This is a genomic window from Rhodococcoides kyotonense (assembly GCF_900188125.1).
In the GTDB taxonomy this organism is placed as follows: Bacteria; Actinomycetota; Actinomycetes; order Mycobacteriales; family Mycobacteriaceae; genus Rhodococcoides; species Rhodococcoides kyotonense.
The window spans coordinates 1-57,671 of sequence record NZ_FZOW01000026.1; the positions used below are offsets into that span (position 1 = coordinate 1).

Consider the following 57,671-nt stretch of genomic DNA (forward strand, 5'->3'; position numbering starts at 1 on the left):
GCCACCGCGACCGCACGCTCAGGACCCGCACCCACCGAAATCAAATACCGCGCAAGACGATTCACCCGCGCATCGAACTCGGCAAACGACAGAGAAGACCCCTCGAACACCACAGCAATAGCATCAGGACGCTCCACCACCCGCGCATCGAACGCATCCAACACCGTCGCACCCGACTCGAGCACGTGAGCAGTGTCGTTCCAGGAAGTCGACATCCGTCGCCGCGACTCGGCGGACAGCAGGTCGATGTCACCCACCGGCCCCCGTGGATTGTGCGTGGCGGCCTCGAGCGTGCGAACCAGCGCGGCGGCGAGCTCGGCGACGGAGGCGTCGTCGAACAGGTCCGTCGCATACGTGAAGGTGATGCCGTAACCGGAGGGCCTGCCATCGCCGTCCCAGTGCTCGACGACGGTGACCTGGAGGTCCATCTTCGCGGTCGTCGTGCCGATGTCGACGGCGGACACCGTGAGACCGGGTAGTTCGAACGTCGTGCGCTCGGTGTTCTGGAACGCGAGAAGCACCTGGACGAGTGGGTGTCGTCCTTGCGATCGGGGCGGGTCCACGACCTCGACGACGCGCTCGAACGGTAGATCCGCATGGCCGAAGGCCGCGAGGTCGATGCGTGCCACGTCGGCCAGGACGTCCTCGAACGATGCCGTGCCGTCGATCGGCGTCCGCAGCACGAGAGTGTTGACGAACATGCCGACGAGGTCGTCCAGTGCGGCGTCGCCGCGTCCCGCCATCGGTGTTCCGACGGCGACGTCGGCGCTTCCGGACATGCGCGACAACAGCACTGCCAACGCAGCATGCACGACCATGAACGGTGTTGCTCGGTGCGTACGCGCGAGTTCTGCGATACGCGCATGCAATTCGCCACCCGCGTCGACGGTGACCGACTTGCCCAGTCCCGACGCGGCGCGTGGCCGTGGCCGATCGGTCGGCAGTTCGAGTTGTTCCGGCAGTCCCGCAAGCTCGGCGCGCCAGAAGTGCTCCTGCTGAGCACCGGTCGACTCCGGGTCGTCGGGTTCACCGAGCACCCGATGCTGCCAGAGCGTGTAGTCGGCGTACTGCACCGGCAACGGGGCCCAGGTCGGCTCGTTACCCTCTGCCCTCGTCGCGTACGCGATCATCACGTCGCGCGCCAACGGTGTCATCGAAAAGCCGTCCGCAGCAATATGATGCGTGACGAGCACAAGCACGTGCTCGTTCTCGGCAACACGCAACACACGGGTACGCAGCGGCACCCACGACTGCACGTCGAAGGGCGCGCCGACGACCGCTGTCACCTCGGGTACCAGTGCATCCTCGGGTACCGAACGGGGCACGAGATCGAGATCTACTTCGTCGGCTCCGAGAACCACTTGCGTTCCCACTCCGTCGATCTCGGGGTACATCGTCCGCAGCACCTCGTGCCGGGCGATGACGTCGCGGACCGCGGCGGCCAACGCGTCGAGATCGAGCGTCCCCGACAGGCGCACTGCAACCGGAATGTTCTCGGTTGCCGACTGGGGGTCGAGACGGTTCAGGAACCACATGCGCCGCTGCGCCAGCGACAGCGGAATCACGTCGGGGCGCTCGACCGGCACGAGCGGAATCGCTGCTCCACTCCCCGCATGCTCCTCGACGCGCGCTGCGAGGGCAGCGACCGTCGGATCCTCGAAGATCGCCCGAACCGGAACCTGGGTGTCGAGTGCAGCACCCAGACGTGCGACCACCTGAGTTGCGAGCAGGGAGTTGCCACCGAGTGCGAAGAAGTCGTCGTCGGCGCCGACGCGAGCGGCCCCGAGCACCTCCGCGACGACGGCCGCGACGGTCTCCTCGACCGGCGTCGTCGGCGCACGGTACGTGGTCGTCTCGAACACCGGTGCGGGTAGCGCGGATCGGTCGATCTTGCCGTTGACGGTCAACGGAAGTGCATCGAGAACGACGATCACCGACGGCACCATGTACGACGGGAGAGACTGCGCAAGTGCCTTTTTCACGATCAGCGGTTCCACGGCGCCGACGACGTACCCGACCAGCGTAGTGCCCACGTGCCGATCGACATGGTCGACGACCACTGCATCGTTCACACCGGATACAGAACCCAGTGCAGCCTCGATGTCGCCGAGTTCGATTCGGAATCCACGCACCTTCACCTGATGGTCCGCACGACCCACGTAGTCGAGCACCCCGGCCGTCGTCCACCGAACCAGGTCGCCGGTCCGGTACAGCCGACTGGCAGTACCGCTGTACGGGTTCGCGACGAATCGCTCCGCCGTCAGATCACTGCGGCCCTGATAGCCACGCGCGAGCTGAACGCCAGCGAGGTACAGCTCACCGACGACACCGTCGGGCACCGGCGCCAGCCTGGCGTCCAGAACGTAGACCTGAGTGTTCCACTCCGGCAACCCGATCGGAATCGAATCGCCCTCTCCGACCTCGCGGGCGACGGTGTGCGACGTCACCGACACCGCAGCCTCCGTGGGTCCGTACAGATTGTCGACTCGAAGTTCGTGGCCCCGCAGAACCGCGGCTGCGGCGCGCGGCGGGAACGCCTCACCGATCACGAGCGCCCGCTCGACACTTGCCGGCAGCCCTGCTGCGCCACTGGAGACGAGCGAGGCCAACATCGACGGAACCACGTGAAGAGTGGTGACGACCTCCGCTGCCATCAATTCGTTCAGATATTCGGGCTCGCGGTGTCGCTCCGGCTCTGCCACGACCAGGCGACCGCCGACGGTCGGCATCGACCACAGCTCCCACACCGACAGGTCGAACGTGACCGGAGTCTTGAGTACCGCAGCATCGGACGCACCGAGCCGATACTCGTGCCGCAACCACTCGAGCTGGTTGACGACCGAAGCATGCGAAACGGCAACGCCTTTCGGCTTGCCGGTCGAGCCGGAGGTGAAGATGACATACGCCGTGTTCGACGGCCTCAGCGTGGACACGCGCTCCGAATCGGTGATGGGAGAACTCGCGTAGGACCCGAGATCGAGAGCGTCCAGTTCCACGACCTGGACACGCGCATCCGTCGTGAAACCGACGTCCGACGATGTCAACACCGCTGCCACGTCCGCGGTCTGCAGGATGTGGTCGGTGCGCGACGCGGGTTGCGCGGGATCGACCGGCACGTACGCTGCACCGGCTTTCACGACCGCGTACATGGCGACGAGGAGTTCGACCGAACGCGGAAACGCCAACGCAACCAATGATTCGGGCCCGATGCGCAGGGACACCAGGTGCCGCGCGAGAGCGTTGACCCGCGCGTCGAACCGGGCGTACGTCCACCGCTCCGAACGGAACACGACGGCTGTGGCATCGGGTGCTTTGTCGACCGCCGCATCGAACAGCGAGACCAACGTCGACTTCTCGTCCACCGGCCGCGCCGTCGCGTTCCTCGTGTCGAGTGCCACGACGCGTTCGGGGGCGTCCAGCAGGTCGATGTCACCGATCGCGATGCGCGGATCTGCCACGATGGCGCGTAGAACTCGGACGTACCTATCGAGCGTCGCGGCGGCCGTCGAGCGATCGAACAGCGCCGACGCGTACGTCAGCACGACCTGCAATCCCGACGGGTCGCCCTGGGCCGAATACGAATCGGAGACGATCAGATGCAGGTCGAACTTCGAGACACTCGCATCGGCCTCGACGCCGGTGACGGTCAATTCCGGTAGCACGAGTTCGGTGCGTGCGATGTTCTGGAACGACAGCCCGACCTGGAACAGCGGGTGACGCGCGGTCGATCGAACCGTGTCGAGCGCGTCGACGAGCGTCTCGAACGGGACGTCGGCGTGGGCGAACGCTTCGAGGTCGGTGTCCCTGACGGACCGCAGGAAGTCCGCGAACGTCTCGTCCCATCGCACGTGCGTCCGAAAGACGATGGTGTTGGCGAACATTCCGATCAGGTCGTCCAGCTGTGCTTCACCACGCCCGGCGATCGGCGATCCGACGGCGATGTCCCCGCGCTGCGACAGTCGCGACAGAGTCACGGCCCACGCTGCGTGCATGATCATGAACAGCGACGCGTTCGACACTCGGGCGATCTCCGTCAACGCCTGGTGCAGTTCGGCGTCCAGCTCGAGCGGAATTTCACCGCCGGCGAGTGACTGAACGGGCGGCCGAGGGCGGTCGAACGGCAGGTCCAGCTGGTCGGGCAGGCCTGCGAGTGCGGACTTCCAGAACTCCGTCTGCGCATAGGCCGTCGAGGTGGTGTCCTCGACGTCTCCGAGCATCTCTCGCTGCCACAGTGTGTAGTCGGCGTACTGAACGCCGAGAGGCGCCCACTGCGGCGTTTCCCGCTGTGCGCGTGCGGAATACGCAATCATGACGTCGCGCGTCAGTGGCACGACGGACGAACCGTCGGCGGCGATGTGATGGACGACCACGACGAGGACGTGCTCGGTGTCCGTCAGCTCGAACAACGAAATACGGACGGGTACATCGGTTTCGACGTCGAATGCCGCGCCGAGGCTCGTCAGCACATCCGAGGTCACGTCGCGTTCGGTGGTGCGACGACGGTCGATACCGACCGACGCGTCTCGAGCGGACAGGATGACCTGATGAGGTCCGTTGGCGTCACTCGGATAGATCGTCCGCAGCGTCTCGTGTCGCTCGACGACGTCGGTGACGGCAGCGGCCAGCGCGTCGGCGTCGAGGACGCCCGAAAGATGCACGGCCACAGGAATGTTGTACGCGGAAGACGTGGGATCGAACCTGTTGAGGAACCACATTCGTTGCTGCGCGAGCGACAGCGGAATCCGAGCGGGCCGCTCACGGGCGACCAGATCGAGGCGCGGACCCTGATCGGTCTGCGTGTCGATAGCTGCTGCCAGAGCGGACACCGACGGTGCGTCGAACAGCAACCGAGCCGGCACACGTTTGTGCAAGCGCGCGCCGACACGAGCCGCCACTTGTGTTCCGATCAGCGAGTTTCCGCCGAGTTCGAAGAAGTCGTCGTCAGCGCCGACCGTCTCCTGACCGAGCAACTCGGCGAACACCGCTGCGACCGCTTCCTCGGTCGGCGTCGACGGCTCACGGTAGTCGCGAGATTCGAAGACGGGCGCGGGCAGTGCAGCGCGGTCGACTTTGCCCGCACCGGTCAACGGCACGTGGTCGATCACGATCAACGCCGACGGCACCATGTGTTTCGGCAACGACTGTCGCATCCAGTCGAGCAGCTCCGCGCTCTCGACGGCACAACCCTTCGCAGGCAACGCATAGGACACCAGCGCAGTGCCGCCCGCGCCTGTGTCGATGCCCATCGTCAACGCGAACTCGACGTCGGCACGAGCGCCGAGCACCGCGTCGATCTCGCCGAGTTCGATACGGAACCCGCGAATCTTGACCTGGAAGTCGTTGCGGCCCAGATACTCCAGAGCGCCGGAGGCGTCGCGTCGCACCATGTCACCGGTGCGATACATGCGTCCACCGGCGGTGTCGCGAGGATCAGCGACGAATCGGTCGGACGTGAGCGCCTGCCGACCGTGATATCCACGCGCGACACCTCCGCCCGCCAGATACAGCTCACCCACGACACCGGGTGGCACTGGCGACAGACGTGTGTCCAGCACGTAGGCGCGCATGCCCTCGACCGGATCGCCGAGCGCAACACGTTCGCCGACGGCCAACGGAGTCGACATCGTCGCGAAGATCGTCGCTTCGGTGGGTCCGTATCCATTGAGCAGACTCCGACCGGGCGCCCATCGTGCGACGAGGTCGGCACCGAACGCCTCCCCTCCGACGACCAGCGCCTGCAGGTCGGGAAGTCCTTCGCCGTCGATGGACGTCAACGCTGCGGGTGTGCTGAATCCGTGTGTGACGCGTTCACGTTTCAGCAGTTCTTTCAGTTCGTCGCCGCCGTAGTTGTCCAGCGGCACGATTACCATCGTCGCGCTGGAACCGATCGCGATCAGATAGTCGAAGATCGACACATCGAAGCTGGGCGACGTGAAATGCAGTGTGCGCGACGACGCGGTGACGCCCAACGCACGAACGGAGTGGGCACACAGGTCCGCGAGGCCTGCCTGCGACACGACGACACCCTTGGGAAGACCTGTCGAACCGGAGGTGTAGATGACGTACGCGGGATTCGAGGCACGAAGCGTCGCGGTGCGATCACTCGTCGACACCGGCTCGCTCGAGTACTGCTCGACGCGGCTCACGAAGGCGTCGTCATCCAGGACAAACCAGCTGCACGACGACGGAAGCGCCTCGCGGTATGCGGCAGTCGTGACGCCCAGAGCCGCGCCCGAGTCGGTCAGCAGGTGACGGATGCGCTCGACCGGATACGACGGGTCGACGGGAAGGAACGCCGCACCGGCTTTGATCACGGCCCAGATGGCGGTGATGGACTCCACGGAGCGGGTCACGGCGACGGCCACGATCGACTCCGGGCCTGCGCCGTCGTCGATCAGCAACCGGGCCAGCCGCGACGATCGTGTATCGAGTTCCGCGTAGGTGATGCTGCGATCACCGTCGACCACGGCGACGGCACTCGGATCGCGTTCGACCGCCGTGGCGAGTAGAGCGGGGAGAAGTACAGCCCGCGAGCGACGGGGTTTCCGGGCTCGCGGCGTTCGCTTCTCTCTCTTGCCGTCCGTCTTGTCGGAAGACGTTTCCGTGGACGACCTGGAACTCATACGTGCACAACCCCCGGAAGGCTCGGTTCAGGTGAAACCCCGCGTCTCACCGATTGCACCGAATGAATCGTCGACGCGATGTAACGACGAGGACTCGGCACAACGGTCAATTACAACACGATTCTGCAAATTTCCTGCGAACACGGAATGACCTGCGCAGTAACTGCTTTAGACGCTCCGACCTGCACGTTCGACGCGAACCGATACCTACCGGGGAAAGAGACTGGCCGTTTTTTCGATGCCCGATAACCGATAATTCGACTGTTTATGATCGCTTACCGGTGTTCCGGAATTCTAATTCGGACAATCCACACAATGCCCATCACCTGTTCACCGAAGCGCATTACCTGTTCACTATCGACCCGATCATGGTCAACGCCTCGGGCGACGCCATCGTCCAGTGCGAGTAGGGAAGGACGTGGTTCTCCACATCGTCCGCCGCTGCGTTCCAGCCATCGGCACCGATCCGACCGGTCTCGTCGTCGGAGCCGGCCGCGAAGTAGACGAGGGTGCCGTCGTACCGGCCGGGAACGTACCGGTCGATCAGTTCGAATGCACGCTCGGCTTCGACGAGCACACGTTCGATCCGGTCCGTCGTGATCTCGCCGAGCGACGGCACCGACGACAACAGCCGCGCGATGCCCTCCGGAGACATGTCTACGTCGTCGACGTCACCCGGTACGAGCCCGCCGAACAGGTCGGCAGGCGTCGCAGGTGCCGCACCGGATCGTTCGAGAAGTTCTCCTGTCGTCGCGGCAGATCCCACGACGCTGTCCATCATGCCCAGCAACGACACCGTCTCGCCCTGAGCCTGCAGTTGTACCGAGACTGCATGTGCGAGAACACCTCCGAGCGACCATCCGAGAAGCTCGTACGGCCCGGCAGGCTGTACGCGTCGGATCTCGTCGACGTAGCGCGCCGCCCATTCCTCGATACTCGACGGGGACCAGTCCGACTCGGTCAGCGCTGGAGATTGCAGCGCATAGAGCCCCTTGTCTCGATCGATATGTGCGGCGAGGCCCGCGAACTGCCACGAGATGCCCACGATGGGATGGAGGCACCACAGAATGCGTCCTGCGGTCGGCTCTCGGAAACGGACAACCGGGTCGAGCGCACCCTGTGCGCCGTCCCGCTCGCCGTCGGCGATTCTGCGCGACAGTCCCTCGACGGTCGAGTCGGTGAAGATCCACGGGAGCGGAACCGAGAATCCGACGCTGTCGCCCAGCCGTGCGACCACCTGCGTGGCGATCAACGAGTTCCCACCCAGCTCGAAGAAGTCGTCGTCGAGCCCGACCTGCGGCACTCCGAGCACATCCGCGAACACCGCGGCGACGGATTCCTCCACCGACGTCGTCGGCGCACGGAACACACGTGGCTCGAACTCGGGCTCGGGCAGCGCTTGTCGATCGAGCTTTCCGTTCACGTTGAGCGGCAACGCGTCCAACGTCACGAACGCAGACGGGACCATATACGACGGAAGATATTCTCCGACAGCACTTCTCAACACATCGACATCGACATCGACACCCGATCCCGGATCACCGACCACGTACGCAACCAACCGGTCGCCGACCCGCTCGTCACGACGCGCCAACACCACAGCGTCGCGAACACCGTCGACAGCGCCGAGCACCGACTCGATCTCACCGAGCTCGATGCGGAAACCACGCACCTTCACCTGAAAATCCGAGCGACCCACGTAGTCGAGAACACCGCCGGACGTCCACCGAACCAAGTCGCCCGTTCGGTACATGCGACCGCCCGAACCGAACGGATCGGCCACGAACCGCTCCGACGTCAGATCCACCCGACCGTGATACCCGCGCGCCAACTGCACACCCGACAGATACAACTCGCCCACGACACCCGCAGGAACCGGATGCAGCCGCGAATCCAACACGAACACACGACAATTCCACTCCGGCCGACCGATCGGCACCGCCGACCCGACAGGAAGGACGACCTCGTTCGACGTCACCGACACTGCCGCCTCGGTCGGCCCGTAGACGTTGTCCAGCCGCGTACCACCACCGCGCAGCACCGCCTCCGCCGTCGACGCAGGCAACGCCTCACCGATCGCCAGGACTCGACGCACCGAATCCGGCAGTACCCCACCCGATTCCACAGTGAGCGCCCCCAACATGGACGGCACGACGTGCAACGTGGTCACCGACTCACGTCGGACGAGATCGACCAGATACGACGGATCACGATGACCGTCCGCCGACGCGATCACCAACCGGCCACCGATCGTTGCCCACGACCACAACTCCCACACCGACAGATCGAACGTCGCGGCAGTCTTCAGCAACGACACATCCGAGGAGTCCAACTCGTACTCGGCACGCATCCACTCGAGCTGATTCACCACCGCCCGATGGGACACCGCAACACCCTTCGGGCGTCCCGTCGACCCCGACGTGAAGATCACGTAGGCACTGTTGTCCGGACGAAGGCGCGCAACCCGATCCACATCCGACAGAGGGTCACCCGAGAATCCACTCAGATCGATCGACTCGACATCGACCGCCGACAGCGAACCGACGCTCACGACACCATCGGACGCAGACGTCAACACGACCACCGGGTCGGCCGTCGACAGAATGTACTCGGTGCGATCGGCAGGCTGATCCGGATCCACCGGAACATACGCGCCGCCTGCCGCAACCACGGCGAACATCGCCCACACCATCGACTCCGAACGCCGCATCGCCACCGCAACCGACGACTCCGGGCCAACACCCAGCGAGATCAGATGCCGCGCAAGACGATTCACACGCTCACCGAACTGGCGATACGTCCACGAACCCGACTCGAACGTCAACGCAACGGAATCGGGAGCCGCCACCACACTCGCGTCGAACAGCGACACCAACGTCGCACCCGAATCCACGACGTGCTCGGTGTCGTTCCACGACCGAACCACCACGTCCCGCTCGGCCGCATCGACGATCTCCACGTCACCTACAGCGAGCGCCGAATCCTCTGCCACCGCGGACACGAACGCGACGAACCTCCGGGCGATCGTCTCCGCCGTCGACGCATCGAACAATGCAGATGCGAACTTGAGCGTTCCTCCGATTCCGCTCGGGGCGCCGTGCTCGTCGTACTGGTCGGACAGGATCAGATGCAGATCGAACTGTGCCACTTCGGCATCGGCGTCGACGGCGGACACGGTCAGGCCGGGTAGTTCGAGATCGACCTTGTCGAGGTTCTGGAACGACAGGCCGACCTGGAACAACGGATGACGGGCCGTCGAACGCGCCGGGTTGAGGACTTCCACCAGGCGCTCGAACGGCACATCCGCATTCGCCAAAGCGCGCACATCGGCCTCGCGCACCGATGCGAGCAACTCCTCGAAACTGGCACCGAGATCGACCTCGGTCCGAAACACCAACGTATTGGCGAACATTCCGATCAGATCGTCCAACGCCGCTTCGCCCCGACCAGCGATCGGAGATCCCACCGCGATGTCCGTCGAACCCGACAACCTCGACAACAGCGCAGCCCACGCCGCATGAACGGCCATGAACAACGTCGCGTTCATTCCGCGTGCCAGACCCGTCAACGCAGCCTGCACGTCGGCGTCGATACTGAAATCGACCTTGCCCCCGGCGAACGACTGCATCGCAGGACGTGGACGATCGGTCGGCAACTCGATCTGATCAGGCAGACCCGCGAGCTCGGTCTTCCAGAACGAAAGCTGATCGAACGCAACCGAACTCGGATCGTTCTCGGAACCGAGAGCACGACGCTGCCACACCGCGAAGTCCGCGTACTGCACCGGCAACGGACTCCACCCGGGAGCAACTCCACCGACACGCGCCGCATACGCGACCATGAGGTCCCGCGTCAACGGACCCATCGAGCTGCCATCAGCGGAAATATGCTGCACGACGAGGGCGAGCACGTAGTCGGACTCGCCGATCCGATACAGCCGAACACGAAGGGGCACTTCGCTCGTCACGTCGAACGACGTGGCCGCCAACTGCTGCACGGTGTGAACGATGTCGCTCGGAGCGACGTCGAGCACCTCGATGTCGACGGCCTCGGTGTCGGGCAGGACGACCTGCGTCGGCCCCTCGGCATCGGATGGGTAGACCGTCCGAAGCGGCTCGTGTCGCGCGACGACATCATCGATAGCAGAACGGAGAGCGGTCTCGTTCAGCTCCCCCGTCAACCTGATCGCGATCGGAATGTTGTACGCAGCGGACTCGGTGTCGAACCTGTTCAGGAACCACATTCGCTGCTGAGCCAGCGACAGCGGGATTCGGGCTGGCCTCGGGTCCGCGCCGAGCGTCACCCGAGAAGGACCGCCGAACTTCAGCTCCGCCGCAGCGGCCAGGCCGGCGACGGTCGAGTCGTCGAACACCTCTTTCGCGCCGAAGCTGATATCGAGCGCGGCACCGATCCGGGCCGCGAGACGAGTGGCGGACAGAGAGTTGCCGCCGAGCTCGAAGAAGTCGTCGTCCACTCCGACTCGATCCACACCGAGGATCTCGGCGAAGACCGCTGCGACCGCGATCTGGGCCTCGGTGTCGGGTGCGCGGTACTCCTTCGCGACGAAGACAGGCTCGGGTAACTTGTCGCGATCGAGTTTGCCCGACGGCGTCAGCGGAATCGCATCGATGATCATGATCGACGACGGAATCATGTGCTTGGGCAACGACTTCGCGGCAAATGCGGACAACTCGTCGGCATCCGGTCGAGCACCGTCGACTGCACGTACATAGGACACGAGTACGGTGTCACCGGCCGGCCCGTCGTGGCCGACGGTGACGGCGAACGCGACGGACGGGTGCGCCGTCAGCGCCGTGTCGACCTCACCCAGTTCGATACGGAATCCGCGGACCTTGACCTGAGAGTCGTTCCTGGCGACGAACTCCAACGAACCCGACGAATTCCGCCGCACCACATCACCGGTGCGGTACATCCGTGCGCCGACAGTCCGGTCATGTCGCGGGTTGCTCTCCTGAGGGTCCACGAAAGGGTTTGCGACGAAGCGGTCCGACGTCAGCGCCGACTTCCATCGGTAACCTCGTGCGAGCCCGGCACCGGCGAGGTAGAGCTCACCCGCGACGCCGGTCGGAACGGGACGCAGCCTGCGATCCAACACGAACGCACTGGTGCCTGCGATCGCGTCACCGATCGACACGGCGTCGCCCGGCGTCAGGGCTGTCGAGATGGTGCTTGCCACAGTCGATTCCGTCGGACCGTACGCGTTGAAGAACCGTCGATCCCGGCCCCATTTGTCGACGAGTTCAGGAGGACAGCTCTCACCACCGACGACGACGACCTCGAGTACGTCGAGGCCTGCCGGGTCGACGGACGCCAGGGCGGCAGGCGTGACGAACGCGTGAGTCACCTTGTTGTCGTGTAGGAATCGACCGAGTTCGTCCCCTCCGTAGACGTCGGTCGGAGCGATCACCATCGCGGATCCGGACGCCACCGACAGCAACAGCTCGAGAATCGACGCGTCGAAGCTCGGTGACGCGAAGTGCAGGGTGCGCGACCGTCCGGTCAAGCCGTATCGGTCGAGTTGTTCGCCTGCGAGATCAGCCAGTCCCGTGTGCGTGACGACGACGCCCTTGGGCAGGCCCGTCGATCCCGACGTGTAGATGACATAGGCAGGATTGTCCGCACGCAGCGGCGAGACCCGATCGGACACCGCGATTCTGTCGTCGGGAACGGCGTCGAGCGACGCCTGGAAGGACGCGTCGTCGAGGACCGTCCATTCGCTGGAACCGGGGAGATCGTCCCGAAAGGCCGACGTCGTCAGGCCGACGCGAGAGCCCGAGTCGGTCAGCATGTGCTGCACGCGATCGGCGGGATATGTGGGATCGACAGGGAGAAACGCGGCTCCGGTCTTGGCGATCGACCACAGTGCGACGACGGACTCGATGGAACGAGTGATCGCGATCGCGACGATGTCCTCGGGGCCGACACCTCGCTCGATCAGTACGCGCGCGATCTGGGACGACAGTCGGTCGAGCTCGCTGTAGGACACCGCGCGGTCTCCGGACACGAGCGCATCCGCGGTGGGGTCGATCTCGACCGCAGCGGCGAGAAGCTGGGGCAGCAGTGCGGTGGTGCCCCGACGGGCCCGTGGCCGCCGAGGCCGGACGCGCCGGGCACGTGGACGGGTCGTCGATTCGTCGTCGGGGCCGTCCGTCATACGGTCGCGGCTCATCCTTCTCGAACCAGGTAGTGCATGACCGTATTGTCCACCGAGTCCGTCAGCACTTCGTTCATCGCCCCTCGCGTTCCGTCTACGTACTGCGGACGAACCGACAGCCTGGCCGACTCGGCCGGTCCGCCGAGCCCGTACAGGGTATTCGACACAGCCGTGCGACCGGACTGGACAGCCCATGTTGCCCACCGGTCACAAACGATCGTTCGAGACCCGAACTAATATCGGTCCCCGTTCGATCGCCGTTACCGGCGGGTAGCTCGGAATCCGAGCTCAGTGACGCAACACACGCCCGACGACGTCGATGGCGGCGGGTGACAACATGTCCTCGTGCGCGACCGGCGCCGTGGCTGTCTCGATCGCTCCGTCGATGTAGGGCTTCCACGTCCAGGCCGCGTCGTCCTCTCGCTGATGGTCGATGCCCGCAGTGCAGAACGTGAGGTCCCCGCGGAACACGCCGGGTCGGTACCGGTCCATCGCCCGGGCGGCGTCGACGGCGGCCGCGAACAGCCGCTCGATCTGCGCACCGTCGAGATCGGGCATGTCGTCGGGCATGTTCGTCTCGAACAGCCGCGCGACGTCACTGCCCATCGAGGTGATGTCGACGTCGGTGCCGATGGGCAGCCCCATCGACTCGAGTATCGCGCGCACCTCGCCCTCGAACGCACCGGTGTCCACGGTGTGGAGACTGTCGAGCAGAGTGAGTTGCTCGATCACCCGCCCACGCTGCTGCAGCCGGACAGCGATCGCGTGTGCGAGCACACCTCCGATCGACCAGCCGAGCAACGACAGCGGACCGTGCGGCCGTTCCGAGTCGATGTCCGACGCGTACCGATCGGCGAGTTCGTCGATCGACCGCACCTCGAAGCCCACCTCGGTCGTTGCCGGTGTCTGCACGCCGTACACGGGGACGTCGGGATCGAGAACGGGCAGCAAGCCCGCGTACCCCCACGCGAGACCGAGCATCGGGTGAACGCAGAACAACGGCGTCGACGCGCCCCCGGACCTGATCGGCAGCACCACGTCCAGCGAGCGCGACGCGACGGCAGCGTCGTCGACGATGCGTGCCGCGATACCGTCGACCGTTCGGGTGTCGAGAACCGATTGCACCCGCACCTGCGCGCCCGTCACCGCGCGCAGCTGCGACACCAGCGCAGTCGCGGACAACGATGTGCCGCCGAGTTCGAAGAAGTCCTCGCCCAGTCCCACCCGATCGAGAGACAGCACGTCGGCGAACAGTCTCGCCACCGTACGCTCGAGTTCGGTGCGCGGCTGTCGGTGCTCCGCGCGCGTGAAGACCGGGTCGGGCAGGGCGTCGACGTTCACCTTTCCTGAACCGGTCAGCGGCAGCTCGTCGAGCACAGTCACTGCGGCGGGGATCATGTGCCGCGGCAGCACGGTCGCGAGATCCGTCTTCAGCGCGTCGGGGTCGACCGAGTCCGACGCGAGAACGTACGACACCAAGGCCTGGCTGCCGTTGTCGGTGTCTCGCACGACCGTCGTCGCGTAGTCGATGCCGGGTAGGTCGGTCAGCGCCGCATCGATCTCACCGAGTTCGACGCGGAACCCGCGAATCTTGATCTGCTTGTCGGCCCGTCCGACGTACTCGAGTACCGGCCCGTTCCACCGGACGAGGTCACCCGTTCGGTACAGGCGACCGGCGGACTCGAAGGGATCGGCGACGAACGCCGCTGCCGTCAGCCCGGCCCTCGCGCGGTACCCGCGTGCCAGTTTCGGTCCCGCGAGATACAGCTCACCGACGACGCCGTCCATCACAGGACGTAGTCGCGGGTCGAGCACCACTGCCCGGGTGCCACGCACCGGTGAGCCGATCGAGATCCGGTCACCCGCCGTCATCGCTTCGCTGATCGTCGCCACGACGGTGCCCTCGGTCGGTCCGTACAGATTGTGGAACGCGCCGAACTCGGCCCACCTCTCCATCAACTCCGGTGGCCAGGCTTCCCCTCCGACGGACAGGCAGCGGAAGTCCGGGAGCAGCGACGGGTCGAGTCCGGCGACCGTCGCGGGGGTCACCGCCAGATGCGAGACACGGTGACGACGCAGGTAGTCGGTCAGCTCGTCGCCGCCGTACATCGTCGCCGGCGTGATGACCAGCGTCGCACCGACATCGAACGCGAGCATCAGTTCGCTCACCGATGCGTCGAAGCTCGGCGACATCGCATGCAGCGCGACGGAGTCGGAGTCGACGCGGAACGTCTCGGTCTGGCTCGCGGCGAAGGCGGACAGACCGCCGTGCGTCACGACGACGCCCTTGGGCACACCCGTCGACCCGGACGTGTAGATCACGTACGCGGTGTTCTCCACCCGCAGGCGCGACACGCGGTCGCTGTCGGTCACCGGTGCCGCATCGAACGAGTCGATCGACGACGCCGTGTCCGGGTCGTCCAGCACTATCCAGTCCACCGCATCGGGCAGCGACGAACGATCCGCGACGACCGTCAGTCCCACATCGGATCCGGAATCGACGAGCATGTGTTCGACGCGTGCGGCCGGATAACGCGGATCGACCGGGACGAACGCCGCACCGGTCTTGGCGACGGCCCATACTGCCGTGACGGATTCGATCGACCGAGCGATCCCACACGCGATCGTGTCCTCGGGACCGAGGCCTCGCTCGATCAGCATCCGCGCGATTCTGCTGGAGTGCTCGTCGAGTTCCCGATACGTGACCGACCGGTCCTCGTACACCAACGCAACGGAATCGGGCGCGCGAGTTGCCGCTGCGGCAACGATGTCCGCCAACGTCTTCGGTGCGGGAGCAGCGCCGCCCCATCGCGCGATCAGGTCGGTTCGCTCGTCGGGCCACAGCACGTCGACGTTCCCCGAGCGGGTGTCGGAAGCCCCGCCCAATCCCTCGAGAACCCGCACGTACCGTTCGGCGAGCCGCCGAATGCGGTCGTCGTCGAACAAATCGGTCGAATATTCGAAGTCGAATCGCAACACCCCGTCGAGAACCGCGACGATCGACAGTGGGTAGTGCGCCGCGTCCACCGTCTCCACCCCGGTGACGGTCACGCCGTCGACTGTGGTGACCTCGGACAGCGCAGACCGATCGATCGGGTACGACTCGAACACCACGAGCGTGTCGAACAATGTCTGCAGCCCGGTGGAGTCCTGGATCTCGGAGAGCCCGACGTGGTGATGATCGAGCAGGGACGCCGACGCCTGTTGCAGGCTCGTCAGTATCGATTCGACGGATCTGTCGGGGTTGGCCACCACACGGACCGGCAGTGTGTTGATGAACAGCCCGACCATCTGCTCGACGCCGTCGAGTACGGGCGGCCGGCCCGACACCGTGGTTCCGAAGACGACGTCGTCGTGCCCGGTGATTCGGGCGAGCAGGATTCCCCACGCACCCTGGATCAGGGTGTTGACGGTGACACCGATGTGCGACGCGTACTCGGACAACGCAGTCGACGACGCCTCGGACAGTTCGGCGCGGTACTCCGCTCGCCCGTGTCCACCGGCGACCGCAGGCAACGCGTGCGTGAGGAGCGTCGGTTCGGTGAACCCGCCGAGCGCCGTCCGCCACGCGGCGAGTGCGGCGTCGCGTGGCTGCTCCGACAACCACGTCAGGTAGGCGCGGAAGGGTGTCGCGGGTTCGAGTACCGAGACATCGGCGTGCGTCGCGTACAGAATCAGCAAGTCCTTCAACAGGATCGGCATGGACCACCCGTCGAGCAGGATGTGGTGGCACGTGATACCGAGAGCCCACGTGTCCGACGCCGTCCGCACTGCGACGAAGCGAACGAGCGGCGGTTCGGCCAGATCGAATCCGCGTCGTTGGTCCTCCCGCAGAATGGCATCGACGTCGTCGCGCGACGCCCCGATCGCGTCGACGTCACGCCACGGCACGTCGAGACCGTCGACGACGATCTGCACCGGCGAACCGTGTGCATCGGGGCGGAATGCCGTTCGCAGATTCGCGTGACGGGTGAGCAGCGCATTCCCGGCTGCCTGCAGGCGTCGCACATCGACGTCGCCGTGCAGATGCAGTACCAACTGCGTCGTGTAGACGTCCGCACCCGATTCGGCGAGCATCGCGTGGTACGCGAATCCCCCCTGCAGCGCCGTCAACGGCCACACGTCGGCCACCGATCCGTATGCCTCCTCCCACACGTCGATGTCCGCCTGCGTCGTCTGCACCAGATCCAGATCGGACGGCGTCAGTCCGCCCGCATCGACGCTGCCGGAGTGCCGTGCGATGGCGGTCAGCGCCTCGACCCACGTGTCCGCCAGTTCCTGCACGTCGTCGCGGCCCATCAGCGTCGCCGGGAAGCCGAACCCCGCGCTGAGCTCACCACCGAGCACGATCGCGTTGATGTCCACCGTCGCCATCGCGGGCATGTCGTCGTCATGGCGCCCGTCGAGTTCTCCGAGATCCGACGCAGGCAACCAGCCGAGCCCAGCCATCGCGTCCGGGATGTCCCCCTGCGACACCCGGCCGAGATAGTTGAAGCTCACCTGTCGGGGACCGCCCGCAAGCCTCGCGGAGGCGTCGTCGTCTCCCAGGTACCGCCGTATTCCGTAGCCGATTCCTTTGTCGGGCAACGCAAGCAACTGTTCCTTGACGCGTTTGACCGCGGCACCCGCCGACGCGCCCCCGGCGAACGCGTCGTCGAGGTCGATTCCGTCGAGGTCCAGGCGCGCCGGGAACATCGACGTGAACCACCCGACCGTGCGAGACAGCTCGGCCCCCGGCACGACCGATTCTTCGCGACCGTGTCCTTCGAGGCCGATGAGCGACGACATCTCCTCGACGCCGCGGTCTCGACGCCAACGAGCCAACGCCAACGCGAGTCCCGCGATCAATGCGTCACCTGCACCGGTCCGATACATCGCGGGGATCGTCGTCACGACGGCGTCGGTCACTGTGTGCGGCAGACGAACCGAGACCTTCTGCACGGTGGAGACGACGTCGATGGACGGGTCGAACGCCCGCGTCGACAACTGTGGATCGGGTCCGTCGAGCACGGACTCCCACAGTTCGACGTCGTCGGTGTGCGACGCGTGGTCCTGCAGTGCGTGCGACCAGGTCCGGAAGGACGTGCCGGGCTCGTCCAGGTGCGGCTTCTGTCCGGCCGCCACCGCCAGCCATGCCGCGACGAAGTCCGGAATCAGGATTCGCCAGGACACACCGTCGACGACCATGTGATGTGCCACGACGATCAGGCGTCCCGTGCGACTCGATGTACTCCCCTCGCCGGTCACCGGATCGAGCCAGGCGAATCGGATGACGTGACCCTTCGACGGATTCAGTTGCGCAAGTGCGTGTTCCAGCGCATCGTCTGCGACCGCGATCAACTCGTCCGCGTCGATGTCTTCGGCGTACGGTGTTCGATCGATCAGCGTCTCCACATCGACGGTGCCCGCAGGCGAGGTTCGCAGAACCGGTCGCTCACCATCCAGAACGAGTGTCGCGCGCAGCATGTCGTGCCGGTCGATCACCGCGGCTAGAACCTGCACCAACTGTGCGTGTTCGATTCCGGCCGGCAGTTCCAGGGCGAGCGTCTGCTCGAAGCGATCGTAGGAACCACCCCGTTCGACCATGAATCGAACGGCAGGCGTCAGGGGAATGTCGCCGACGCCACCGCCCGGGAGTTCCGCCAGCACCACGACGTCGGCGTCGGCTGTGCGGGTGGCGACTCGCGCGATCGCCTGAACTGTCTTGTTCTCGAACACCTCTCGCGGCGAGATCCCGATACCGCGCGCCTTCGCCCTCGACACCAGCTGAATCGAGACGATGCTGTCGCCGCCCAACGCGAAGAACGAGTCCGTCGTGCTGACCGAGTCGAGACCGAGGACGTCCGCGAACAATTCGGCGAGGGCAACTTCGGTCTCGGTGACCGGTTCGGTCCGATCGACCGTCCGGAACACAGGCTCGGGCAGAGCAGACCTGTCCAATTTGCCGACGGGTGTCAGCGGAACGACATCGAGAACGACGATCGACGACGGAACCATGTGCGCCGGAACCTTGTTCGCGACGAACTCGACGAGTCCCCGCACGTCGACCGTTCGACCGGCGACGGGCAGTACGTATCCGACGATCGCAGCATTGCCGGACGCCAGGTCACGAACCGTCGTCGTGGCGAACTCGACGTCGGGGTGCGACGCGAGCACTGCCTCGATCTCGCCGAGTTCGATGCGGAATCCCCGTATCTTGACCTGGAAGTCCGATCGGCCCACGTACTCGATCTGGAGGTCACGTGTCCACCGCACGACATCGCCGGTGCGGTACATCCGCTCACCGTGCGTTCCGTATGGATTCGCGACGAATCGTCCCGCGGTGAGACCGGGTCGACGATGGTAACCCTGGGCCAGCTGAATTCCTGCGATGTAGTGCTCGCCGCTGACGCCGACCGGAACCGGACCGAGCCGGTCGTCGAGAACCAACGACGTCATCCCGCGAATCGGTCCGCCGATCGTGATCGGAGCGCCCGCCGACAGGGGTGCGGAGATGTTCGTCATGATCGTGGTCTCGGTGGGGCCGTAGCCGTTGAAGAACTCGCGGCCGGTCCCCGATTCGGTCCATCGCGCAACGAGTTCCGGCGGGCAGGCCTCACCGCCTGCGACGAGGACTCGCAGATCGGGGAGCCCGTCGGGATCGACCGTCGCCAATGCGGCCGGAGTGATGAACGCGTGCGTGACGCGTTCCTCGCGCAACAGCGCGGCGAGCTCGTCGCCTCCATAGATGCCGGGGGGTGCCACGACGAGCGTCGACGACGCCGCCAAGGCCAGCAGCAATTCGAGTATCGATGCGTCGAAACTCGGCGATGCGAAGTGCAACGCACGATCTCCGCGAGACAGTACGTACCGGTCTCGTTGTTCTGCCGCGAAATTCGCCAGACCCGCATGCGTCACGACGACGCCCTTGGGCAGTCCCGTCGACCCCGACGTGTAGATGATGTAGGCCGGATGTGTGACATGCAGTGGACGTCGCAACTCGTGTCGCTCCACCGGATCGGCGGAGTACGACGCGATATTCGCCCGAATGTCGTTGTCGTCCAGGACGAGCCAGGTGATCGCGTCGGGCAGCCCGCTACGTGCCGACGACACGGTGACCCCGAGCGACGGCTCGGCATCCTCGATCATGTGGGCGACGCGGTCGACCGGATAGTTCGGGTCGACACTGACGAACGCTGCACCCGATTTCGCGACGGCCCACAGCGCGACGATCGACTCGATGGATCGCGACAGGGCGAGGGCAACGAGATCGCCGGGCCCGACACCTGCATCGAGAAGCACGCGAGCGAGACGGGACGAACGAGCATCCAACTCCGCATAAGTGATCGCCCGACCGTCGAACGACACCGCGTCGCTGTCGGGTGCAGCGGCAACCGCGGCAGAGAGCAGATCTGTGAGTACGACGGGGCGTTCGGGGACCGACGGCGCCCGAACGACCGACTCCAACTCGAAGTCGTCCAGGATCTCGAGGTCACCGATCGGTGTCGACGGTGCGTGCACCACCGCGCGCAGAATTCTTTCGAATCGCCTCGACAGGGTGCGCGCGGTATCGGCGTCGAACAAGTCGGTGGCATAGGTCAGCGCACACGCCAGTCCCGCGGATTCACCCTGTGCTCCGATGGTTTCCGAGACCGTGAACTGCAGATCGAATTTCGAGGTGTTCGACTCCAGTTCGAGCCGCGCGACCTGCAGCCCCGGAAGGTCGAGCGTCTGCTCGCCCAGGTTCTGGAACACCAAGGCCACTTGGAACAGTGGGTTGCGGTCGGTGACTCGTTCGGGAGCCACGATGTCCACGAGATGTTCGAACGGGACGTCCGCGTTGCCGAACGCCGCCAGATCCGACGCCCGCACCCGGTCGAGGAGGTCGTCGAAAGGTTCGTCGGCTCGATCGAGTTCGGTTCGCAGCACGAGGGTGTTGACGAACATGCCGATGAGGTCGTCGAGGGCTTGCTCACCGCGTCCCGCGACCGGGGTGCCGATCGCGATGTCCGTCGCGGCCGAGATCCGTCCGAGCAGCACCGCCAGAGCGGCATGCAGCACCATGAACAGCGTCGCATGGTGCTGCCGCGCAATCTGATTCAGACCGGCGTGTGCCCCGCCGTCGAGCGAGAACTCGAGCGTCGCACCGCGGTGGGACGCAACACGCGGCCGCGGCCGGTCGGTGGGAAGTTCCAGGCGATCGGCGAGCCCGGCCAGTGCGGCGATCCAGTGCTCGGTCTGCCTGCTCAGAAGTGAGTCGGGATCCTGCTCGGTTCCGAGAACCGTTCGCTGCCACAGCGCGAAATCGGCGTACTGCACATCGAGTGGCGGCCACGACGGCGGCTGACCGGCGGTGCGTGCGACGTACGCGGTCATCAGGTCACGTGCGAGCGGCCGCATCGAGAACCCGTCGCCGGCGATATGGTGCAGCACGACGGCGAGCACGTACTCGTCGTCGCCGACCGCGTAGATCCGAACGCGAAGCGGAACGTGCTCTGCGACATCGAATCCCGCGGACACGAAGTCGGCCAGGTCCGCCGCGAGGTCGCACTCGGCGAGATGACGAGGCTCCAGATCGAGCTCGACTCGATCCGCCGGCAGCACCAGTTGCCTCGGTACCCCGTCGTGATCGGGATAGCGGGTGCGCAACGGTTCGTGCCGCCAGACCAGATCGACGACGGCCTGCGCGAGCGCCCGCGTATTCAGATCACCGACGAGCTTCATCGCGATCGGCAGGTTGTCCGCGAACGAGGTGGTGTCGAATCTGTTGAGGAACCACATGCGCTGCTGAGCGAGCGACAAGGGCACCACGTCGGGGCGCACCTGCGCGACGAGCGGAATGCGAGCATCGTCCGATACCGCGTCGAGACGCAGCGCCAACGCCGCGACCGTGGGAGCTTCGAACAGTGCGCGCACCGGCACCCTGGTGTCCAGCGCGGCGCCGATGCGGGCGACCACTTGTGTTGCCACCAAAGAGTTTCCACCGAGATCGAAGAAATTGTCGTCGGTTCCCACGCGGGGCAGGCCGAGAACCTGCGAATAGACCTCCGCGACGATCTCCTCTGCCGCCGTCGTCGGGGGGAGGTATTCGTTCACCCGGAACTCGGGCGACGGCAGTGCTGCGCGATCGAGTTTGCCGCTCGTTCCCAACGGCAGCGCATCGAGTACGACGATCGACGTCGGCACCATGTACGACGGCAGCGTGTCCCTGACGAACACGATCAACTCGGCGCTGTCGGCGTCGGTCCCCGGTGCGGGCACGACGTACCCGGCCAGTTGATCACCCGTCGACGTGGCCGCGACGAGCACGACCGCTTGGCTGACGGAAGGATGCAACAGCAACGCGGACTCGATGTCCCCCAACTCGATTCGCTGGCCGCGGAACTTGACCTGGAAGTCGGTGCGACCGATGTAGTCCAGTGCCCCTTGCCCGCCGGGAATCCACCGTACGAGATCACCTGTGCGATACATGAGTTCGCCGACGAACCCGTTGGGGTCGGCGACGAATCGATCGGCCGTCAGATCGGGTCGACTCACGTATCCCCGCGCGAGCTGGACGCCGGAGAGGTAGAGCTCGCCGGCCACTCCCGGCGGCACAGGGCGCAGACGTGCATCGAGCACGTGTACGCGAACGTTCCACTGCGGCACACCGATCGGAACGGTCTTCGCCACCTCCGACTGCGGCGTCGACTCGACCTCCCATTGCGTCACCGACACGGCCGCTTCGGTGGGCCCGTACAGATTGTGCAGACGCGCGGACGACACGGCAGCGAACGCGTCGGCGGTGTCCGGCGGTAACGCCTCGCCGATGACGAACACGTGGCGCAGTGAGGTCAGACGATCGGCAGCGGCATGCGCCGCGAACACTCCCAGCATCGACGGCACGAAGTCCGTCACGGTGACCTGCTCGCGGTCGATCACGTCGGCGACGAGAAGAGGATCCCGATGACCGTCGGGTGCCATCAATACCATCGACGCGCCGGTACGCAACGGCAGGAAGTAGCCCCACAGCGACACGTCGAACGTCGTCGCGGTCTTCTGCAGATAGACGTCGTCGCTGTCGAGCCCGTAATAGGCCGTCATCCAGGACATCTGGTTCTCGATCGCACGGTGGGCGACTCCGACACCCTTCGGCTTGCCCGTCGAGCCCGACGTGAAGATCACGTACGCCAGGCTGTCTCGGTGCACACGGGTCTCCGCATGCCGGCTCGGCCGAACGTGCAGGTCCACTGCGACAGTGTCGATGTCGACGATGTCGACGGGAGTGCCTGCGACCACAGCCGGGAGCGCGGTACGGTCGGCCGTCGTGCTCAGCACGCACAGCGGGCGGGCGGTGTCGAGTATGTGCGCAGTCCGATCCGCCGGATGCGCGGGGTCGAGCGGGACGAACGCGCCACCGGCCTCGAGAACGGCGTACATCCCCACGACCAGGTCGACGGAGCGACGAACGGCCAACCCCACGAGCACATCCGGGCCGACGCCGCGCTCGACGAGCAGTCGAGCCACTCGCTGCACGCGCTCGTCGAATTCGCCGTAGGTGATGCTCTCTCGGTCCGACACGATCGCACGGGCGTCGGGAGTGCGCCGGACCCGCGCCCGGTACAGATCGAGCAGTGTCCGCTCCGGCACCGGGTGCGCGGTGTCGTTCCACGTGTGCACGACGTCGGCACGTTCACCGGCGGTCAGTATGCCGATGTCACCGACGATGGTCTGCGGGTCCGCGACGGCCGCGTTCAGGACTGCAGCGAGCCGTTCGGCCAGAGTCCGAACCGTCGCACGCTCGAACAAGTCGGCGGCATAGGTGAACGTGGCGGACATGGCCGCGGGTGCCCCGGCGTCGTCGAAACGGGGTGTGATCGTCAGCTGAAGATCGAATTTGGCAACGGACACACCGGGATCGACGACGCTCACCGTGGTGCCCGGCAGTTCGAATGCGGTCTGTTCGAGGTTCTGGAAGAACAACGCGACCTGGAACAGGGGGTGATGTCCTGCCGAACGAACCGGATCGAGCACCTCGACCAGACGCTCGAACGGGAGTTCCGCGTGTGCGTAGGCACCGAGATCCCGCTCGCGTACGTGCTCGAGCAGTTCGACGAAGCTCAGGCTCGGGTCGACGTCCACGCGCAGCGCCAGAGTGTTGACGAACATTCCGACGAGGGCGTCGAGGTCCTCGTGACCTCGCCCCGCGACCGGCGTCCCGACGACGACGTCGCGTGTCGCGGCGATCTTCGACAGCAGAATCGCGAATGCGGTGTGCACCACCATGAACGGTGTGGCGTCGCAAGCACGAGCCAGATCCGTGAGCGAGGCGTGCACCGCTGCATCGAGTTCGAACTCGAACGTCCCACCGACCCCGGACGCCTCGGCCGGGCGGGCCTTGTCCGTCGGCAGTTCGATTCGGTCGGGCAGATCGGCCAGGGTCGCCGTCCAGTAGTCGAGCTGCCGCGACGCCAGCGACGACGGATCGGACTCGGACCCGAGGAGCTTCCGCTGCCACAGGCTGTAATCGGCGTACTGAACTCGCAGCGGTTCCCAGCCCGGCTCCTGGCCCGAGGAGCGGGCGAGATACGCCGACACCAGGTCGCCGATCAACGGTCCGACGGATGCACCGTCGGCGCAGATGTGGTGCAGGACCACCACGAGAACATGGACCTCGGGTCCGAGTGCGATCAACTCGACGCGCAACGGCACGGACGTCGCCAGATCGAACGGCTGCAGTGCAACTCTCGCGACATGGGACGCGACGGCTGTCTCGGTGATCGACAGATAACGCAACGCGACGCCGGTGCGTTCGACGGGAACGACGACCTGGTATCCGACACCGTCCTGATCGGGATAGACCGTGCGCAACGACTCGTGGCGTCGTTGCAGATCGACGACGGCCTCGCGTAACGCGGTGACGTCGATCGGTCCGTCGATCCGCAGTGCTGCCGGGATGTTGTTCGCCGGGGACGCCGGGTCGAAGTTCTGAAGAAACCACATCCGCTGCTGGGCCAACGACAGAGGTATCGCGTCGGGCCGAACCTCGGGACCGAGTTCGAGCGCGTCGTCGCCTGCGCCGAGTGCGCCTTCCACCCGTGAAGCCAGCCCGACGACGGTCGGTGCCTCGAACACCAGGCGCGCGGAGATCCGAGACTTCGTCCTCGCTCCGAGTCGCGATGCGACCTGCGTCGCGCTCAGCGAGTTGCCGCCGATGTCGAAGAAATGATCGTCGAGTCCTATGCGCGGCACGCCCAGCACCTCGGCGAACGTCTCGGCGACGGCGCGTTCCATCTCGGTGACCGGCGAGCGGAACGCGACCGTCTCGAATGTCGGTGCAGGGAGGGCATTTCGGTCCAATTTGCCGACTGGCGTCAGCGGAATACGGTCCAGGACCTCGATGGACTGCGGCACCATGTGGCGGGCAAGCGACTGCGCGACGAACGTGAGCACCTCTCGTACGTCGACCGTCCTCCCCTCCGCAGGCAGAACGTATCCGACGAGCGCGTCCACACCGTCGGCTGTCGTATGGACCTTCGATGCCGCGAAATCCACGCTGTCGTGAGCCTCGAGTGCCGCGTCGATCTCACCGAGTTCGATGCGGAAGCCGCGCACCTTGACCTGTGAGTCGTTGCGTCCCACGTAGTCGATCGAGCCGTCGGGGCGGACCCGCACGGTGTCGCCGGTGCGATACATACGGGCCGCGACGCCGTCCGGTGCCCACGGATCGGCCACGAAACGCGCTGCCGACAGCCCGCCGCGTCGGTGGTATGCACGGGCGACGGCAGGGCCTGCCAGATACAGCTCGCCCACGACCCCGACAGGAACCGTGCGCAGCCGCGAGTCGACCACGTACGCTCGCACCCCGTTCAACGGTGTGCCGATCGGCATCGGACCGTGCGGATCGAGCGGCGCGCTGCTGGTGGTGATGCACGTCGTCTCGGTCGGACCGTAGACATTGTAGAAACGCCGACCTACGGACCAGCGCGCCACGAGGTCGGCCGAGTACGCCTCGCCACCGACCATGACCGCGTCGAAATCCGGCAGGTCGTGGCTCGGCGCCGACGCCAATGCTGCGGGCGTCACGAACGCGTGCGTGACGCGGTGGCGTCGTAGCACGTCGGCGAATTCGTCACCGCCGACGATTCCGGTCGGAACGACGACCATCGTGGCCGCCGCCCCGACGGCCAGAAGTAGCTCGAGCACCGCAGCGTCGAAACTCGGCGATGCGAAGTGCAGTGTGCGCGAGTCGGCGGTGATGCCGAAGGTCTGTCGCTGGGACTCGGCGAGGTTCTGTAGCCCCGAATGGGTGCCGGCGACGCCCTTGGGTGCACCGGTCGAACCCGACGTGTAGATCACGTAAGCCAGGTTCGACGGACGGAGCACGGAGGTCCGTTCCACTGCGGCAATCGGTTCCGACGACATCGACGCCGCGTCGCGTTCGACGTCCTCGAGCACGATCCACGGCACAGTCGTGGGCAGACCGTCGACAGCACGGTGCGTCGTCAGACCGGCCTTGGCACCGGAGTCGTCGAGCATGTAGCGCACACGCTCGGCCGGATAGTCCGGGTCGATCGGGACGAAGGCTGCGCCCGATTTGGCCACTGCCCAGACGAACAGCACCGATTCCAACGACCGGGTGACGGCGATCGCGACGAGGTCTTCGGGTCCCAGTCCGCGCTGCACGAGAACACGGGCCAGCCGCGACGACCGACGATCCAACTCCGTGTAGGTGATCGAGGTGTCGGCAGTCTCGATGGCGATGCCGTCCGGCCGGCCGTCGACCGCCGCTGCCAACAACTGCGGAAGCGTCGCGACGCGTGCCGACCGGTGCCGCGGTGCGCGAGCCGGGCGTTCCCTGGTGCTTCTGGATGTACGACGACGTGTCGACTCGGACCCTGCCGAGTCGATGCTCACGCGGATCGACTTTCCATGTGGACGGACAGGACGCACACGAACAGAACGCAATCTGAATACACCGGTACCACAGCCATTCACCCCGAACTCGACTGATCCACCAGGCACGCGTCTACGCGTCGACACCGCGCTGCTGGATGACAACGCCGACCACTGTAAACCAATCAATTGCTTACGCGGCAGTTTTTAAGCTATTCGACCGATTTTAGACGTGAACTAACCCACAGAAACTTTTGAACCGTCCCGAGTCGTGATAGGCCGCTTCCCTGCCGCGCAAACGCGTATGCATTTGCGCGGGAGGGCAGGGCAGAACGCACGTCGGGCGCACACGCGTGTGCGTGTGCGCCCGACGGGAAACCGAGAACTACGACGCGGCTGGGCGTCCGAAAGGCTTCTCGCCGACGAAGACCGTCACGCCGTCCTGGTCGTCCACCGAATCCGCGGGGTCGGTGACGACGACGGCCGTGAGGTCCTCGAAGTCCTCTCCGCCGAACTCGCCTGCATCGGCAGACGGCACGAACGCGTGTGTCACCCACTCGTCGAGCGCGATGTCGACCAGGTCGCCGTCGCTGTCTCGAACCGGAACGACCCACGCAGCGCCGACGACGGCAGCCGCCAACAACGCCGATACCTGCCACGCGTCACCGGCGTCGGGTGAGGCGAGGAAGCGCGACTCGAAGCTTGCACCGTATCGACCCCCGGCGTCGGTCAGATCCGCGACGACCCGGCTCTGCCCGAGCACGGTCTCCGATCCGTCGGCCGCGAGTACGACGACAGCAGGATCCTCGAGTCCGAGCAATCGCGTGCGCTCCGAGTACGCGATCGGCCGCGGCGACGCGGCCGCCACCGCATCGACGACGTCCTGGTCGTCGATCACGATCGAGTCCACTCCATCGGCGATGTCGTCGGCGCTGCGCCGAATGACCACCGCGGCAGTGGATTTCGTCGGATCGGAACCGGGCTCGTCGACGACGACCGCAGCACCGGCGAACGTCGTCGCCAACACTGCGACGGCCCACTCGACCGACACTGGAACGATGACCCGGACTCGGTCACCCGGTCCGACACCGCGGCCGACGAGTACACGAGCGAGTCGAGCCGCGCGGCCCTCGACGGTCAGATACGACAGTTCCTCACCATCGACGGCAATCGCCGGAGCGTCCGGATCCAGCTCGACGACCGAACCGATCACCTGCGGAAGCGATCTCTCCAACGCGACCGACGCTGCCGGTGCAGCGTCCGTCGACGGCGCTGCATGCGCCTCGGTGAGTGTCCGCTCGTGTTCACTCATGATGTCGATGTCGCCGACGATCGCGAACGGGTCTTCGGCCACCGATCGCAGGATCCGCGTGAACCTCTCCCCGAACGAGCGTGCGGTCCGTTCGTCGAACAGATCCGTTGCGTAGAGCAGCGATCCGAACAATCCGGCGGGGTTCCCGTCGGCGTCCGTGCGCGGTTCGACGGTGAACTGCAGATCGAACTTGGCCCCCAACTCGCCCGCGTCCACTCCCTCGACAGTCAGCCCCGGAAGTTCGAGACGGACCCTCTCCAGGTTCTGGAAGGACAGCGCCACCTGAAAGATCGGGTGACGCGCCTGCGAGCGAGCGGGTACGACCGCGTCGACGACGTTCTCGAACGGCACGTCGGCATTGCCGAATGCGCCGAGGTCGGTCGCCCGCGCCTCGTCGACGAGCCCGGAAAACGTTCCGCCGAAATCGATGTCGGTGCGCAGCGGAAGCGTGTTGACGAACATGCCGACCAGGTCGTCCAGCTCGGCCGCTCCCCTGCCCGCAACGGGAGTTCCGACGACGACATCGCCGCTTCCGCTGAGTCGTCCGAGCAGCACCGCCAGTGCCGCGTGCACGACCATGAACAACGACGCGCCGCGGTCACGCGAGAAGTCCGCGAGACGTGCGTGCGCTTCGGCGTCCAGATCGAATTCGACCGAGCGCCCCTGCATCGACTGCGTCGCCGGACGCGGACGATCGGTCGGCAGATCCAGTGCATCAGGAATACCTGCGAGTGCCGTCGCCCAATACTTCAGCTGTTCCGCCGCAACCGAATCCGCGTCGTCGATTGCCCCGAGAACGGTCCTTTGCCACAGTGCGAAGTCCGCGTACTGAACGGGTAGTTCCGCCCAGCCGGGCACCCGCCCGTCGACCCTCGCCGAGTAGGCGACCATCACGTCGCGCGCCAACGGAGCAATCGACGCTCCGTCCGCCGAAATGTGGTGTACGACGAGCGCAAGGATGTGGTCCTGAGCGGCAAGTCGAATAAGACCCACGCGTACCGGCACCGCGTCTGCGACGTCGAACCCACCGAGTACGAGTTCGGCTACCGCGTGGGTCGCGTCGTCCTCACCGTCGACGGCGCGCGGCTGCAGATCGAACGTGACGTCCGCGGGAGCGAGGATGCGCTGCTGCGGACCGTCGGCGTCGGAAGGATAGATCGTGCGTAGGGACTCGTGCCTGGCGACGACGTCGGCGACCGCGAGACCGAGCGCGTCGACGTCCAGATCACCGGTGAGCCGAACGGCCAACGGGATGTTGTACGCACCCGAGTCGGGATCGAGGTGGTTCAACACCCACATGCGTTGCTGTGCAAGGGAAAGCGGGATCCGCTCCGGACGCGAACCGGCGACCAACGCGGGCCTGACACCCGTGCCTATCAGATCGAACACCGCTGCAGCGAACGCCGCCACCGTCGTCGCGTCGAAGATGGTCCGCACCGGAATCTGCGCATTCAGCGCGGCACCGACGCGAGACACGACCTGCGTCGCGACAAGTGAGTTGCCGCCGAGCGCGAAGAAGTCGTCGTCGAGCCCGACCTCCCGAACCCCCAGAACCTCCGCGAACACTCCCGCCACCGTGCGCTCGACATCGGTGCCAGGCGCACGGAACTCGGCTGCTTCGACGACCGGGTCCGGCAACGCCTTTCGATCGAGTTTGCCCGACGGCCCGAGCGGCAGCGCGTCGAGGACGAGCACCACTGCAGGCACCATGTACTCCGGTAGCACCTCGGACACGGACGATCGAACCTCGACCACGTCGACCGAATGACCTGCCGCCGCAACGACATACCCGATCAACCGATCTCCGCGCACCAGCACGACCGCCTGCGCGACGGAGTCGTCCGTCGCCAGAGCCGATTCGATCTCCCCCAGTTCGATGCGGAGGCCGCGCAGTTTGACCTGAAAGTCCGATCGACCGATGTACTCGAGTTCGCCGTCGCGGTTGTACCGCACCACATCTCCGGTGCGGTACAACCGTTCGCCGGCCTCGCCGAACGGATCCGCGACGAACCTGTCGGCCGTCAGATCAGGACGCGACGCATAGCCGCGAGCGAGCTGGACGCCCCCGAGATAGAGCTCACCGACCGCACCGACCGCCACCGGCCGCAACCGCGCATCCAGCACGTAGACCTGGGTGTTGAACACCGGCCGTCCGATGGGAACGCCTGCCGTGTCGGCGGCAGTGACCTCGTGATACGTCACGTCCACCGCAGCTTCGGTCGGCCCGTACAGGTTCACCAGTCGAGCCGACGGCAGCACAGCGGACAGAGCACCCGCGGTCGACGACGGGAGCGCCTCACCGGAGGCGAACACCCATCGCAACGTCCCCGCCGCCGACGCTGCCGGCTCGGCTGCGAACACACCCAACATCGACGGCACGAAGTGCGCGACCGTCACGCTCTCGGCCTCGATCAACTGGGCCAGATACACCGGATCGCGGTGGCCCTCCGGTCGTGCGAGCACGAGCCGGGCTCCGATCTGCAACGGCCAGAACAGTTCCCACACCGACACGTCGAACGTCGTCGGTGTCTTCTGTACGACGCGATCCGCAGGCGTCAGCGCGTACTCGGCCTGCATCCACACGAGTCGGTTGACGATCGCGCGGTGCTCGATTGTGACGCCCTTCGGCTTGCCCGTCGAACCGGACGTGAACAGCACGTACGCGGCGTCGCGCGGTGTCAGCGGCCTGGTGCGCTCCGCGTCCGTCACGGGCGCGTCCGAGAACTCGTCCACGTTCAGCTCGTCGACGACGACGGAAGTACCTCCACCGAAGTCCCCGCGGTCACGCGTCGTCGTGAGAGTCAGTGCGACGCGGGCAGTGTCGAGGATGTAGGCCACGCGATCGGTCGGCTGTGTCGGATCCACCGGAACGTAGGCGGCGCCGGCTTTGGCCACCGCGTAGATACCGATCATCAGCTCGAACGACCGCCCGATCGCGACGGCCACCGTCGACTCGGGTCCGACGCCCTGGCCGATCAGGTACCGTGCGAGTCGGTTGGCGCGTGCATCGAACTGCTGGTAGGTGATCGTGTCGCCCTCGAACGTCAGCGCGTGGGCATCCGGCGTGCGAGCGACTTGCGCGTCGAACATCGACACCAACGTCGCCGACGCGTCGAGCGGGTGCTCGGTCGCATTGACCGTGCTCAGCAACCAGTCTCGCTCGTCGACGTCGACCAGTTCGATGTCGCCGACCGCCGTCGCACTGTCGGACGTGACTGCCTGCAGCACTGCAACGAACTGGTGCCCGAGCCGTTCGATGGTCGCCGAGTCGAAAAGATCCGTCGCGTAGACGATCTCGACGGACCGCCCGCGTGTGCCGTCCGGTTGTTCGTGCGGTTCGGAAACCGTGACCTGCAGGTCCATCTTCGCGACAGCGGAATCGAAGTCGACCGCGGATGCGGTGAGCCCCGGCAGTTCGAACGACGACGACGAGAAGTTCTGGAAGGTAAGCAGCACCTGAACGAGTGGATGCCGCCCCTGCGCACGGGGCGGATCGAGAACCTCGACAACCCGCTCGAACGGCAGATCCGCATGCGCGAACGCGGACAGATCGACCTCGCGTGCCTGCGCCAGCACATCACGGAAACTGTGCGCGCCGTCGATCTGCGTGCGCAATACCAGCGTGTTTACGAACATTCCGATGACGTCGTCGAGCGCGGCTTCACCACGCCCGGCTACCGGCGTTCCGACAGCAATGTCGTCGCTGCCGGAAACCCGTGACAGCAGCACTGCCAGGGCCGCATGCACGACCATGAACGCCGTGACACCGTGTGCAGCGGCTACTCGATCGATCGCGGCGGTCGTGGCCTCGTCGAGTGTCAGCGTCTGCGACGCGCCCCGACCGCTCGACGAGCTCGGGCGGGCCCTGTCGACCGGCAGTTCGATTTCGTCCGGTAGCCCCGCCAGCACACTGGTCCAGTACGTCTCCTGCTTGCTGATCAGGGACGTGACGTCGTCGGGCGTACCGAGAACCTCGCGCTGCCACAACGCGTAGTCGGCGTACTGCACAGGTAGAGGCGACCAAGCCGGCTCTTCGTCGCGCGCGCGAGACACGTACGCGGTGATCACGTCCCGCATCAGCGGGATCATCGAGAAGCCGTCTGCTGCAATGTGATACGCGACGACGACGAGGACATGTTCGTTCTCGCCGACGCTCAGAAGCCGAATGCGCAGCGGCGTCGCACGGGTGACGTCGAATCCCTGGGTGACGATGGACGTGACCACCTCGAACAGCGCCGACTCGTCGACCGTCTCGGCTCGAAAATCGGTGCGCCCGTTCGAGGCAGGCATGATGACCTGTATTCCGGTGCCTGCGGATTCCGGGTAGACCGTGCGCAGGATCTCGTGCCGTGCAACGACGTCGTCGATCGCCGCCGTGAGCGCGTCGACGTCCAGCGATCCGGACAACCGAACGGCCGCAGGAATGTTGTTGACGGCGGAGTCCGGGTCGAGTCGGTTGAGGAACCACATGCGCTGTTGAGCAAGTGACAGTGGGATCCGGTCCGGCCTCGGCATCGCAGTCAGTGCGACGCGTCCCCCGGTGTGCGTTTCGACGGCCGCGGCGAGGGCTTCGACGGTCGACGCCTCGAACAGAGTACGCACGGGGACAACGGAATCCAGTGCTGCGCCGAGCCTCGACACGACCTGCGTCGCGACGAGCGAGTTACCGCCGAGTGCGAAGAAGTCGTCGTCCAGCCCGGCACGTTCGACGCCGAGCACGTCGGCGAACACTCCGGCGACGATCTCCTCGATCGGCGTCGACGGCGCGCGGAACCGTCGCGTCGCGAATTCCGGTGCGGGAAGCGCTTTTCGGTCGAGCTTGCCGGACGTGTTGAGCGGGAACTCCTCGAGCACGACGATCGCACCGGGCACCATGTAGGTCGGCAAACTGCGACCCAGCGTCGTCCGCAGAGCATCGACGTCCACGGTCTCCGTTCCCGCCGGAACGACGTAGCCGACGAGCTGGTCGCCGGCGTCGGTCGGGACCACTGCAGCGGCCGACAACCCGACGGACGAGTGCGCGGCCAGCGCCGCTTCGATCTCGCCGAGTTCGATGCGCTGTCCGCGGAACTTCACCTGGAAATCGGTGCGTCCGATGTAGTCGATGGCCCCATCTGAGCGCCACTTCACGAGGTCGCCGGTGCGGTACATGCGTGCACCGTTCTCGGAGAACGGGTTCGCCACGAACCGATCCGACGTCAGGTCGACGCGCCCGTGATATCCGCGTGCGAGCTGAACTCCGGCCAGGTACAGCTCACCGGGCACTCCGACGGGCACCGGACGCAGTCGCGCGTCCAGAACGAACGTCGCCGAGTTCCATTCCGGGACACCGATCGTCACGGCCGTACCCGCTGCCGTATCGGTGACGTCGGCGTAGGTGATCGACACCGCCGCTTCGGTCGGCCCGTACAGGTTGTGGACCCGCGCCGTCGACACACGTGCGAAATCTCGGACCGCCTCACCGGGCAGCGCCTCGCCGATCACGAAGATTTGCTGCAGGCTCGCGATCGACGCACTTGTCACCGCTGCGGCGAAGACGGACAACATCGTCGGCACGAAGTCCGTGACGGTCACCGCGTTGCGTGAGATGACGTCGGCCAGGTAGGCCGGGTCACGATGCCCGTCCGGTGTCGCGAGAACCAAGGTCGATCCTGCCCGCAGCGGCAGGAAGAAGCCCCACAGCGAGACGTCGAACGTCGTTGCGGTCTTCTGCAGGTAGACGTCCGAGGAATCCAACCCGTACTCGGCCTGCATCCATTCCATCTGGTTGACGATGGCCCGGTGGCTCACGGCGACACCCTTGGGCTTGCCCGTCGACCCCGACGTGAAGATGACGTAGGCGACCGAGTCCGGCGATACCCGAGGTGTCGTGAACCTCGCGCCGGGCTCCGGACGCGTCGCCACGTCGACCACCGGAACCGACACCGGTGGCGTGAAGTCGTCCTCGGCCCTGGTCAGCACGCAGACCGGTGCTGCAGCGTCGAGGATGTAGCCGATGCGCTCGGCTGGATGGTCCGGGTCGATCGGAACGAATCCGGCGCCGGTGCGCAGCACGGCGTACATACCGACCACCAAGTCGATGGATCTCCGAACAGCAAGAGCCACACGCGTTTCCGGGGCGGCACCGGCAGCGGCGAGGACTGCGGCCACGTCGTCGACGCGTCGCGCGAAATCCCGGTAGGTCACCGATACGCCTTCGTAGACCAGAGCAGTGGCGTCACCGGACTCGGCGACGACGGCATCGAACCGGTCGAGAAGCAACGCCGCCGACACGTCGTGTTCGGTCGAGTTCCATCCGCGGACCAGGAGATCGCGTTCCGGTGCAGTCGTGACGGCGATGTCGCCGACGACAGATGCCGGATTCTTCGTGACTGCGCCGAGAACTCCGACGAACCGGGACTCGAGCAGCTCGATACCGGACAGGTCGAACAGGTCTGTCGCGTAGGTGAATTCGACCGACCAGCCGTCGCCGGACGGCTGCTCGGACACGGCGATCTGCAGATCGAACTTTGCCGTTCCGGCATCGAAATCGACCGCGGAGACGGTGAGATTCGGCAGATCGAGTTCTGATCGACCGAGGTTCTGGAAGAACAGCGCGACCTGGATCAGTGGGTGCCGGGCCGTCGACCGTGCCGGATCGAGAATCTCGACGAGACGTTCGAACGGAATGTCTGCATTGGCGAACGCCGCGAGGTCGTTTTCTCGGACCTGTGCCAGCACCTCGTCGAACTGCGCGGGACCGTCGACGCGCGTGCGCAGTACGAGAGTGTTGACGAACATGCCGATCATGTCGTCGAGCGCCGCGTCGCCGCGACCCGCGATCGGAGCGCCGACAGCGATGTCGTCGGTGCCCGACAGCCTCGCGAGCAGCACCGACAGGGCTGCGTGCACGACCATGAACGGCGTCGCACGCTGATCCGACGCCAAATCTTCGACGGCGCGGCGAAGCGACGCATCGATGTCGAATCGATGCGTGCGGCCGCGGCCCGACGCGACGGCCGGGCGCGGGCGGTCGAACGGCAGGTCCAACTGTTCCGGAAGGCCGGCAAGTGTGTTCTGCCAGAACGACTTCTGCGCCGACAGAATGGATTCGGAATCGTCCTCCGATCCCAGGACCTCGCGCTGCCACAGGGCATAGTCGGCGTACTGCACCGGCAACGGCTCCCAGTCCAGATCCAAGCCTGCGGCACGAGCAGTGTAGGCGCGCACGATGTCTCGGGTCAGCGGACCGAGAGAGTATCCGTCGGCCGCGATGTGGTGCGCAACGAACACAAGAACGTGTTCGGTCGACGAGACCTCGAACAGGCTGGCACGGAACGGCGCTCGGGTGGTGACGTCGAATCCGGCGAGCACGGTCTCCTCGATCGACGCGGCAAGTTGCTCCGCGTCGACAGGGATCGGTGCCAGATCGGGAATGACCGACCGGGTCGACACGACTTCTTGGAAACCGACACCGTCGATCTCCGGATACACCGTCCGCAACGACTCGTGACGCGACAGCACATCGGCGACCGCGACGTGCAGTGCATGCCGATCGAGCAAGCCGGACAACCGAATTGCGACGGGAATGTTGTTCACCGCGGATTCGGGATCGAGACGATTGAGGAACCACATGCGCTGCTGCGCCATCGACAACGGAACGTGCTTCGGCCGCTCACGGGGAGTCAGCGGGATTCTCGCGCCCTTACCCACTTCGGACTCGATGCGCACCGCGAGCGCAGCGACCGTGGCCACCTCGAACAGCAGCCGAACCGGGACCGTCGTGTTCAGAGCCGCACCGAGACGGGAGACCACCTGGGTCGCGATCAGCGAGTTACCGCCGAGTGCGAAGAAGTCGTCGTCCGCACCGACCCGCGGCACTCCGAGCACGTCACCGAAGACGGAGGCGACGATCTCCTCGACGGGTGTCGACGGTGCACGGAATGCACGCACCTCGAGTTCCGGTTCCGGCAGTTTCGCGCGATCGAGCTTGCCCGCAGCGTTGGTGGGCAGTGCGTCGAGAACGACGAACGCTGCAGGAACCATGTACGACGGCAACTCCCCCGCCAACGTCCGCCGCAGATCGTCCAGATCCACGGAACCGGGCGCCACCACGTACAGCACGAGTCGATCGCTCTTGACGACGGCGACCGCGTCGGTCACCGACGGCGCTGTGCGAGCGACGGTTTCGATCTCGCCGAGCTCGATACGAAGTCCGCGCAGTTTGACCTGGAAGTCGGTACGGCCGATGTACTCGAGTTCGCCGGACTCGGTCCAGCGCACGAGGTCGCCGGTGCGGTACAGCCGTCCGTCGCCGAACGGGTCGGCGACGAAGCGTTCGGCGGTCAGCCCCGCCCGACCGTAGTAACCGCGGGCGGTCTGCACGCCGGCCAGATAGAGCTCACCCGCGACGCCGACGGGCGTCGGGCTCAGCCGTCCGTCGAGCACGTAGGCGGCGGTGTTCCAGACCGGGACCCCCATCGGGGCAGTCGTGTCGTGCAACTCCGAGCCTGTCACGCCCGCGACCGGACGAGACGTCGCATGCACGGTGAACTCGGTGGGCCCGTAGAGGTTGTGCACCTGCGCATCGGTCGCGCGCGCCAACGCCGTCACGACGGACGTCGGCAGCGCCTCACCGGCCAACTGCACCAACCGGAGCGACGACGCGTCCCGAGAAGCGATCTCGGCGGTGAAGACCGGGACCATCGACGGAACGAACGACGTAGCCGTGACGCCGTACCTCTCCACGACGTCGGCCAGGTATGTCGCGTCGCGATGGCCGTCCGGCTGGGCGACGACCAACTGCGCGCCCGCGGCGAGAGCACCGAAGAGTTCCCAGATCGACACGTCGAACGTGAACGGCGTCTTCTGCAGAATCACGTCGCGGCTGTTCACACCGTACTCGGCGACGATCCACGAGATCTGGTTGACGACCGCGCGGTGCGCCACGGCAACACCTTTGGGCCGTCCCGTCGAACCGGACGTGAAGATCACGTAGGCGAGCTGGTCCGGACGCGTCGGTGCACGGCGCTCGTCGTCTGCGAGTGGTTCGTCCGAGTATCCCGACAGCTCCAGTGTGTCGATCTTCACGACATTCGTTCGCGAAGCAGCGAATTCGTCACGCGAGACGGTCAAGACCACAGGGGCGTCGGACGTGTCGAGAATGTACTCGTTGCGCTCGGCGGGCTGATCGGGATCCATCGGAACGTAGGCGCCCCCGGCCTCGAGGACCGCGTACAGTGCGACGACCATGTCGAGAGACCGACGAATCGCCACGGCGGCCAACACGTCGGGACCGACACCGAGTGTCACGAGGTGGCGCGCGAGTCTCGCTACACGCGAGGAGAATTCGCGATAAGTCAGTGTCTCGTCGTCGAACGACAATGCCACCGCGTCGGGCGTACGCGACGCGGCCCGGTGGAACGCGTCGAGCAGCGTCGTATCGGTGACGTCGTGGCGTGTGTCGTTCCACTCCTGGAGAACCGTGGCGCGTTCGACGCTGTCGATCAGGTCGATGTCACCGACGACGACGTCGGCGTCTGCACTCACCGCGCCGAGAACGCCGATCAGCCGCGTCGCGAGAGCTGCGATGGTCGACTCGTCGAAAAGATCTGTTGCGTAGGTGAATTCGAGCTTCCACTGCGCGTCGCTGTCCGACACCGTGACCTGGAGGTCGGTCTTGGCGACGGCCGTGTCGAATTCGACCCCGGACACCGTCAGTCCCGGAAGTTCCAACGTCGTGGCGCCGAGGTTCTGGAAGACGAGCAGCACCTGGAACAGCGGGTGATGCGCCTGCGAGCGCGGCGGGTCCAGCACCTCGACGAGACGCTCGAACGGAACGTCGGCGTGGCCGAACGCGTCCAGATCGGTGCGGCGCACCGATGCGAGAAGATCGGTGAACGAGCTGCCCGTGTCCACGACGGCCCGAAGTACCAACGTGTTCACGAACATTCCGACGAGGTCGTCGAGAGCCTCCTCACCACGGCCGGCCACCGGTGTACCGACGGCAATGTCCTCGGTGCCCGACAACCGCGCAAGCAGTACCGACAACGCGGCGTGCACGACCATGAACGGCGTTGCACCGTGGGCGGTCGCAAGCGATTCCACACGACCGCGCAGCGATGCGTCGACCTCGGTCGAGTACGTTGCGCCTCGTCCCGACGCGACCGCGGGACGTCGACGGTCCGACGGCAGATCCAGCTGCTCGGGCAGATCCGCCAATGCGTCCCGCCAGTAGCGTTCCTGTGCGGAGATCAACGACTGCGGATCGTCCTCGGAGCCGAGAACCGCACGCTGCCACAGCGCGAAATCCGCGTACTGGACGGTGAGAGGCGCCCATCCCGGTGCGTTGCCGTCGCTGCGGGCGGCATAGGCGGTGACGACATCGCGTGTGAGCGGGAGCATCGAAAAGCCGTCTGCTGCAATGTGATGCGCGACGACGATCAGCACGTGCTCGGTAGGTGACACCTGCAGCAACCGCAGGCGCACCGGCACGTCGGCGGTGACGTCGAAGCCTTCGGAGACGACCTCGACGACGCGGCCGTACAGGTCGGCCTCATCGAGTCGTTCGGGGTGCAGGTCGGGAACGGCGTCGACGGTGTCGCGAACGACCTGACGGCCGACCCCGTCGACCTCCGGGTACACGGTACGCAGTGCTTCGTGCCGATCGACGACGTCGTAGACGGCCTCCTGCAACGCATCGACGTCGAGCAGACCCGACAGCCGGATGGCGACGGGAATGTTGTCGACGGCGGAACCCGGATCGAGTCGGTTCAAGAACCACATGCGCTGCTGCGCCATCGACAGCGGAACGACGTCGGGACGCTCACGCTTGGTCAACGGCTCCCGCGCTGCTGTGCCGTCCGATGTCGCGGACTGGACCAACTCGGCCAGACCGGCGACGGTCGGTGCGTCGAAGAAGGCACGGACGTCGACCTTGACCGACAGCTCCGCGCCGACGCGTGCGATGGCTCGCGTCGCACTCAGCGAGTTGCCTCCGAGAGCAAAGAAGTCGTCGTCGACGCCGATACGTTCCGCTCCGAGGATGTCCTCGAACACAGCGACGAGTGCGCGCTCGACATCGGTTGTGGGCTCGCGATATTCGGCGGTCAGACGCGTGACGTCCGGTTTCGGCAGGGCCTTGCGATCCAGCTTTCCACTGGCGTTCAACGGGAACTCGTCGAGCACGACGAAGACCGCTGGAACCATGTAGTCGGGCAAGCGGTCCCGGATACCGGCAGCAAGCGTGGCGGAGTCGGCCTCACCCGTCGTCGTGACGAGGTACGCGACCAACTGATCGTCGACGCCGGAGTCCGAGTCGTCGGACAGCACGACGACGACGGCCTGACGCACCGTCTCCTGCGCGAGCAGCGCTGCCTCGATCTCACCGAGTTCGATCCGTAGTCCGCGCAGCTTGACTTGAAAGTCGGTGCGGCCCAAGTACTCCAGCGCGCCTGCCGTGTTCCAGCGCACGAGGTCGCCGGTGCGGTACATACGCTCGCCTGCGTCACCGAACGGATTCGCGACGAATCTGTCGGCCGTCAGATCGGGGCGTGCGATGTAGCCACGAGCCAATTGCACGCCGGACAGGTAGAGCTCGCCGGGCACGCCGGGAGGTGTGCGGCGTAGTCCTTCGTCGAGCACATGAAGTCCGGTGCGCGGCACCGCGACACCGATCGGAACGGAGACCAGGTCGGAACTGTCCGTGCGGTGGTAGGTGACGTCGACTGCGGCCTCGGTGGGTCCGTACAGGTTGTGCAGTTCGGCGTCGAACACCTCGTGGAAGCGGGCCGTCGTCGACGCGGGCAACGCCTCGCCGGATGCGAAGACCTGTCGCAGGCTCGGGATCTTCTGCGCATCGACGTCGCCGTCGAACTGCGACAGGAACACCGACAGCATCGACGGCACGAAGTGGGCGGTCGTGACCTCGTGCGAGCTCATCGTCTCGGCGATGTACGCAGGATCTCGGTGACCGTCGGGGGCTGCGACGACGAGCCGAGCACCGGCCTGCAACGGCCAGAAGAACTCCCACACCGACACGTCGAACGTGAACGGTGTCTTCTGCAGCACCACGTCGTCCGCCGTCAGTGGGTAATCGGCCTGCCGCCAGTCGAGGTTGGCGACGATTGCCTCATGCGAGACGGCCACACCCTTCGGTCGTCCCGTCGATCCGGACGTGAAGATGACGTACGCGGTGTTCGTGGGCTCGATCGCAGCAGTGAGATCGTCGCCGACCGACTCGGACGTGTACTGCGACAGATCCTCCGTGTCGACGAGCAGTACCCGTACCTCGTCCGGCAGCGCGACGTCCTCGGTGGACGTGGTCAGGACGAGGGCAGGCTTCGCGATGTCGACGACGTACCGAATGCGATCGGCCGGGTGGCTGGGATCGATCGGCACGTAGGCACCACCTGCGACGGTGATCGCGTACATCGCGACGAGCAGGTCGACCGACCGGGAGATCGACAGACCCACCCGGACGTCGGGCCCGACGCCGAGGTCGACGAGACGACGCGCGAGGCTGTCGACCCGTACGTCGAATTCGGCGTACGTGAGTTCGGTGCCCTCGAACACGACGGCAACCGCGTCGGGCGTGCGCTTCACCTGTGCCAGGAACCGGCTCGCCAGAGTGTCGGCGGTGGGCGTCGCCGTGGCTTCCCCGAGTGCGTCTCTGGCGTCGGCGACGACGGTCGCAACGATCGCTTCGAGCCCGCCTTCGGCCGATTCGACGGCTCCCGGCGCGACGGTCGACAGGGCGAGCGGAACGAGAGCGTCGGCGCCGAGCACGCCACCCATGGCGGTGTCGAGGTTGCCGATCTCGCGGTGCAGATCCCCGTACGTGACGCTGGTACCACTGACATCGAGAGCTACTCGGTCCGCCTGACCTGCGGCGACCCGTGCAACCAACCCCGGTAGATCTTCGATCGCCGTCGACTGCGAACCGGACCCACCAGACACCATCAAATTCTTCCTCCCAGTCACCGCACGCGAAACCTCGATTATCGCAGCCGTCCGAAGCCTACTGACGGCGCAGGGGTGCTACCGAATCTGTGGGGTGCTCGGCAGACTCACCCCTCGATCACGGACGCTGCGGTCTCGATCATCGACGCGACCAGCGCTGCGTACCCTTCGGCACCCAACGCAGGCAAGATGCCCGGAACGAGTTGCGACAACGCAACCGTGATCAGCGCCTCGGCCTTGAGCGTCGCACCCATGGCCTTCGACACGCCACCGATCTTGGTGTTCAGCTCCTCGAACGTGACGTCGGTGCCCTCGTGGGTCAACGCGATCGCCGACGGTGCAGCCGCGGCTGCTTCCGACACGAGCGCCGGAAGGTCGTCGACGGTCTTCGCCGCCCGCTTCGGCGCGAACGCTGCACGCTCCGCCTCCGACAGGATGTCGATCGAACGCAGCGTCACGGACGGGTCCTGAGTCACCGCGTCGAGGATCCGCAGGAACCTGTCGGCGAACTTCTCGACCGTCGACCGGGTGAACAGCGACGTAGCGTAGTTGAACAGTGCCTTGACTTCGGCCAGCGCACCCGAGTCGTCGAACTGCTCGATCGCGGTCAGCTGCAGGTCGAACTTCGCCTGGTCCTCGTCGGCTGCCAGCGTCGACACCTCGAGACCCGGCAGCGCGAACGTTCCGCTCACCGCGTTCTGGAACGTCAACATCACCTGGAACAGCGGCGAGAAAGCACTCGACCGCGACCTGCCTCCCGTCGTGCGACCCATCGATTCCACGAGCCGCTCGAACGGCACGTCCGCATGACCGAACGCCGCGAGATCGGTGTCACGTGTCCGAGCCAGGAGCTCCGCGAACGTGATGCCGCCTTCGACGTGGGTCCGCAGTACCAGTGTGTTGACGAACATTCCGACGAGGTCGTCGAGCGCCTCTTCACCACGACCTGCCGTCGGTGTACCGATGGCGATGTCGTCGGTGCCGCTCAGTCGAGCGAGCAGGACGGCGAGTGCACTGTGCACGACCATGAAGACCGTCGCATTGTGCTCGCGCGCCGTCTTCTCGAGTCGCTGGGCGATCTCGGGTCCGAACGAGAACTCGTACGCAGCACCGATCGTCGACTGCCGCGGCGGGCGCGGGTGGTCCGTCGGCAGTGGCAACAGCTCCGGCAGACCCGCCAGCTCGCGGTTCCAGTACGCCAGCTGCGTCGAGAGGGCGCTGTCGGGATCGTCCTCGCTTCCGAGAACCTCGCGCTGCCAGAGACTGAAGTCCGCGTACTGCACCGGCAAGGGTGCCCACTGCGGACCGTCGCCCGCTGCACGTGACGTGTACGCCAGCATGACGTCGCGAATCAGCGGCCGCATCGAGAATCCGTCTGCCGTGATGTGATGCGCGACAAGAGCGAACACGTATTCGGTCTCGCCGAGCGCGAACAGAGCCGCCCGCACCGGAACCTCGGTCGTGACGTCGAACCCGGCACCCAGGACGGCACCGACTCGCTCGAACACCTCGGATTCCGACACCGGGATCGGCGTCAGATCGGGAAGCGCGTCGGCGACCGAGCCGATGACCTGCACAGGGCCGTCGTCGCTGTCCGGGTACCGAGTGCGCAACACCTCGTGCCGCTCGATGACGTCGGCCATCGCAGCAGCGAATGCGTCCGTGTCGAGCGCGCCGGAGAACCGGACCGCAGCCGGGATGTTGTACGCCGCCGACTCGGGATCGACCTGGTTCAACGTCCACATGCGCTGCTGCGCGAGCGACAACGGCACCGACGCCGGCCTTTCTCGCGCGACGAGCGGCACCCGGGCGCCGCCGCCGACGAGAGGCTGAATCCTCGCCGCCAATGCCTCGACGGTCGACGCCTCGAACAGTGTTCGCACCGGAATCTGAGTATCCAGCGCAGCACCGAGCCTCGACACGACCTGCGTCGCGATCAGCGAGTTGCCGCCGAGCTCGAAGAAAACGTCGTCCAGACCGATGCGATCGATACCGAGAACGTCGGCCAGAGTCCTGACCACCACTTCCTCGACCGGGTTGGTCGGCGCCCGGAATTCTCCGAGCACGACCTCCGGCTTCGGCAACGCCTTGCGATCGAGCTTGCCGTTCGTGTTCAGCGGCAACGCATCCAGAACGACGTACGCCGACGGCACCATGTACGACGGCAGGCTCGACGACAGAGCCGCACGCGACGACGCCACATCGAATTCGCCGTCTGTGGACACCACGTACGCCACCAGTTGATCACCGGTGCGGTCGTCGTTCACGACGGTGACGGCAACGTCGCGGACGGTGTCCTGAGCACGCAATGCCGTCTCGATCTCACCGAGCTCGATGCGGTAACCGCGCACCTTCACCTGGAAATCGGCACGCTCGACGTAGTCGAGTTCACCCGACGCCGTCCACCGGACGACGTCGCCGGTGCGGTACATGCGCGCGCCATCGGCAGAGAACGGGCTCGCGACGAACCGATCCGCCGTCAGATCCGACCGGCCGTGGTATCCGCGTGCCAACTGCGCACCGGCGAGGTAGAGCTCACCGCTGACGCCGACGGGCACCGGCTGCAGGCGACCGTCGAGGACGAACACCTCGCTGTTCCACTCGGGGCGGCCGATCGGAACCGTCGTGACATCTGCGTCGGTGACCAGGTGCGACGTGATCGACACCGCCGCCTCGGTCGGTCCGTACAGGTTGAACAGCTGCGCCGAATTGTTCCGACGGAACGCCTGAGCAGTGGCAGGCGGCAGTGCCTCACCGATCGCGAGGATGCGTCGCAACGTACTGGGCAGCGTTCCACCCGCGACGGTCGTCAGCATCGACAACATCGACGGAACGACGTGCAGAGTCGTGACGGCCTCGTCACGCAGCAGCGCGAGGAGGTAGTCCGGGTCGCGGTGGCCGTCGGCGGTCGCGACGACGGTCTTCGCGCCGACCGTCGACGCCGACCAGAATTCCCACACCGACAGGTCGAACGTCGCGACTGTCTTCAGCAGCACGGAATCCGTTGGCCCCATGTCGAATTCGGCATGCTTCCACAACAGCTGGTTGACGATCGCGCCGTGCGACACGGCGACACCCTTGGGCTTGCCCGTCGAACCGGACGTGAAGATCACGTAGGCGGTGTTCTCGGGGCGCAGCGGCGCGAGCCGTTCCTGCGGAGCGATCGGCGACGCGTCACCGTCGTTGTCGAGGTCCGCGAGCGTGACGATCGAGTCCGACGCGATGTCGTCTCCGACGGTGATCACGCAGACCGGATTCGCGACACCGAGGATGTACTCGATTCGCTCGACGGGTTGATCAGGATCGATCGGCACGTACGCGCCGCCGGCCTTGACGATGGCATACATACCGACGAGCAGGTCAACCGACCGGCGAATCGCCAAGCCCACCAACGACTCCGGCCCGACGCCGCGGCCGATCAGCGAACGAGCCACGCGGTTCACGCGAGCATCGAACTCTCCGTAGGAGACCGACTCACCCTCGTACACCAATGCTGTGGCGGCGGGGTCACGACGCACCTGCTCGTCGAACAGGTCGACGAGTGTTGCGCTCGAATCCGTGTCGTGTCGGGTGTCGTTCCAGCCGGACACGAGTTCGACGCGTTCGTCCTCGTCGAGAACGGCGATGTCGCCGACGGCAAGGGACGGTGCCTGCGTGACGGATTCCAGTACCCGCACGAACCGTTCGACGATCCCTTCGACCGTCGAACGCTCGAACAGATCGCTCGCGTACGTCATGATCGCCTCGAAACCTGCAGGCGCACCGGCGTCGTCGTAGTGATCGGCGAGGATCAGGTGCAGATCGAACTGCGAGTTGCCCGAATCCGCGTCGACCGCGGACACCGTCAGGTCACCGAGCTCGAGACTCGATCGCGCGACATTCTGGAACGAGAAGCCGACCTGGAACAGCGGGTGCCGTGCCGTCGACCGTGCCGGGTTGAGTACTTCGACGAGACGCTCGAATGGAACGTCCGCGTTGGCGAAGGCCTGCAAATCCGTCTCCCGAGCCGACTCGAGCAGCTCGGCGAAGGTGCGCTCCCCCGCGACATCGAGCCGGAAGACCAACGTGTTCACGAACATTCCGACGAGGTTGTCGAGAACTGCCTCACCGCGACCTGCGATCGGCGTACCGACGGCGATGTCCGTCATGCCCGACAGACGCGACAGCAGGACCGAGAACGCAGCGTGCACAGCCATGAACACCGTGGCGTTGTTCTCGCGAGCCAGATCCTGCAGTGCCGCATGCGTTGTCGCAGGCACCGCGAATTCGACGCGATCACCACGGAAGCTCTGATCGGCAGGCCGCGGCTTGTCGATCGGAAGCGTCAGCTGATCGGGCAGGTCGGCGAGTTGGTTCTTCCAGTACTCGAGTTGACGTGCGCCGACCGACGTCGGATCGTCCTCGTCACCGAGCACGTCCCGCTGCCACAGCGCGTAGTCCGCGTACTGCACCGGCAGAGGCGCCCAGTCCGGGGACTGCCCACGGGTCCGGGAGGCGTACGCCGTCATCAAGTCCGTCGTCACGGGAACCATCGACGAGCCGTCCGCGGAGATGTGGTGCACGACCATCGCGAGGACGTACTCGGGGGCATCCCCTTCGATACGGAACAACGTGATGCGCACGGGCACCTCGGTGGTGACGTCGAACTGCGACGCCGCGAGTGCGAGCACCTTCTCGGTGACCGACGCAGCGTCGACCGAGTCGACAGCGAGCGCGATGCCTGCCTGGTCCGGTGTCAGGACCTTCTGCGCCGGACCGGAATCGGTGTCCGGGTAGATCGTGCGCAGCGTTTCATGGCGTGCGACGAGATCGCCGATCGCCTCGGCGAATGCATCCTCGTCGAGAGCACCCGACAGCCGTAGCGCCATCGGAATGTTGTACGCCGTCGACGCACTGTCGAAGCGGTTGAGGAACCACATGCGTCGCTGAGCCAGCGATAGCGGCACGTGTTGCGGACGCTCCCGCGCCACGAGTTCCTTACGGCCGCCGGTACCGACCGACGACTCCACTCGACCCGCAAGATCGCCGACCGAGGACGCCTCGAACAGCAGGCGCACCGGAACCTGAGTATCCAACGCAGCACCCAGCCTCGACACGACCTGCGTCGCGATCAGCGAGTTACCGCCGAGGGCGAAGAAGTCGTCGTCGACACCGACTCGTGCCACACCGAGCACGTCGGCGAACACGCCGGCCACGATCTCCTCGAGCGGAGTCGACGGTGCACGGAACTCCACCGCGGCAGCGACCGGCACCGGCAAGGCCCGGCGATCGAGCTTGCCGTTCACCGTCAACGGGATCTCGTCGAGCACGACGAACGCCGACGGCACCATGTACTCCGGCACGAGCGTCGCGACGCCGGACCGCACCGACTCGGTATCCGACGTGCCGACGACGTAGGCGACCAGACGGGTGGCACCAGGGGTGTCCTCGCGGACGATGACGGCAGCAGCAGTCACACCCGGCTGCGCCGACACTGCGGCTTCGACCTCGCCGAGTTCGATACGGAAACCACGCACCTTCACCTGATCATCAGCACGACCCAGGTAAACGAGTTCACCGACACCGGACTGTGTCTCGGTCCACCGCGCCACGTCACCGGTGCGATACAACCGGCCGTCACCGAACGGGTTGGCCACGAAGCGAACCGACGACAGATCGGCACGTCCGAGGTAACCGCGCGCCAACTGACCACCCGACACGTAGAGCTCACCCGCGACACCGACGGGAACGGGCTGCAGACGGGTGTCGAGGACGTAGACCCCAAGACCCGAAATCGGTGCACCGATGACCGACGCCGACCCGACGGATTCGGTCGACAACGCGCGGAACGACACGTGCACCGTCGTCTCGGTGATGCCGTACATGTTGACCAGGAGCGGTCCGGACTCGCTGCCGTCGCCGTGACGCGCGAACCAGCCTTCGAGTCGGCGCGGCTCCAAGGCCTCACCACCGAACACCACGTACCGCAGCGACAACTCACCCGCGTCCGCACGACCGGCACGATCGAGCTCGGCCAGCTGATAGAACGCCGACGGCGTCTGGTTGAGCACTGTGACACCCTCGGTGACCAGCAGTTCACGGAACGCCTCCGGCGAACGCGACGTGAAGTAGTCGACCATGACCAACGTGCCGCCGTACAGCAGTGGACCCCACAACTCCCACACCGAGAAGTCGAATGCGTACGAGTGGAACATCGTCCACACGTCGCTGTCGTCGAACCCGAACGAACCGTCGGTGTTGTCCATCAACCGCAGCACGGTCGAATGCGGAATCAACACACCCTTCGGCCGACCCGTCGAACCCGACGTGTAGATGACGTACGCCAGGCTGTCCGCCGACAGGGGCGCCAGACGATCGGCATCCGAAATCTGCGACGAGTCATCCGAATCGTCCTGTGCCACATCGACGACCGGGATGCCCGCTCCGCGCACACCCGCCATCGACTCCCCTGCCGACACCTCGGGTGTCGTCACGACCGCCACCGGCGCCGCGTCCGACATCATGAACTCGATGCGCTCGGCCGGGTACGTCGGATCCACCGGCAGGTACCCGGCACCGGACTTGATCACCGCGAGCAACGCCACGACGAGATCCGCCGACCGCGGCAACGCCACAGCCACCAACGAATCCGGACCCGCACCGACCGCGATCAACCTGCGCGCGAGTCGGTTCACCCGCGCATCGAGCTCCGCGTACGACAGCGACTCGTCCTGGAAGCGCACCGCCACCGACTTCGGATGCGACGCGACCACCGCATCGAATCGGTCGACCAACGTACCCGCACCGACCGACACATCCGGACCAGACGAACTCCACTGCGTCAGAACACGATCACGCGTATCGGCATCGACGATGTCGACGTCACCGACCGCCGTCGACGCATCCGCGACCACGCCCTCCAGCACCGCATGGAACTGGCTACCGAACCGGTCGACCGTTGCTGCGTCGAACAGATCGCTCGCGTAGCTGATGTAGCAGGTCAGACCGCCGTTCTCGACTTCCTCGAACGTGAACTGCAGGTCGAACTTCGCGATCCCCGCGTCGAATTCGAGCGCTTCGACGGACAGGTTCGGCAGTTCGAGCGCGGTCCGCCCGAGGTTCTGGAAGGCCAGCACCACCTGCACGAGGGGGTGCCGTGACTGCGACCGCTCCGGATCGAGCACCTCGACGAGTCGCTCGAAGGGGACGTCCGCGTGGGCGAACGCCGCCAGGTCCGTCTCGCGTGCGTGCGCCAGCACATCCCGGAATGTCGTCGACGGCTCGACCTGTGTGCGCAGCACCAACGTGTTGACGAACATGCCGATGAGGTCGTCGAGTTCGGCCTCGCCACGTCCTGCGATCGGAGTACCGATGGCCACGTCCTCGGACGCGGACAGTCTCGACATCAACACGGCGAGTGCGGCGTGCACGACCATGAACAGCGTCGAGTTGTTCTCGCGCGCAACAGCATCCAGCGCACGATGCAGGTCCGGCGACACCGCGAACGACGTCGTACGACCACGGTTGGTCGCCACTGCAGGCCGCGCGTAATCGAACGGCAACTCGATCTGATCGGCCAGACCCGAGAGCTGACGGGTCCAGTACGAGACCTGCTGCGATGCAACCGACGTCGCGTCGTCCTCGGTGCCGAGCACCTCGCGCTGCCATACCGCGTAATCCGCGTACTGCACGGGCAACGCCGTCCAGGCAGGAGCGGAGCCTGCGGAGTGACCCGTTGATGCAGGAGCGGAGCCCGCCGCGCGGGCGGCGTAGGCGACCATGACGTCGGTCGTCAGCGGTCGCATCGAGAAGCCGTCGGACGCGATGTGGTGAACCACGAACACGAGCACATGATCGTCGCTGCCCACTGCGAGCAGCCGCACCCGCACCGGCACCTCACGCGTGACGTCGAATCCGCCGGACACGATGTCGACGACCGTCGCGAGAACGTCCTGCTCCGACACTGAGATCGGGGTCAGATCCACCTCGACGTCTGCTTCGGGCAGCACGACCTGGTGCCCGACACCGTCGAACTCCGGATAGATCGTGCGCATCGTCTCGTGGCGAGATACGACGTCCGAAATCGCCTGCCTCAGCGCGGCGATGTCCAACGACCCGGTCAAACGGATCGCGACTGGAATGTTGTTCACCGACGACTCGGTGTCGAAGCGGTTGAGGAACCACATGCGCTGCTGAGCGAGCGACAGCGGAACACGCTCGGGTCGCGGACCTGCCACGAGCGCCGCACGAGCTCCGGCGCCGACGTGATCCTCGACGCGGCGGGCCAACGCACCGACGGTCGTCGCGTCGAACAACGCACGAACGGGGACCTGCGCGTCCAGGGCCGCGCTCAGTCGTGCCACGACCTGTGTCGCGATGAGCGAGTTACCACCGAGCGAGAAGAAGTCGTCGTCGAGGCCGACACGGTCGACTCCGAGTACCTCCGCGAAGACGTCCGCGACGGCCTGCTCGATCGGTGTTCCCGGAGCGCGATATTCGGCAGCCGCGACCTCCGGTTCCGGCAGTGCCTTGCGGTCGAGCTTGCCCGACGACGTCAGCGGGAGATCGTCGAGCACCACGACGGCCGACGGAACCATGTACGACGGCAGCCGCTCAGCTGCATCGGCGAGCACGGAATCGACTGTCCCCTGGTCACTCTCGACAGCAGACGTGAAGACGATCCACGCAACGAGTCGATCGTCACGCACCGCGACGACCGCATGTGCGACGGATTCGCCTGCGAGCAAGGCCGATTCGATCTCACCGAGTTCGATGCGCTGCCCGCGCAGCTTGACCTGGAAGTCCGAACGACCGACGTACACGAGCTCGCCGTCGGCGCTCCAGCGCACGACGTCACCCGTGCGGTACAGACGTCCGCCGCCGAACGGGTTGGCCACGAAGCGGTCCGCGGTCAGGTCCGGACGTGACGCATAGCCACGTGCGAGCTGGACGCCCCCGAGGTAGAGCTCTCCCTCGGCGCCGACCGGGGTGGGCCGTAATGCGTTGTCCAACACGTACACCCGAGTGTTGAACACGGGCTTGCCGATCGGAACGCCATTGACGTCGACAGGTGTGTACTCGTGGTACGTCACGTCGACCGCAGCCTCGGTCGGTCCGTACAGGTTGACCATACGAGCGGACGGAACCGTCGAGACGAGGCTTGCTGCCGTCGTCGACGGGAGTGCCTCGCCGGAGGCGAAGACCCACCTCAGACTCGTGGCGGTGCGTGCCGTCGGTTCGGCCGTGAAGACGGCGAGCATGGACGGCACGAAGTGCGCCACTGTCACGGACTCGCTCGCGATGAGCTCGGCGAGGTACGCCGGATCGCGATGCCCGTCGGGTCGCGCAATGACCATCCGTGCACCGACGCGCAACGGCCAGAACAGTTCCCACACCGACACGTCGAACGTGACGGGTGTCTTCTGGATCACGACATCGGAGCTGCCGAGTGAGTACTCGGCCTGCATCCAGTCGAGACGGTTGACGATGGCACGGTGGCCGATGGTCACGCCCTTCGGCCGACCCGTGGATCCCGAGGTGAACAGCACGTACGCACTGCCGTCGGACGACGACGGACGCTCGGACTCCGTCAGTCGGGCCGACGAGAAACCGCTGAGGTCCAGCTGGTCCACGTTCACGACGCGGGCACCACCCGAGACAGTAGATCCGTCACGCTCTGTCGTCAGAATCAGTGCGGCAGCTGAGGTGTCGACGATGTAGTCGACGCGTTCGGCCGGCTGCTCCGGATCCACCGGAACGTACGCGCCCCCGGCCTCGATGACCGCGTAGACGGACACCAGGAGATCGAACGACCTGCGAATGCCGATCGCGACCGTCGATTCCGGTCCGACGCCTTCGCCGACGAGGTATCGCGCCAAGCGACCCACCCGGTCCGCGAATTCGCGGTAGGTCAGGGACTCGTCCTCGAAGGTCAGGGCGACGGCGTCGGGCGTCCGCTCGACCTGCTCGTGGAAGGCATCCAGCAACAGCTGATCATCGACGTCGTGATCGGTGTCGTTCCACGTGGACAGCACCAGATCGCGCTCGGCAGCGTCCAACAGGTCGACGTCTCCGACAGCCATGGTGGGATCGGTTGCGATCGCCTCGAGGATCCGTTGCACGCGAGCGAGCATCGCGGTGACCTGATCGGCCGAGAACAGGTCTTCGAAGTACTTGAGCGTCAGCCGGATTCGATCGTCCGACACGATGAGCAGGGTCAGCGGGTAGTGCGTGCTGTCGTTCGAGTCGACGCCCGTGACTGCCATGCCGTCGATGTTCGACGCCTGAGCCGCCAGACCTGCCTCGTCGACGGGGTACGACTCGAACACCGTCAGCGTGTCGAACAGCGTGCCGACGTGTGCGGCGCGCTGGATGTCGGTCAGACCGAGGTAGTGGTGATCCAGCAGATCCGCCTGCTCGCTCTGCAGACGCGTCAGCGCCGATTCGAGCGACTCCGACGAGTCGATTCGGACGCGGACGGGCAGCGTGTTGATGAACAGGCCGACCATCGATTCGACGCCGGGAAGCGACGCGGGACGGCCGGACACTGTTGCACCGAAGACCACGTCGTCGCGGCCGGTGGATGCCGACAGCAACATGCCCCACGCTGCCTGGACGAGGGTGTTGACCGTCACGCCGAGCCGAGCGCCCAACGCGGACAACGACGCCGACAGTTCAGCGGACATCGACAGTTCCACGGCACCCGCACGGGCGGTGATCTCTCGTCCCGCAGCCGAGGGCGCCATCAGAGTCGGCTCGGGAGCGTCGTCGAGCGCACGTGCCCAGACGGCTGCGGACTCCGCATGGTTCTGGCGCTCGATCCACGACAGGAACGTGCGGTACGACGGGACGCGCGGCAACGACGTCGCGTCGCCGCGCACGGCGTACAGAACCAGCAGATCCTTCATCAGCAGCGGCATGGACCAACCGTCGATGAGAATGTGGTGGTTCGCGAACAGCAGCTTGAATTCGCCGTCCGACAGCTTCACCAGCGTGAATCGCACGAGAGGTGCTGCGGCCGTGTCGAATTGCGCTGACTGCTCCTCGGCCCGCAGACGTTCGTACGCGGCGAGGCGGTCGCTCTCGGGAACGCCGGAGAGGTCGTGCTCCGTCCACGGCACCGTCACGTCCTGGACGACGACCTGAACCGACGAACCGGCCGATGTCGTCACGAACGCGGTGCGCAGATTGTCGTAGCGGTTCAGCAGTGCCTGCGCGGCACCACGGAGTCGTTCCGTGTCCACCTCGCCGGACAACGTCAGCACCATCTGCATGGTGTAGACGTCGAGATCGGTGCCCGCGAGCTTCGCGTGGAACAGGAGTCCGGACTGCAGCGGCGACAACGACCAGATATCGGTCACTGCCGGGAACTGCGATTCGACGACGTCGATGTCACGCTGCGTGACGGGAGCGAGCGGCACGTCGGACGGCGTCAGGCCACCGGCCGAACCATCGGTGACGTGCGCCGCGAGAGCAACGAGCGCCGCGACCCACGTGTCGGCGAGCTCCTGGACATCGGCGCGATCGATCGCGCCGGTCGGGAACGCGAAGGTTGCGGCGAGCTCGGAGTTGTCACCGGTCCCGCGCACGATCGCGTTGATGTCCACCGTCTTGTTGGCAGGCATGTCGGCGTCACCGACAACCGTCAGGTCGTCGAAATCGGAGGCGGGAACCCAACCATCGAGTCCTTCGGGAAGTTCTCCCGTCGTCACACGGCCGAGGTAGTTGAAGCTGATCTGCCCGTCGGCCAGCGCTGCCAGTTCGACACCGGTCTCGGCGTTCATGTAGCGCAGCAGCCCGTAGCCCATGCCCTTGTCGGGAACGGCGAGCAGTTGTTCCTTCACTGCCTTGATCGCGCGAGCCATCTCGGTACCGACCGCAAGTGCCTCCGCGGCATCGATTCCCGACAGGTCGAGGCGTACCGGGTACACGCTGGTGAACCACCCCACAGTGCGGGACAGGTCTGCCCCGGGAACGAGCTCTTCTTCACGGCCGTGGCCTTCGAGCTGCACGAGCGTCGACGGTGCGTCGACGCCACGAGCTGTACGCCAGCGAGTCACGGCAACCGCGAGTGCAGTGAGAAGTCCGTCGTTCACGCCGCCGCGGAACGCCTCGGGCACCGCCGTCAGCAGTGCCTTCGTCACGTCCGCAGGAACGACAGCGGAGATGCGCTCGACGGTCGACTGGACATCCAGCGCGGGGTCGAACGGCCGGGATCCGAGTGTCGGATCCTCGGTGCCCGAGATCGCCTGCCACACAGGCAGTTCCGCGACACGCTCGTCGCGGTACGACTCTTCGCGCAGTGCATGAGCCCACCGGCGCTCGGACGTACCGACCTCGGGCAGAACCGGATCGTGACCGAGGGACACCTGTGCCCACGCAGCTACGAAGTCCGGCACCAGAATTCGCCACGAGACACCGTCGACGACGAGGTGATGTGCGACGACGACGAGACGTCCGGAACGCGTGGGCCCGAAGTCGATCCACACGAATCGAAGCATGCTGCCGGCTCGCGGATCGAGGTAGTTCATCGACTGGTTCACGGCATCGGCCGCGATGTCCAGCACTGCTGCAGCGTCGACGTCGGGGTCGATCTCGACCCGGTCGATCAACGCATCCGCTTCGACGGAACCGGGTGCGGAAATCTCGAGACTCCACCCCTGGGAGTCCTCGACGAGCTGTGCGCGCAGGCCGTCGTGCCGGTCGACGACGGCTGCGACCGTGCGTGCGATTCCCTGGCGGTCGATCGCCGCAGGAAGATCCAGCGTCACTGTCTGCACGAACCGGTCGAACGAGCTTCCCAATCCCGGGTCGTTCCTGCGGGCTCCACTCCCGGCCCGCTGAATCATCAACTGCGCGAACGGGGTGAGCGGCATCGAGCCGACGCCGCCACCGTCGAGTTCCTCGAGGACGGCCTTGCCAACGAGGGTCTCGGTGGTTGCTACCGCGGCGAGACGCGCAACGGTCTTCTGCTCGAACACATCTCGCGGAGCGATCACCACTCCCCTGGCGCGTGCGCGGGCGACGAGCTGGATCGAGACGATGCTGTCTCCACCGAGCGCGAAGAACGAATCGTCGACGCCGACGCGCTCGAGCCCGAGAACCTCGGCGAACACGTCGCCGAGAACACGTTCGACGTCGGTCTCGGCCTCACGGAAGTCCGCAGTGCTCTCGAAGACGGGGTCCGGCAATGCTTTTCGATCCAGTTTGCCCGACGACCCGAGCGGCAGCTCGTCCAACACCAGGACCATCGCGGGGACCATGTACTCCGGAACCAGCACAGCTGCCGACTGCAGCAGCGACGGAATGTCGACGCTGGCGCCCGACGCCGGTACGACGTAGGCGACCAACTGATCCTGCCGAACCTGGACGACGGCCTGTGCGACCGACGCATCGGTCAACAACGCAGACTCGATCTCCCCCAACTCGATCCGCAGACCACGCAACTTCACCTGGAAATCCGACCGACCGATGTACTCCAACTCACCCGACGCCGACCACCGCACCAGGTCACCCGTCCGATACAACCGACCACCATCACCGAACGGATCCGCAACGAACCGATCCGCCGACAGATCCGGGCGCCCGTAATACGCACGAGCCAACTGCACACCCGCCAGATACAACTCACCCACCATGCCCACCGACACCGCACGCAGACGGCCATCGAGAACACGAACCTCGGTGTTGTACACCGGGCGACCGATCGGAACGACCACCACGTCATCCGACGTGAACTCGTGATACGTCACATCGACAGCCGCCTCCGTCGGACCGTACAAATTCACCAACCGAGCAGCCGGCAACGCCGCCGCGACCGACCGTGCGGTAGCGACCGGCAGAGCCTCACCCGACGCGAACACCCACCGCAGACCCGACACCTCACGCGCAGCCGGCTCGGCCGCGAACACCGCCAACAACGACGGCACGAAATGCGCCACCGACACCCGCTCATCACGCATCAACCCAGCGAGATACACCGGATCACGATGACCATCCGGACGCGCAACCACCAACCGCGCACCCACCTGCAACGGCCAGAACAACTCCCACACCGACACATCGAACGTCACCGGAGTCTTCTGCACGACAACGTCATCGCCGTGAAGCTCGTACTGATCCTGCATCCACACCAAGCGATTCACGATCGCCCGATGACTGATCGCCACACCCTTCGGCCGACCCGTCGAACCCGACGTGAACAACACGTACGCCACATTCGATGCCACCAAAGGCGACACCCGCTCCACATCCGCCACCGGCGCATCCGAGAACGAGCCGAGCGCGATCTCGTCCAGCAGGACGACATCGACGCCGTCGGCGCTGCCGGATTCGAATGCATCGCGCGACGTCGACAACGCCACCGAGACCTGCGCCGTGTCCAGGATGTACGCAACCCGCTCGGCAGGCTGGTCCGGATCGACCGGCACGTATCCCGCGCCTGCCTTGACCACGCCGTACAACCCGACCATCAGATCGAACGAACGGCGCATCGCAAGCGCCACCAACGACTCCGGGCCGATTCCACGCGACACCAAATACCGCGCAACACGATTCGCGCGAGCATCGAACTCCGCGTACGTCAACGACTCGCCCTCGAACACCAACGCCACCGCATCAGGAGTCCTCGCGACCTGCGCATCGAACAACGACACCAACGTCGCCGACGAATCCACCTCGTACGCAGTGTCGTTCACCCCCTCGAGCAACACTCGTTCCGCGTCGTCGGCCAGATCGATATCGCCGACAGGCACAGTCTGATCGGCTGCAATGGCCTCGAAGATGCGCTCGAGTTTGCCCATCATCGACGCCACGTCTGCGGCGGTGAAGGCGTCCGTCAAGTACTTGAGCTTCAGATGCACCTGGCTGTCGACGGCGATGAGCAGGGTCAGCGGGTAGTGAGTGGCATCCTCGAGTGCCACGTCTGCCACGGACATGCCGTCGATGTTCTTCGCCTGCTCGGCGAGACCTGCTTCGTCGACGGGGTACGACTCGAAGACCGTCAGAGTGTCGAACAGTGCGCCGATCTTGACGTCACGCTGAATCTCGTTGAGGCCCAAGTAGTGATGATCGAGCAGATCTGCCTGCTCGCCCTGAAGTGTCGTCAGCATCGACGAGATGGACTCGTGTCCGTCGAACCGCACGCGGACGGGCAGCGTGTTGATGAACAGTCCGACCATCGATTCGACGCCGGTCAGGCCGGCCGGCCGACCCGACACCGTGGCGCCGAAGACGACGTCGTCGCTGCCGGTCGTGCGCCCGAGCAGGATGCCCCAGGCGGCCTGGACCATGGTGTTGAGCGTGACGCCGAGGCGCGCAGCCGCAGACTGCAGCGTCGACGACAACGCCGCACTCAGGTCGAGGAGTAGTTCGTCGGCGTCGGCGGACACTGCACGGTTCTGGTCGACGGAGGACAGCATCGTGGGTTCGGAGACGCCGTCGAGCGCCTCGGCCCACTTCTGCCGCGATGCCGAGAAGTCCTGCTCGGCTACCCATGCGAGGAAGTTGCGGTACGAGCGCACCCGCGGGAGAGCCGCTGCGTCACCACGAAGTGCGTACAGCGCCAACAGGTCCCGCATCAGGAGCGGCGAAGACCAGCCGTCGAGCAGGAGGTGATGGCTCGACACGAGGAAGCGGTAGTCGCCTTCCGACATCTTCACGAGTGTGAAGCGCATCAGAGGCGCCGACGTCAGCTCGAAGTGCTCGGCCTTGTCCCGGGCGCGAAGCGCATCGAACTCCGCCTCACGCAGCTCGGCAGGTCGGTCGCTCAGATCCAGCTCACGCCACGGAACATCGACGGAATCGAGGACGAGCTGCACCGACGTACCGTCGGCGCTCTGGACGAACGCGGTCCGTAGGTTCGGGTACCTGTCCAGAAGTGCCTGGGCGGCACCCCGGAGCCGCTCTGCATCCACGGTGCCGGTCAGCTTCAGCAGCACCCGCATCGTGTACACGTCGAGCGACTGGGACGCTCCGCCGGCTTCGCTCCTGCCCGAAGTCTGCGCGATGAGCGCGTGGAACAACAGACCGGACTGCAGCGGCGCCAGCGACCAGATGTCGGAGACACCTGCGAAGCCGGACTCCCACACATCGATGTCGTGCTGCGACACCGGGATCAGAGGAACGTCCGACGGTGTCAGACCGCCCGCGTCCGGTCCCGCCATGTGCTGGGCGAGTGCATTCAACGCGTCCGACCACAGCGCCGCGAACTCTTCCGCATCGTCGCGCGACAGCAGTGCCTGCGGGTAGGTGAAACTCGCGGTCAGACGTGGTCCGTCTGCGGTGTCCACGACGGCCGAGTTGATGTCGATCGTCGCGTTGGCAGGCATGTCCGGGTCGCCCGGTGCACCGACATCCGCCAGCAGTCGATTCGGCAGCCAGGCTCCCCCGGTGAGTTCCTCGGAGATTCCTTCGGTACTCACGCGGCCCAGGTAGTTGAAGCTCACCTGCGGCGAGTTCGATGAGGCCTCGAGAACCTTCGACGTCTCGCCGTTGAGGTAGCGCAGCAGGCCGTACCCCATACCCTTGTCGGGAACCGCGAGCAGCTGTTCCTTGACCGCCTTGACGACGGCGCCCATCGCGGAACCCGCTGCCAGCGCGTCGGCGATGTCGATCCCTCGGACATCGAAGCGAACGGGGAACGCGCTGGTGAACCAGCCCACCGTCCGAGAGAGGTCCGCCCCTGGCACGATGGCTTCTTCGCGTCCGTGGCCTTCGAGCTTGACGAGCGCCTCGGGCAGATCCACTCCGCGTCGCGTACGCCATTCGGCCAGCGCAACGACGAGTGCGG

The 57,671-nt window shown here is 65.8% G+C and carries 5 protein-coding genes (1 of these 5 running past the window's edge); all 5 read right to left on the bottom strand.

Annotated elements, in window-relative coordinates; translation table 11 throughout:
* Window positions 1–6,623: non-ribosomal peptide synthetase (locus CHB96_RS27055; protein ID WP_141136585.1), on the bottom strand; the 6,623-nt coding region annotated here is incomplete at its 3' end.
* Between the two features lie 343 nt (window positions 6,624–6,966).
* Window positions 6,967–12,813, bottom strand: coding sequence for a non-ribosomal peptide synthetase (locus CHB96_RS27060; RefSeq protein ID WP_245866239.1), 5,847 nt, complete (start codon window positions 12,811–12,813; stop codon window positions 6,967–6,969).
* Window positions 12,814–13,086: 273 nt separating this feature from the next.
* Window positions 13,087–26,673, bottom strand: coding sequence for a non-ribosomal peptide synthetase (locus tag CHB96_RS27065; protein ID WP_245866241.1), 13,587 nt, complete (start codon window positions 26,671–26,673; stop codon window positions 13,087–13,089).
* A 364-nt stretch (window positions 26,674–27,037) separates the two neighbouring features.
* Complete coding sequence (locus CHB96_RS27070; protein WP_089252189.1) at window positions 27,038–40,903, bottom strand: non-ribosomal peptide synthetase; 13,866 nt, start codon at window positions 40,901–40,903, stop codon at window positions 27,038–27,040.
* A gap of 107 nt (window positions 40,904–41,010) precedes the next feature.
* Window positions 41,011–57,671 carry part of the coding region annotated (locus CHB96_RS27075) for a non-ribosomal peptide synthase/polyketide synthase (protein ID WP_141136586.1) on the bottom strand (this coding region is incomplete at its 5' end). The annotated region continues 5,119 nt past the right edge of the window, so 16,661 of the 21,780 annotated nt are shown.

Coding starts and splice junctions, on each gene's coding strand:
- CHB96_RS27060 (WP_245866239.1), bottom strand. CDS start 12,813: ATGAGCCGCGACCGTATGACGGACGGCCCCGACGACGAATCGACGACC.
- CHB96_RS27070 (WP_089252189.1), bottom strand. CDS start 40,903: ATGGTGTCTGGTGGGTCCGGTTCGCAGTCGACGGCGATCGAAGATCTA.